This is a genomic window from Thioclava litoralis (assembly GCF_045278885.1).
GTDB lineage: Bacteria > Pseudomonadota > Alphaproteobacteria > Rhodobacterales > Rhodobacteraceae > Thioclava > Thioclava litoralis.
In genome coordinates this window covers 1,923,380-1,976,712 of record NZ_CP135443.1, presented here as the reverse complement: position 1 = coordinate 1,976,712, position 53,333 = coordinate 1,923,380, and the positions used below count along the sequence as shown (strand labels likewise).

Genomic DNA, 53,333 nt, shown 5'->3' with positions numbered 1-53,333 from the left:
CTCCAAGGCAGCGCTGGCGGTCGTGGCCTTGCCGGATTTTGACAGGTGCCAGCCCAACAGCTCGCGGGTGTGGCAATCGATCACCAACGCCAGAGAGGCCCAGCCGTCCTTGCCGGTCCAGATGCGGGCAAGATCGGTTGACCAACGTTCGTTCGGCGCCGCGGCAACCGACGGCACGGCCTGAATACGGGGGCGCATGCCCACGGCGCGCTTGCGAACCTGCCAGCCCTTGATCTGAAAGATCCGCTGCACCGTGTTCTTGTTGAAGCCCAGGAGCCAGGCGACCGTGCGATAACCGAAGGACGGTTCCTCCTCGATCATCTTCTTGATCGGCTCGGCGAAGCGGGGATCGACCTTCGGCGCGGCTTTCACCGGCTTGTAATAGACCGTCCGCCTCGGAATGCCGAACCAAGCGCAGAGCTTTGTGATCGACACCACGACGCCCTCTGCCAGGAGGCCCTGCTGAATGCGACGGATCAATTCCCGTCCTGCGCATCCAACAGGGCCTGGAGCTTTTTTCGCGCCCGCAGCTCCAGCATCGCCTCGCCGTAGGCCTCCTGAAGGTCCCGGAGCTGCTTCTCGTATTGCTCGCGGATGTCGAGGGGGTTGGCCCGCAGCGAGTTCTCCATGCCGCGCTTGGCATCATCGACCCAGCCCTCGATCTCGGAGGGTGTGAGGTCGAACGACCGGCTCGCTTCCGACACGGTGGTCTTGCCTTGAATGATCTCGATGACGAGCGCCGTCTTTCGCTTCGCCGTCCACCGTTTGATGCTGTCTTCCATCGTCTTACTCATGGCTACGTTCTCCATTGTAGCATGAGCAGGATTTCAGTGGGTCGATACACCCATGCAGAACGGTTTCGTCGAAAGTTTCAACGGCCGGATGCGTGACGAACTGCTCGACGAGACCATGTTCTGCAATCTGGCTAATGCCCGTGTTGTGATCGCAACTTGGGTCACAGACTACAACACCGAGCGTCCCCATTAGGCCCCAGATTACCAGACCCCGACTGACTACGCGCGGGCCCTGACCACCGCAATCGCCCGCCCCGCTGCTCCAGAGGAAAGCCCCATGGCCGGTCAGTCGGGCCACGGCTGAAGACAAATCATATAGAAATGACTCTGGATCCACAATTTCCGGAAAATCGTTTACGATCAACGAGCGTTGGTAATTTCGTAAAGGCCTCGGAAGATCGAACGGTGTTCCGGAGGTGCTTAGTTCGTTCCCAGAACCCTCACCCTTCACGACCCTTGTCGCATCGAGATTACTCAATACCCAATCGCTCGATCACGTTAGCGCGCCGCTCCATTGCGCGTTTAAGCGACCAGTTGTCTACGGCTTCGGAAAGAGGCTGGATCGTGGGATCCATGCTCGAAACCTCTTCAGCACAGATTGATACCAGCTCTTTCTCAGGTGCCATTGCTAACGACATCACGTCTTTATCGGTGGCATCATGAGTTAAAATGCGAATAAAGGTAGGCCCCCACGGGGGCTCTACCTTTTCACTCAGAATATACAATGCCGCGCTTAACCAAGCAGTCATAATCTGACAACGTGCCATCCAGCATATGATGATTGAAAACCCACTTTCTTAGGCTGTCACCCTGCGCCGTCAACATATCACGCTCCGATAGTAAACGCCGCAAGACCTTAACCCATTCAGTGGCTTTGTTGTTCACTAGATAAAGACCGTCTACGTGCTGTCCTTTCAAAAATTCTGAATAACTCGGAACGTCTGAAGCAATTACGGGTAGGCCGAGCGCAGCATAGTCTAGCAGTTTCAACCAAGACTTACCTCTGTTGAACTCAGTATTCATCAGCGGAGCAATCGCTATATCAATTCCTTCTACATTTTCCTTAAGGAAAGGAACAAACGAGCTGTAGCTTTTTGCATCATTGGGGATTTCGATCACATCAACCCAAGGAGGCAGCCCCGTGTCGCTAGTGATACCAATGAGACTCAGTTTAATTTCGCCCAATTCCGCTCGCAAACTTTCGATAATAGGCAATACAAACCTTAGATCTTGGTCATGAGTTTTAGTTCCCATATACAAAATTCTATATGCGGACTTAACCCCTTTCACTACCGAACCGGCCCATAGTTTATTTGAAAGCAAATTTGGTACGATGGTCACTTTATGATTTAAGTGAGCAATTTTTTCCTGCAAGAGCTTTGTAGACACAGTTACAAGTGCCGCATGACGCAACATCTTTTCTAGAAACGGGGCATAGGCACCGTATTTGCCAGTTGGATCTTTATCATCAGGAACCGAAAGCAAATCATCGTCCAATTCCATAATGTAGTTAAAGCGTTTATCAGCGCAGACACTAATAAAACGATCAATTAACGAGGCCGGCATTACGTCACGCTGTATAATAGCCCCATCGATTTCCCCATCCGCGATATTTGCAAGCAATGCAGACGGTGACATACGTACGTAAATGACTTCGCGATCTATAGATTTGCGCGTTCTTTCCCACATTCTAATTTCTGTCGATGCATTAGCTTTAGACAGGTTTTTATCAGCCGGTGAAACTACCGCAATCAAGGGTGCAACTGAAAGACCTCGCGCTTGGCGATAAACATTCAGATATTTCGCGGCCATCAAACGTGTAGATTGACCAAGTCCACGCCCTGTCTGCCACCTACGTAATGAGGCTCCTGCTTTCGTTTGCTCCGCCGTGTCGAACCCTATTTTCACAATATTATCGACGGCTCGGGAAACATCATTATGATTAATAACCCAACCACAGCCACTCTCGGAGACGCGTTTAGCAACATTCTCAAAATTCAGCACAAAGGCAGGCAAACCCACTGACCATAGCTCAGTCAATGTATGGCAATAGGTCTCGTCCCAGATGGAGAAAATAGCGCCACAATGCGCACCAATTTTGGCAGCCTTTGCCGCAAACTCTTCGCGCTGATATCCACCATGCAAGATCAATCTAGGGTGTGAGATGCCCACTGAGTCATCAATTTTTCCCAGCACATGGAACTCGATAAGTCCTAACTTATCTTCGCTTAAGATATCACGAATAAAATTCAGACCTTTAGCAACGCTAATGTTGCCAGGAACCAAAATGCGCAGAGGTTTTCCGTGCTCGACAGGCATGGCAATATTTTTGAAAGAAGCAAAATCTCTCCCATGCGGGATAACGAAAAAACGATCACTATTTATTGCCGGCATCTGCCTGAGGATAGTCGCACGAGCGCTATCAGACGTAGTCACAAAAGCGTCGCAAGCCAGCAGCGACTTTTCAAAGCGCCTCCGCCAAAATTCCAGCCAACCTGGTGACAAGCTTGGCATGCTGTTTTGAGGCCAAAGCTCTTGGGATGCAGAAGCGTCTGATTTGTCAACGCCGTCTGGGCAATACTCACCCCTATCATTCAAAAGCTTGACCGTAGGGCATAGCGAGTAAAAATCATGGAAGGAGTAGACGACGTCGCAACCACTCTTCTTCGCTAAGGTAGGCAAAGATAAGCTATGCCAAGCCAAATGCCTGATGTGAACGATACTGAAATCGTATTTTTGCAGCCAACTCGATACGATATAATCGTATTCGGCAGAGGTATGCGAAATTGGCTCTATTGCCTCTTCTAAAACGCAATGCTCTACAAGTTCCAGTGAACCGTTACATAGGCGGCTTAGAAAAAGCTCTTTTCCGGAACAGCGCAGAAGCCAAGAATCAAACCCATCAGAAAGATTTTGCATTAAATCCAGATTAGTTTGAGGCGTCCCTCCTGACTGCGTCGCGACAACAAACAAAATGCGATCTTGCAGGTTAGGATAGTAGTCACAGTCCCGATATGCCTGCCTTGCCCTGAAGCGCGCCAACTGAAGATCGGCACCACTAGAGAATATTTTTATCGCTTGAGAGTATTCAGGATAGCGCTCGTCGACAACTGCTCTACCAGCAGTAATCAAGCCAGTTTTTTCAGAACCAAAACTCTTATTTCGATCATGAAAAACATACGTGCAATCATCCACGAGATTGGTCCAGCCAGCCCGTCCCGCACGCATACAAAATTCGTTTTCCTCGCCGTAACCGCGCGGGAAAGCATCCGCATCGAGCTTGCCAATTTCGTCCATACATTCGCGGTTCACAAACATACAGAACCCATTTCCGGTAGGAACTCTCGGATATATTGCCAGGCTCCTACGTCGGAAAGCACGAGCAAACTCGATCTCGCTGATACCAACAGGGAGATCATTTTCATTACCAATATTGGGGGCTGAAAATGCACCGGCCCGATCTGACATGGGTGTTACTGTTGCGACTTTAGGTCGCGATGAGGCGGCCCTTAAAATACCATCGAGCCATCCTGGAGTTACTCGCGCATCAGAATTAAGAAAAATAGCATGCTTCGAACCAATAGCATCTATCCCTCGGTTAATTGTGCGCGTGAAACCTTGATTAGTATGGTTATGAAGAACGTGCATGTTCCGGTTTACAGTCGCGGTCTCAAGCAGTCCCGAGATGCGAGCGTCTGGAGAGCAATCGTTGATAAAAACAATCTCAAGCTCAGGCGGGCTATAATTTGCTAGGCGCTCAATACACACCTTTACGTCGTCAAAAGCATTATATACGGGAACAATCACCGCAACGTCCTCGGGCCTTATTAGCTCCGAAAGCGATGGGACACAGGAGCGTTTCCGCGCATCGTCTTTAACGTGAAACTCTTTTGAAACAGTTTCGCCCGAGGGCAGTTTTATAGCTAAAATATGCGCACCAACTTCAAGCCTATTCAGAGGCAATTTGAGCTCAATGCCACCCTTACCTGCGGACATACCAGCTTTAAATAGATCTTGGCGAGGACAGTTGTTGGTAGCGTGACAAAAGAACACGCCATCAATGAGAACCTCCACAGAAGAAATTTTCGCGACATCTTCAAGGTTGACCACCCAGCCTCGAACGACGCCATTTTCAACCCGCTCAACCCTCCCCTTCCAATTTGCGGGAATAGGCATCGGCACAGGAAGAGAATGTGAAACTTCCACATTAGCTATATCAGATGTCTTCTCGAAGACAGGCTCAACGAATTCGCGCACTATTTGTGAAGAAATAAGTTCTAAATGATCAGAAGAGCGAATGATTGAAACAACCGATGAGCCACGCTTTTCTGGAGCACTCGCCCAAACACATTCGAACCCAAAGCAACCATCGCCATGACCAGCCTCGGCGACATCTTTACGACTAAGATTTGCCAATATTGACATGCCGACCGGAACACCGTCGACCAAAACATCAACTGAAAGTGGCACAGAAGAATCTTCAAACTTCACCCAACCAACAATTTGCCCGTCGACTGCTAGATCCACATTGCCCAGAACTGTCGTTGCACGCCCCATCAATCGCCGAAGCGTCTTTACGCACCTGCCTTGGATATTCATGTTATTGGCCACATTTTAATGAAACTAATTCACCAAAACGTATTGTTTTTTTGCACGATACACAAGCATCGCATGCCATTAACGATATGTTAATTAGCATCCTTGGTTAATTCATTCAAACCATATCTCGATGGCACTCAGAGAACACGGCGAGCAAAACTGAGTACAATACCCTTCACGACATTATTCGCCTCGAAACAACTCGGGACCTTTATCGCCCATAGCTACTAAAGGAACACTATAAGGCTGCATACTTTCTTCGCGGACGCGGCGCTCAATTTCGTCCAAGGCAGCCTCCGGATCATTAAATGGAACACCCTGAAGCTGCCACGGTGCATACTGCCACCATTTAACGCTCAAAAGTCTCTCTCTCAGCTTTTCCGCAAACCTGAAACGAATAAGTTTGGCCGGCACCCCACCAACGATCGCGAACGGTTCCACATCTTTCGTAACGACAGCGTTCGCCCCAATAACGGCACCGTCGCCTATGGTAACGCCAGCGATGATCTTAGCACCATTTCCGATCCACACGTCATTGCCAATGATGGTTTTCCGACTTAATTCTCTGGTCGCCAGCTTGGACAAGCTAGGATCTGGAGCATAAGCTTCATAAGCTGACTTAAAAGGAAAAGCGGCACCAACCTTTAACTTGAAACGTTGATCAAATTGGAACGGGCTCATAGATAGCCAGTTCATAGTATGGTTGAATTGTCCAATATTCACGCCTGCAGCGATCGAACAATACCTACCGAGTTCGGTGGCATATGCATCCCCTGAAACCGAATAAGAAAAGGCTCCAAAAAGACAGGCACCATGAACCGCCATATCCGAAAGCCTAGCGGGCGGCTCCACTGAGGATCGACTGCTCAGAATGTTAACGACACGCTGAGAAGCATCGACGCCATATTCAGCGAGTGCATTTTTTCGCTCCACTGGCGTTGTTAATATTTCTTGATTTTCAGACACGGCGGATGACGTTTTCTTTGTAGCAGTCAGCTTGCGCGCATTGTCACACCAAGCTCGAAGCTTTGCGGTTTCCTCATCCCATGAATGGATTGCCCTACCCAATATAGTTTTCAAACGGGACATATCTTCCTCGTAAGCATCTAGCAGAAATTCGATGTCATCTGCAGAAATGAGCAAAGGGTGCCCCTTTACCGAAATCCCTAAAGGGTCAATCTCACGCCTTGAGCCAGCATTAGAGGGCTCTGATAACTTAGGGGGTAAGAATTCTTCATCTATATTAAGAAACTTACAGATCTTTTTAAAACCGGTGACTGGATCACGGATAATATCATCTTCAAAAATCAAAACTTCGATACGATCTATGCCGACACGCTCCGCCCAAGCAGCCAAGTGCGCGCCATAGAAACCTATATCGAGAATACCAAGCGAATTCGCTGACATTTTAAGAGTATGATTCTGAGGGATTCTCTCACGCTTTACATGATGCCCAAAAGCCGAAATTGCACGCCACACTGGATGTCGAAGAGATACAATAAAATCAACATTGTTACCTAACACGGCCTCCACAGCGCCAGGAATATCAGCGTTATGGTTTGAAGGTGGTTGCGTTTTAGAACGAGCACGATCTGTCGTCCAAAAATAACCAGGCGTTTTCTCACCAACACGCTTGAAATTATCAGCCTCTGTAAAATGAGCTTCGTAAGCTTCGCGCAGCTTTTTATCTGCGAAATCTGGTTTATTAAAATACAGTAGTTCAACAGCCTTAGGCATAAACACCTCAGGATGCTGCTTCAAGCAATCGTAAATCCACGTGCAGCCAGCTTTTTGAGCGCCCAAAATCAGAAAATCCGGCAGCTTCATGCTGTCACTCCGTGTTTAATTGCCTGCAACGCAGCTTACACCTGTTTTCAAGCCGACTGCAACAAAGAGCCAAAGATGTGAAACTTCACTGTTTTCCTCCACAAATTTCCCCTTTCTATAATACCAATAAAATAAGTCCTTGAAGGATGAACCTAACCTTTTAGATAGGTTTTCAAGATATACCGAACCATGCATATAGGCAGCCGGAATAACGATTGACTTGGTTCGTATATATCGAGTTACAGGGGAGCCCGATGGCTCCCCTTTTTAATTATAAGGCGCATGCATCAAGACTTGGCATAGCCCTGCCTTTTCTGACGATGGCGCTGAAGAGCTGCAGCCAAACTTGTCCTGAGCTCATCATCCGTAGTGTAGGAAGACACCTCGACCAGCTCGACATCCGCTCTTTGCAGAACACGCTTCTTCACCGCGTCACGCGCCGCCGCGTCAGAGCTCATATGATGGCCGGAGCCCTGATATTCCATTGCAACAGCTGCATTCCCCAGGGAGTCAATAATCAAGAAATCCACGCGCTTGCTGTTGTAGGATTTAAAAGCGCGTTTCCGCTGGCTCTCGGTCCCGCTCTTACGCGATGTCTGCACGAAGGCACCAAGTCCAACTTCAGCGAAGATGCGCCAATTTTGCTTTTCGGAGGCAAGCAGCTCCTCTGCCACCCGAAACTTTCTGAAGGCTTCTTTGTTGATGGGGCGTGTCGTTTGCAGATCGACTTGCTCCACGAAACGAAGCTGGTTGCCGGTATCCCCTACAGAGAACTCCGCAGATTTGGCCCGCCTTCGGTTTTGGTCGATTTTCGCCCAAACATAGGTGGCACCAGCCCCAAGAATCGCGCCGAATAATATGTCGATGATCATGGCCGTCCTAAAAGAAATTATAAATACGGCACTTTTGTAATAATCAGTCGCAGGAGCTTCAAGCATCCCGATAAAGGGGAGCCACACGGCTCCCCTTTTCCTTTCCCATCAGGCCGCGTTGCGCACCCAGAGCACACCGTCATAGGCGTAGCCCGACAGGAGCGTCTGCACGAGCTCCAACCGGCCAGTCCCGTCCGTCGTGAACTGCGCCGAGACGATCGAGGTCGGGTCCGCCGTGCCGCTATGCTCGACACTGGTGCCGTCCGATCCCGTCCAGAGCGCATTGGTCACGCTGGTCGATTTGCGCGAGGCCGTGAAATCGATATCGAGCACCGTGTTCGGGGCCGCATACAGCTCGATCTTCACCGCCTGCGCGGTGTTCCACGAACAGGACCGGCGCGTGAACTCGATGTAATCCAGAGTGCCCTGCCACTCGGCGTTCCCGTCCGCACGGCCCGTCGAGTTATACAGCACCGCCGCCCCCGTATAGGTGCCCTTCGCCGTCAGGCCCCCATAGCTGCCGTCGTAGTTCAGCACCTTGTCGGCAGGGCCATCGAAATAGGCCCCCGTTTCGGTGAAGCTCAGCCGGTGACAGCCATGCACGATCTGCGGCGAGATCAGCACGAAGGCGTTGATCGCGGGCGCGGTGATCTGTGGCGCAAAATCCGCCCAGCCGAAGCGGACCGCCTTCCGGCTGCCCCTGACCAGCGGCGCCAGACGCTCGGCAAACCAGCCGCGCAGTCGCGCCTGCCCGTCCGCGTCCGGATGCACGATGTCATCGGTCTCGAAGAAATGCGCCCGATGCGCATAGACCCAATCGTTGAAACAGGTCACGGCGGTCATGTCATCGTAATACCCGTCGGCAAACAGCGTGCTCTTGGCCGCCAGCAGTTTGGCCTTGAGCCAGCTGTTGTAATTGGCCGCGGTCGAGACCGCATCGGCCTTGGTGGTGACATAGGGCGTGCGCCAGCTGATATCGGACCAGAGCACCTGCCCCGGGCGCGTGGCGATGACCGCAAGCATGGCGTCGACCTCGGCCTCGAAAGTCGCCTGATCCTGAGCATTGGTCGCGTTATTGCCGCCCGCATGCAGGCAGAACAGCGTGTCATCGCCGGGATAGGCGTCCAGCGCCTCCTGCAGGAGCGGCATGAGTTGGGCCACCGTATAGCCGCCCACCGCGCGGCAGCGCACCTCGACCCCCGGCGCGCCATTGGCCGCCAGCCTGGCCTCCATATCGGCCCAAGAGCCGCCCGAGGAATCCTCGGCAAGGCTGGCCCCGCCGAAGGTGCGGTTCATGATCGAGGCCCCGACAAAGACGAGCCGCTTGAAACGCTTGCGCCCCGCCGGACGCCCGCCCAACGCCCGCAGCGGGCGCGACACCGGCCCCGCCCCGAGCGCGTTCACCGCCCGCAGTTGCAGCAGGTGGCTGCCGGTGCCAAGCGCCAGCGTGTAGCTGCCGCCCGCCACATCGGGCAGCGCGGTCCAGCTTGCCCCCTGATCGAGGCTGTATTCCAGCGCGGTCAGCGGGCTACCGCCATCATAGGGCGCGACCAGATCGAGCGTCACCTCGCCCTCGCCCGCCCCCGGCGCAAGCCGTGCCTCGCGCACCGGCTGTGGCAACAGCACCCCCGCATGCGAGACGCTGGCCGCCCCGCCCATCAGCCCCCAGGCCCAAAGCGTATCGGCCCCCGCGATGCCGGGAAACAGCGTGGCGATCTCCACATCGCGCAGCGCCCCTGCCGGAAGCCGCTGCGCCCCCGCAAGGCTGCGCGGTGCCTCATCGCCTACGCCGGCCAGCAGGTAAATGTCGAAGCCGCCCGAGTTCTGCACCCGTGCCGCCTGCGCATCGGCCCGCATCAGCGCGACAAATTCACCCGCAGGCAGCGGGAAGGTATAGCTGACCATAACGGTCCTCCTGTTCTGAAACGGATAGAGCCGGCGCGCGATCCGCCCGCGCGCCGGCAGAAGGTCATGCGGCCAGCGCCGCGATCTTGGCCTCGGCCAGATCCTGCAGCACCTGCGCCGAAGGGCCGAGCCTGCTGATCGCGTCGGGCACCGAGGTTCTGGCGTAATCGACGGCGGCCTGTGTCAGCGCCGTGGGGCCCGCCCCTGCCCCCAGCCGCGCCAGCGCGAGCTGCGCGCCGGTCATCAGCGCCGAATGCAGCGCCTCGCGGTGGCGGGCCTCGATCTCGATACCGAAGCGGCGTTTGACCTCGGCGGCGATCCAGCCGACCAGAGCGGTGACCGCCAGCGCCAGCAGTTGCAGGATGTGCGGCATCAGCGCCGCGATAATTGCGTCAAGCATTGGGAGATCCTTTCAGAGCTTGAGAAGATGGGAATGGAGCGCGCCGCGCGTGGCGGGGCCTGCGAGGCCGTCGACCGTCAGACCGGCCAGCCGCTGGAAGGCCCGCACATCGTTCGGGCCCTGCCCCAGCAGCACCAGCCCCGCGCGGGTATAGAGGGCCAGCCGGTCGGCATAGCCGTTCAGCCCGCCATTGATGCGGCGGGTGATCATCTCGATATCGCCTTTATCGGCATAGGCATTGAGGCTGCGCCCCGCCCCCGCCTGCCAGAACCAGACCGCCGACAGCCCGAGCCACGGATCGCCCATGACCGCATCGGGCACCGCCTCGAAATCCGGCCCCTCGGCCCAGGCGGTGAAGCGGGCATAATTCGCCCGCCCCGTGATCTGGATCGGCCCGCGCCCGCGAAAGCGGTAGCCATCGCCCGCCTGCAGATTGCCCAGATCGCGCCGCCCCTCATAGCGGCGCTGCGCGCGGGTCGGGCCCCAGGATTCGGCGGCATAGCGGAAACGCGCGCTTTCATGCGCGATCTGCGCGATAAACTGCGCCAGCCGGTGCGGCGGGGCCATATCTCGCGCGCGGGGATCGGCCAGACCGGCCACCACCGACCGCATAAGCGGGGTTTCCCGACGGCCTGCGATGGCCGCCAGATGTGCTGTGCTCAGCATGTGGTTTCTCCATGAAAAAACCCCGCCCAAAGGGCGGGGTGTGGGGGTTAGGGTTCGGGCGTCAAAAAGAATTAATAAATATTACTTTTTGGATTGACCCGAATATCTGATATTCTAGATGGACTCACCGAATTTGGCTGCTTTTTCAGGTATAGCTCTTCCGCATGCATACATATCAAACTGACAAAGTTCGGCGCCATATCGGTGAAGCTCTCGTGGCTTTCGGCTTGGCGGTGGTGGCATTCAACCTCTTGGGATGGAGCTTCGATCTTCAGCCCCTCGTCCGGTTTCCGGATGCGGCAATGGTGCCCAGCACGGCAATCAGCCTTGCCTTGCTGTTTATCGGCAGCGCGGCAGTTTTCGCCCTGCCTCCCAAAACCAAAACCGCAAGAATTTGCAGCCTTACGGCTGCGGTCATCGCAATCGTCAATATCGGATTGCGGCTGACCGCAGATCTGGATCTGGATTACCTCATCCCCAACCGGACAGCGGGCGACCGGATGTCCGGAGGCACGATCCTGTGCATCATGGTCAGCGCGGCAACGATTTTGGCGCTCTCTTCCGAAAAGCTGCGGAATTTCGAATTCCACCTCTCCGGTGCGATTGCCGGCCTTCAACTGATCATCGCCGTTTTCTTTCTGTGCCGTTTCGTTCCGGGCACACCGCAGGCCCCTCTCATCTTCGAGGCCATGTCACTCTACACGGCAGTTTGTTTTCTGGTCCTGTTCATCATCCTCTTCGTGGCAGCCGTCATCCTGCCGCTCCTGCAGCCGGAAGACATCGATGCGTGAGACCCCGCCAAACGGCGATCGTATGGCATCCACCTCCCGCAAAGTTACGGCGCGTCAGAATTCGCGCGACGCAGGTATATTCCTTGAACGGAGAGGGGATCGCGGCCTAGGCTAGGAACATCAACACGCATTGTTTTGATACCCTCAAAAAGGATACTTGGGCGCGGGTGGCAGCATAGTCCCGCGCCTCTTTCTTTTGGCCTATCTGGGGCAGATCCCGCCGCCTTCCGCAAGCTTCTGGCGACGGGGTAAAGACAAGGCTCAGATCAACCGACCGGCCCCCGAGCGGTTCGAAATGATCAGCTCGCGCGCCTCGGTCGCACCTTTGGCGGCCACGCTATATTTCAGCGCCACCTCCTCGAAGTCGAAACCCGCGAATATCTCACGGATCTCGGGCGTGTCATTGATCGACAGGATGAAGCTGCCCTTGATCTGCGCCAGCTGCGCAGCCATCACCGCGAACTGGCTACGGTCAAACAGACCCTTGCCGTAATCGCTCTCGCCGCCATGATAGGGTGGGTCGAGATAGAAGAGCGTGCCCTTGCTATCATAGCGGCGCACCAGATCGGCCCAATCGAGGCATTCGAACACGACCCCTTCCAGCCGCTCATGGGCATCTTCCAGAAGCGGCCCGATCCGCGACAGCGAGAACCGCGCGCGATCGGTCGAGACCCCGAACACCCCGCCCAGCTGGCCGCCGAAGGCCAGCCGCTGCAGATAAAGAAAGCGCGCCGCCCGTTCGAGGTCGGTCAGGCTTTCGGGCGGCGTGTTGCGCAGCCGTTCGAATTCCCGCCGCGACACGATTTGGAACTTCATCACCTCCATCAGCTGCGGATAATGGCGCTGCAGGATCCGAAAGAGATTGACGATCTCGCCATTGATATCATTGGCCACTTCCAGCTTCGGCTTGAAGCGCCGCCGCAGGAACACCCCGCCCATACCCACGAAGGGCTCGACATAGGCGTGATGATCGATGGCCTCGATCTTCTGCACGAGACGCGCCGAGAGGTGTTTCTTGCCGCCCAGCCACGGAGCAACGGGCTGGGCACTTTTGACTTGATTATACATATGATTCTGCCGGATACGGCGCCCGCCCTCTCTAGGGTCAGGCGACCATTCTTGCAGTAGCTTGGGTCGGTGCGGTTCGTTTGCGCGTGTCGCACGGTCGGGGTGCTGTAACACCCCGGCCCCTGAAATCAGGAGCCAAGCAAAAACCCCGCCGGAGGGGCGGGGTGTGTCAGTTCCAGAACTTTGATCGTGTGGGCCATAGGAAGGCCCTATCGCCATTCCGCCCATGACAGGCGTGACGCACATCTGAATAGCTATCGTTCAGCTGGTCCTCGGACAGGCCGACCACCAGCGCCTCGAACTCCATGCGCCCGACTGCGCGGATCTGCGGCCTGTCATCGAACCGCGCGGGCACCCGCACCGCCTGACCGTGGCGATCGCCCAGCCACCAGACAAGGCCGAGGAAATCGCAGCCCGAGCGGTACCGCTCGGCCCAGCCCCTGATCCGCACCCCCTCTTCGGTCTGCGTGACCTGCGTAATGTGCAACGGCCCCGAGACCGGCCAGAGCTGGCTTTCCACCCAGGGCGGCACCGTCACGAAGACCAGATAGCCCACAACCAGCCGGAACCAGATCTCGCGCTCCCGCAGAAGCTGCCGCCAAAGCGCCTCGAACATCACTTCTTCCCCGTGAACTTATGGCTTTGCGCGTCGATCATGGCGATCACGACCTTGGCCACCGACATGCCGCCCACCCCCGCCAGAAACCCCGCCGTGGTGGCGTCTCCGGCATCGGGCCACATACCGACGCCCGCCAGCCAGTTCGCAATCACCGGCCCCAGATAGCGGGCGAAGATCGCCCCCGTGATCACGGCGGTGACCCCGTCGAGGAGGATCCGCAGAAAGCTGATCGGGCTCTTGCCCTTGATCTCCATGATCCAGCGCACTGCGCCGCCGACCCCGCCCGACACATAGATCTGACCCGCCGCGCCGGTCGCCCATGTGATGATCAATGACAGGTAGAGCCAGATATTTTCCCAGAGGCTGGGGTCTTTTTCGGGCATTGTCTCGTCTTTCCGGTTGGCCGCGCATATCGGGATGCGCAGGTTTCCTCATAAAAAAGCCCGCCTCGGTGGGCGGGTCAGAGCGTGTCTTCAGGGGCGGGATCTTCGGGCGGGGCCTCGGGCGGCTCGGGCAAAGGCACCGGCCCGCTGTCCACCGTCACCGGCACGGGGAACCGCTGCGCCTCGGAGGCACTGTCCCCGATCGGCAGGAGGAGCGTGACGGTCCAGTCATCGCCATCGTGGATGGCGCTCTGGATGTAGCCTGCATCGGCGACCAAGCCGCTATCTCCCTCGAAGGAAATCGAGGTAAGGTCGTGATCAATGCCGTTGATGGCGATCGTATCACCTTGAACGATGAGCTCGTCGAGAGACGGGAGCAAGGCTCCATTCTGTGGAGAGAAGATGATCTGCATGACAGTGTTCCCCTTATTTCCAATATCCTTCCGCCTTACAGCGGACACTGATGGTGTTGCCCGACACGAAATCCGGGCAGCCGGTCATACGCCAGATTGAGACCGTGCAGGCGCTGTTTGTAACATTCGACATGCCGCACTGACCGACACCGCCAAGCCCGGGCTCCGTATTGTTTACGCTGTTCATATTGGGCGATGCATTCAGGAAGCTGATGCCACCCGCGAAGGCGTAAGGAAATGTCCAGACAGCCGAGAGGTTGCTCGGCGCGACGGTGGAGAGCGTCAGCGTCCTGGTGCATTCCATCCGGCCATCCAGAAAGAGCGTATAAGCCCCGTTGGAATTCGACCCACGCTGGAAAATCGGCTGCACGCCATCAACGGATTGATAAGTCGTCGCATTTGCCGCGCTATATTCCGGGATCCACGGCCCCCAATTCGTCTGGTCGAAATAACGCCGGTAGACGCGCCCGACGAGCGGGCTGGGATAGGTGGCGACGATGCTCTGGATCTTGACGCCCGTGTTCCATTCATAGGTATAGAGGAAACCGGCCATTCCCGTGCCATCGCCGAGATCGACGCGCGGCGTATTCTTAGACCCGACGCCGAAGGCGATATTCACGCCGCTGGGCGCATCATTCAGATCCATATTGGCCGCGATCTCGTTGGCATTGATTGCCCGCCCCATCAGACCGGCATCGTTGACCTTCATAAATCGGCCAGTGGTCGTGTCGTATTTGCTTTGCGCCACAGCCGAGCCAACCGGAAGGCCCGCAGAATTCAGCCCCAGAACCCCCGACTTCGAGAGAAGGGACCGCCCGTCCGCCGTCAGATCCGCCATCGCCATTGCGCCCGCGCCGGTGAAATAGGGCAGCTTGTTGGCGGCGCCGGTCAGATGGGCGAAGGCTGCGATATTCTCGGAGGGCACATCGCCGATCATGGTCTCGATCCAGTCGCCCATGTCCTGCATGTACTGGCCCATCACCGGAAACCAGCCGAGAAAGCCTTGGGCATCGGCGGCGAAGGTCGGGCTGCCAAGGATCGGCGGGTCATTGGGCGCGGGGGTGAGAGTGGGTTTTGCCATCAGGCGACTCCTGTCAGGGAAAGGGTTGCAATCGTGTGCCCGCCGCCCGAAAGCGCGGGGAAGAAGTCATCGGCCACGCCATAGACGGCGAGGGCGAAGGGCGTCATGTCATCGCCCGGGTAGAAATAGGCCGGCGCCCCGCGTGCCTGTTCGAGCGCGCGCTGGATGCGGCGGTTGGCGGTGGCCTCGAACGAGAGCTGCCATTCGGCCTTGCGGGCGGTGGCGCGTTTGACGATCGAGATATTGCCGAAATCATCCACCTCGCGGCGCGAGTAATCGGTGAAGCCCGATTTGGACCCTTCCAGCACCTCGCCCAGCAATTCGCCCCGCCCCATCACGATCTCGGAGACCGAGGCCGTGCCGCCGGGATTGGCGATGGTGATCTCGAGCGTGAAGCCCGACAGCGCGCCCAGATCGGCAAAGATCTGTTCGGGGTCGAAGCTGTCTTCATAGGTGAAGAAATCCAGCCAGCTCTGGATCGCGCCCGTGTCCAGCAGATTGGCGGTGCGGTCATAGACCACGCCGCCGCCACTGTCGCGGATCACCAGCTGCAGTGACACCGCCACCAGCCCGATAAAGGCCACCGCATCGACCCGCGCCGGCAGGCCGATGCGATAGGTGATCGCCTCGGGCCAGCTGGTGACCAGCCCGAGCGTCGCGTCAAAGGCCCGCCAGCGATTGGTCGAGCCAGTCGCCACCCAATATTGCGCCGACAGATCCGCCCCCTCGGGGGCAAAGCCGGAGTTCTCGTCCGCCAGACTTTCGTAGATCTGGTGACGGGCGGCCAGAATGACCCGCTCGCCCGTCTGATAGACCGCAGCGGCGTCCCATTCGGGATGGTCCTCCTCGGTCACATTCGTGGCCTGCATCGCCCCCGCGCCAATCGCCACGGGGATGATCATCAGAGCTTGGGTCATTGCGCCTCGGCCTCCCGCCGTTCTTCAAGGGTGCGGATCTTGCGCAGATCGCTATTGCCATTGAGCTGCAGCTGGCGGTTCTCCTGCCGCAGGCTCTTCAGCTCGGCGATCACCTCGCGCAGAAGCCCGTCCTGCGCGCCCTCCCCGCCCGAAAGCATCCTGCGGGTCTGGTCCGCCGTCCAGATCCGGCTGGCACCGGTGGCCTCCAGCTCGGGGCCGTTCTCGCCCACCAGCCGCAGCCCGCCGCCATGCAGCCCGCCGCGCGCGAATTGCGGGATCTCGATATCGACCCCCATCGCCTGCAGCTCCTGCGCCGCCGCCACCAGCGCCTCCTGCAGCCCCGATTGCTTGAGCTGTTCGGCGGCGGCATCGGCATTGAGCGTCTGCGCATAGGCCAGCGCTTTCTCATAGGCCGAGCGGTTGAGCGCATTGACCGCCGTCAGATAGGCCTCGCTGCCATCGGAGCGGCTGAGACCGGCCAGCGAGGGGTCGCTGGCGCTGGCCTTGAAGGTCTGGCCCGCCACCACATAGCTTTGCAGCCCCGTGCTGACATAGGAGCCCAGCTTCATCAGCTGCGTCACCGCGCTATAGACCGGCAGCGCCACCGCCTGCGCGGGCGAGAACGCGGCCAGCTCTTCGGCCAGCGCCGCATAGCTGGCCTGCGCCTGCGCCAGCTTCACCTCCTGCGCCTGGGCCTGGGCGAAGGCGGTCTGCGCCTGCACCGCGACCCGCAGCGCGTTGAGATGGTTGCGCAGCTGCACCATCGTCTCGCGCGCGGCCTGCAGCGGCACCTCGACCGTGCTGCCCAGCAGGCTGGCAAAGGCCGCGCCCGGATCGAAGCTGAAGCTGCCGCCCAGCCGGATCGTAGCCGAGGCCCCGCCCGAAAGCGCCGCCACCAGCGTCTTTTGCGCCGCACTCAGCCCCGACTGGTCGACCGCCACCGCCACCGTGCGGGTCATCGCGCGGTCGGTGGCCAGAAGGGCTGCGCGCAGATCGGCCTCGAGCCCCTGCGCCAGATAGACCCGCACCCCGCGCGCCAGCGTCGAATTGCCCGCCAGCGCCAGCGCCATCTCCTGCGCATCGAGGCTGTTGACCGCCCAGAGCCGCACCTGTTTCTGCAGGCTCGAAGTGGTCGCCAGCGCCAGCGCGGTCAGATCCGCGCCCAGATCGTTCTGCGCCAGATAGGTGACCGTCTTCACATGTTCCGAGGCCCCCGTCAGCGCCAGCCATTTCTGCTCGGCGCTCAGATCCGAGCGGGTGATGAAATCCACATAGCGGCTCACCCCCGTGGCACTATCGGCCAGCATCGCCTTGAGATAGGCGGGGATCTGCGCGTCCTCGACCACATCGATGGCCAGATCGATCTGCTTGCGCAGCCCCGCATAATTGAGCGCGGCAGCGGCGGTGATCGCCTCGTCCAGCGCGCCCAGCTGCGTCTCGAGCACCCCGATCTGCGCATCGCTCAGCGCATTGCCCGCCGCCAGATAATCGCGGGCCTCGGTCAGCAGATCGACCTGGCTCTGGCTCAGGCTGGCCATCGCCTCGGCGCGCGCGCCCTCGATCTGCGCGATGCCCTGCGTCTGGCCCAGATCGGCGGCCACCTGCGCCTGTGCCCGCGCCAGATCGAGCGCCGTGCCCGCCTGATCGCCCATCCGGTCGAGATAGGTCTGCGCCACCTGCGTCAGGCCGGTGACCGCGTCCAGATCCCCCGCCTGAGCGGCGGCCAGCGTCATCTGGTAGCGCCCCTGCGCATAGGACAGCGCCGCCCCGGGCGAGGTCATCGCCGAGGAGGTGCCGCGCATCTCGGCGATAAAGGCCGCGATTGTATCGGCGGCCTTGTACCAGTTGGTGGCGGCCTGCGCCGAGGCCTGCTGGGCGGCGGTATAGGCCGAGATCGAGCTGTCGAGCGAGGTCGAGACCGTGCCCGACAGCGCCTCGATCTGCGCGGTGAAACTGGCGACCTGCGGCAGGATCTCGTCGAACACCCCCGCCATGCCGACCAGCGCCGCCCAGAGGCTGCGCCCGCCCGCCGTGCCAAGATCCAGCGCCTCGACCAGCGCGCGGTATTGCGCGCGCGAGGCGGGCATGCTCAGCCCCAGTTCCGCCAGCGCCTCGGTGGTCTGGCGCGTAGTGGTGGCCAGCCGTTCGCTCTCGGAATAGACGGCCTGATAATAGCTGCTGACCGCCGTGCCGAACGCCTCGTCGCCGCCCAGAAGCTGGGTCAGCTGGCTGGCCATATCGGCCCCCACCAGCCCCGTGGCGCGGAACGTATTGCCCAGAGTGTCCATCGCCGCATTGACCGTGGCCAGCGCCGAGGCCAGACGGGTGATCGTGGCCATCGCGCCCTCGCCTTCCGCCTGGAACGCCGCCAGCCCCTCGATCTGGCTGGCATAGGCATCGCCCAGACCGGTCAGCTTCTCTTCCAGCACCTCGAGCGCCTCGTCTTTCGACAGGCCCTTGGTCGAGAACTTCAGCGCATAGGTGAAGCCGTCAAAGGCCTCGGCCCCGATCTCGAGACTGTCCGCCGCCGCCACGATCGAGGCCTGCACGTCATAGACCGCGCGGGTGACCGGATCGGCCAGATCGGCAGAGGCCGCGCTATATTTGGTCTTCGTGGACTTGGACAGCCCCCAGAATCTGGATTTCTCGATCAGCTGGTAGGTCTGCACGGTGACATCGCTGCCCGAGATCAGCGCGCGGATGCCGGTATCGAGCACCTTGGTCTTGCCGATCAGCCCCGAGATCAGCAGGCTGACAGCGGCAACCGGCAGGGCAATCGCCCCGACGGCTGCGGCAAAGCCCGACAGGCTGGAGGTGGCCCCGCCCAGCACCGAGCTGAGATAGGTGCCCGCCGCCCCGAAGCCGCCGCCTGCGCCGGTGAGGCTGGTCCAGAGCCCCGCCGCCCCCGAAAGCGCAGACGACCCCAGACCGCCGACCGTACCCGCAAGCCCCAGCCCGTTGGCCGAGGCCGCCCCGCCCGAAGCCGTCGCCGCACCAGAGCCCGCCACCGCCGTTCCGGCCACGCCGGTGAGCGAGCCGGTCAGCCCCATCGCCACCATGATGCGGTTCTTGGCCGCCGTGGCGATCATCTGTTTGAGCCAGGTTTTGAACATATTCCCGATATCTCCCAATGTGCCGCGGAAGCCCGCAAACAGCCCGTCGACCAGCGTGTCGGTCAGCTCGCCCGCCAGCGGCAGGCTATCGGCCAGCCCGGCATTGAGCTGCGCCATCGCCTTCTGCACCTCTTGCGGGGTCAGCAGGCCCTTCGTGGCCAGCGTATTCAGCTCGGCCAGCTCGCGGCGGTATTTGTTGAGCGGATCGATCAGATCGCGCCAGCGTTCGGCCTCTTTCGCCTGCGCCTTCTCGAGCCGCTCGGCGGCCTTTGCGCCTGCCGTGCCCGCCTTGGTCGCCGCCTTTTGCGCCTTGGTCTCCTGATCAAGCGTCGCCAGCTTCTCGGACATGGTCTTGATCTGCGCCTGATCGATGGCAAGACGGGCATCCGCCGCCAAGGCATCCTCCCCCGCCGCAACTGCCGCATCACGACGGGCCTGCGCTTCCAGCTCAAGCCCCGCGATGCGCGTGGCATTGGCCACGTTCTGCTTGTTGCGCGTCGCCTCGATCTGCACGTCGAGCATGGCGATCTGGTTGTCGAGATTGGCCGAGAACCCCGAAGCCGCCGCCATCGCCGAGGCCAGACGGCGCGCCGCTTCCGCCGCGCTATCGAGGCTCACGGGCAGCCCCGCCGCCAGCTTGTCGGATAGCTCGAAGAGGTTGCGCATCTGGAACGCCTCGACCGTCGTCTGGGCCGCCGCCAGCCGTGCCTCGCGCAGGCCCTTGGGGATCTTGCCCGTCTCGTCCACGGTCAGACCCAGAAGGCGGTAGAGTTCCTGCGTGGCCGCCGCGACCTCCTGCGGGCTTTTGGCTTTGGCCATCTCGTCCATCGCGGCTTTGACCTTGCGCGCCTGATCGATCGTCAGGCCGTATTTCCGGTTCAGCTCATCGACCGCCGCACCGGCCTGATCGTAGAACATGAAGGACGTGCCGGTCTGCGTGATGGCATCATCATAGTCCTGCAAGCTCCCGATCACGCCTTTCAGGCTGTTCTGGATGGCCTTGGTTTTTTCTCCGATCTGGTCGAACCCCTCGATCTTCTTGGCATCGAGGATGGCGATGTTCATCTCGCGCGCGGCCTCGGCATTGTCTCCGAACTCCTTGCGCAGCGCGGCCAAGGGGGTGGTCGCGGTCTCAAGCGCCGAACGCAGATCGCCGAGCGAGCTTTCCAGATCGCTGGTCGCGGTATCGAGGTCTTTGGCCTTCTTGCCGAAATCGGTCAGCAGGGGCAGCACGACCGCCCCCACGGCCACGATCGTGCCGAGCGCCGAGCCCACCATCGCGAGCTTGCCCGAGAACCCCAGCGCGCCCAGAAGCTGCGGCGCCTGCATCGCGAAGGCGCGCATCGCATCGGTGCCGCCCGCGATCTGCACGAAGAAGTCCTGCACCTGGAACGAGGCGTTCGAGAAGGCCGAGGACATCCGCCCCGAGACCCCGCCCGCCTTCTGCATCACGCCATTGGTGGCCGAAAGCTGCTGGCCCAGAAGCTTCAGCGTATTGGCCCGCGCGCGGTCATCGATGACCCCCGCCGCCTGCGCCGCATTGAGCACCTCGACCGCCTGCTTGTAGCGCTGCGAGCTGGCATAGAGCGGGTCGACCGAGGCGCGCAGGCTCTCATAGGCGCGCGCCGCACTGGCCGCGCTTCGGGCCTGTTCAGCCTGCGCCGCCTCCCCCGCCCGCACCGCCTGCGCCGCGCGATCGGCAGCGGTCGCCACGCCCAGATATTTGGCCGCCGCCTGTTCGAGCACCTGATTGGCCGCGCGCTGGCTGGCCACGCCGCTTTCGACAAAGCCCGCCACCTGACGCTGGATATCGGCATAGCGCTGGCTGGCCGCAAAGGCTGGATCGATCGAGGCGCGCAGCTGGTCGAAGGACCGCGCGGCCTTCCCCTCGACCGAGGCACGCACCCCCGCCCAGGCCTGATTGATATTGCCCGCCATCTTCTGCGCCTCGGCACTCGCCGCCCGCGCTCCGGACTGGAACTGGCTCAGGTCCAGCCCCAGCTTCGCCTGCATCGCTCCCGCTTGGCCCATCGCCATAACGCACCTCATTCGCATAGAAAAAGGGGCAGACCGTAAGGTCCGCCCCTTGGGGGATTTTGTAATTCCGTAGTGAAGTCGACGCCTAGGACACCGCTCGAACACCTCAGCGGTAAGCGGACATCACATATTGAGAACGAAAGATCTGGCCCTTGAAATCAATGCGGGGTCAGCAGAGCTATCTTCCAAACTCTGTATTACCCTATTCCTGTCCAGCGGCTTGAACCTGTCTCTCTCCCGAACATAATCGAGATCCTTGTCATCGTATCGAATAAGCTTTGCCGCTGCGAGGTCTTCAGGCGATGGGGCTATCGCCGTTACGCGTCGGCCATCAACATCAACATGCATTTTTATGCAGCGATGCATCCAGTCTTCTGGAAGCACCGCAGTATTGCGGTCAACACCATCGATATAAAAGCCGTGAGTGTCCTGGAAATGGGAGCCCCACCCGAAAAGTGCAGAAATCTCTTCGGAAGCCTCTATCGGGTTCTCCGCTTCCCATTCTTCGGCATTTCCCGGGTAGGCATCTATTTCGCCAGATGTACGAAGCAAAACGGGTGCGGAGGGCCATTCCAAGATGACCGACTGGCTACCAATTATGAAAACAGCATCAGATTTGAAGTGCCGCGCAATCGCGCGGACAGCCCGTTCCATATCTTCCGATGTTCGAACGCTGCTCATACACCAGCAACGCCGCGTTTCGCGAGCACCATGATACGTCTACGCACCTGCGGGTCTTTAAGTGTGACCGGTACAGATAATGGAGAACTCAGACGGAGCCGATTCATTGTAGGAGACCGCGATGTGATCGCCCGACGGACCTCATTCGGCGGCCTATCCAGGATAGCCATCCACTCCTTATTCGAAGACAGAGACCCCTCGCCAATCGAAAGAGATTGTTTTGCGTTCTCAATGATATCTGGATTGGACGCGAGTACTCGAGCGATAACGCGATGCATTATCAACTTCGCCCGATCATTGATATACTCTCTATTCACATGAGCATTCATGTTTCCGCACCCAGCCGAGTCACCCGCAAAATATAGACTTTGATGCGTAACCCGACAATTTTTTTCTCGTTCATAGTTCCACGAACCATTTACGAAACGATTTATCCATGCAGCTGTTCCGCCATCTTCTGCGCCTCGGCACTCGCCGCCCCCGCTCCGGACTGGAACTGGCTCAGGTCCAACCCCAGCTTCGCCTGCATCGCTCCCGCTTGGCCCATCGCCATAACGCACCTCATTCGCATAGAAAAAGGAGCAGACCGCGAGGTCCGCCCCTTTTTACAAAACTTCTACTTTTCAGTTTGCAGCTACTTCACTTCACGAAAAACAAGCAAAGGAGTAATCCCCAGAGCACCTTTTGGGCGACCTGCAAACTGCCGCACAATCGGTACAAATGATTCATAAAGAATAGAGAGCATCTCTGCACCATCATTACTTTGCATCCGTGGGCCGGTATCAACGTCTTCTTCAATAGGTGCATCCAAGATACCGAGAACAGCCCATCTTCCTGGTATATTCACGCCATGCTTGAGGGCAATATCTGTGCCCTCCGTAGTCAGGCCGCCTCTATCAATGGACGCCCACGCCAATTCTTCATCGTCTGTTTTCAGGCGTAGTTGCACAGAATGCGGAAGGTTCGGCAATATCTCCGAAGCAAGTTCAGCGTGTAATTTGGCTTCTTCCTTTGCATCGTTCGCCAACTTTGCGAGAGCCTTACCTCCCGGAGTATTACGCTTCGCAGGGGGGATATCTGGGATAGGTGAAAAAGATTTTTTCAGCAATTTACTAACCGAGTTTAAATTCCAGATCTGACTAACCAGCTTTAAATCGTATATAGCCAAGGCTCCTTCAAGTAATACAATTTGGCCCACCTCAGCAGTTCTGATATCGCGGCGGATCAATCCACGCTCGTTCAGAATATCAAGCAGCTGACGTGCGTTGGACCAACTAGGATCGTAAGTTCTACTGACACCTTGTTCGTGAGAACGTATTAAGTGCTCTTCGGTAGAATTTTTCACCTTTGCTAATGCGATGTTGGCACTTCCATCAAAAGAAGCTTTACTATCACGACCTTCCCTTGCAGACCGCACTTGAGAAAGCTGAGTCAAGTGACCGGACGGATCACATTGAGCTAGTAATGATGCGGTGCGTGTCACATCATAGTACATAAAGTCATAGACGGAACTTACGAGCTGATCTTCGAGCCCCGTTTCGGATATCTTCTTCTGTTTCATTTATACGCCGATCAATCTCTTCACTCTCTCTCAATATAGTCTCATGACGACGCTCAAGTGCCTTCTGGCACTCAGATTTCGAGCGCCAGAAAAACAATAGATCAATCATTTTAAAACCATGCTTTCTCATGTCGAATGCAGACCTTACACGAGACGCCAAAGTGTAGCGCACACTGTGAATAATAATATAGGATCTTTTACATATCCGAAAAAAGTTAATCCCACACCCCCAACGCCAGCGGATCCTCCCCTGCCTGCCTTGCCTCGAAATACCCCGCGCACATGTCGAACAGGAGTTCCGCCTCCCAGCCCTCGCTGATCCGGCCCGTGGCCTGCATGAAGGCGCAGAGTTCGGGCCAGTCGGTGGCGCGCAGATCCAGCCCCGTGGAGCGCACCGGATCGAGGCGGATCATCGCCTCGACCAGATAGGCCCCCGCATCCAGATCGGGCAGGCCCAGAGGCCGCCCCATCCGGCGCGCAAAAGCCAGCCGGGTCTCCTTCCACGAGCGGGGCGTGGAATGGAGATGGCCCAGCTGGCGGGCATAGCGGATCAGCGCGCGTTTGCGTTTCCCAGATAGCTCTCGCGGGTGGAGGCGAAGGCCAGCACCTGTTCGACAAAGCTCTTCTCGCCCTCCTGCCCGTTGAGCATCTGCAGGTTCAAAAACCAGCGCAGATCGTCTTCGGAGGTGGTCAGCGCCGCTTCGCCCCGCGCGATATTCTCGAAGCCCGTGACCAGCGGCACGGCGCTATCGACCATCTGGCCGTGCAGATCCTCGAGCGAGCGGACCTCCTCGTCCTTCTTGGGCTTGTCCTTCAGCTTGGCGCGCTGCAGCGCCCGCAGCGCTGCCTGCACGCTGCGGCTTTCGGTGCCGCGCACCAGCACGATGCAGGGCTTGGTGCGCCCGGCATCGGCAAAGAGCGGCTCGCCATTGGCGGGGTCTTTCAGATGCAGGCGGGCGGGGGTGTCCGCGGCAGAGCGGCTGTCGAATTTGGTAAAGTCCATGAGGTAAATCCCTGTGGTTCCGGTTCAGAAGAAACGGCCCGGAATGCGTGAACCACGCGCGCCCCGGGCCGTACAGCCACGCCGGTCTCCCGGCGTGGATCAGGGGTTAGGGCGCCACGCGCACCAGCGCCGAGTTGATGCGGAACTGGCCGGTCATGCCCTTGGCGGTGGAGGCCGTACGCGAACGGTCGCGGACATTGGCGACCTTGGCGTGCAGATAGACCACCTCGCCATCGGGATCGGTGATCTTCACCGACACGTCGTCATTGCTGTTCGATTTGGCCTTCAGGATCTCCTGCCCCGCATCCGTGTTGCCGGTCACGAGGAAGGTAAAATCGCAGGTGCCGCCATCGAGCGCGCCGTTGACGTGGAGCGTGCGGCCCTTGAGCGTGGTCTCGGTGGTGTCTTCCGAGGTGTCGCCGATCTCCCCGAACTCGAGGATCTCGCCCACCTCGGCAAAGCCGGTCATCGCGCCGAAGCCCGCCGCATCCAGCGTGGCCGGTTTGCCTTCGGCCACTTCCACGGTGGCGCCGATATAGGTGCGTTGGGTCATCGCTTAGCCTTTCTTCTCGGGGGTGGTGGTGGCGGGTTTGGCCTCCGCCGCAAGGGTGATCGCGCCAGAGCGGATCCGCCCGCCCAGCACATTGCGGTTGTCGATCAGATCGAGCACCGATTGCGCGATCTCGGTCTCTTTGCCCGCAGGCAGGACGTGACCGCTGGGCAGGGTCAGATCACTGGCCCCGGTATTCTTGACCTTCGGCATCGCGAAGCTCCTTTGCTATGAGGAAAGATCCCCGCGCCTTAGCCGCGCAGGGGTTTGAGATAGTTGAGGGTGAAGCTGACCACGGCGGTGCCGATCACCGCCTCGCCCTCGCCATTGAGCGTGGTGGTGACCTCTTCGGGGGTCAGCGTCAGCCGCTCGGCCCCGAAGGCCCCCATCACCGCCGCCTCGATCGCCGCCGCATCGCGGTCGAGCTGATCCTCGATCTCGGCACCGCCGAGGCGTTTGATCACCACCTGCAACAGCACCTCGCGCTCGAAGGCATTGAGCGTGCCCGGACGCCCCCGCTCGCGCGGGGTGGCGACCCCCATCACCGGCAGGTCACTGGCCGAGAAGTTGCCCGCCCAGGCCGAGACCAGCGCGACCCCCGCAAGATCGGGGGCGCTGGCAAGAGCGGCCTTGGCCCGCGCGCGATAGAGGGCGCGGCTCATGGCTGCACCTTGCGCAGCTCGCAGATGACAAAGGCATCCCCTGCGGGCGAGCCCGAGGGGCGGATCAGCTCGACGGTGTAAAGCGTCCCCGTCTGCGGATCGATCCGGTCGCCCCTGGCCAGCTCCGGCACCAGATTGCGGCCCACCCGCCAGCTGGGGGCGATGATGACGATCGGGTGGCCGTCCTGATCTTCCGCCTCGATCGGCTCGGTGCGGAAGATCGAGCGGATCTCGCGCGGGGCCCCGCCTTTGGGCGTGTAGAGCACCGGCCCGCCCAGCACATCGGCCAGCACCCCCGCCATGCCCTCGAAGATCCCCGTCACCGGATCGCGCCGTCCAGCAGGCCGTAGACGACCGTGCTTTCCGCCGCCGCATCCGCCAATGCCGCCCCGACCAGACGGTTCTCCGTGCCGGGATCGGTCGTCAGAACCCGGTCCGTCTCGTCCCAATAAAGCGCATCCCCCTGCGCGATCGCCAGAGCTTGGGGTTTGGGCAGGTCACACGCGATCTGCCGGGTGATCTCCACCTCGGTCCCCTGCGCGGCGGCATAGCCGGTCAACCCGAACACGACCCCCACCCGCACAGGCTCGGAGGCATTCACGTCATAGGGCGCGATAACGGCGACGCTGTCGCCCTTGTGGTAATAGCCTTTCATGGCTCGTTCCTTTCACCAGAAATCCAGAACGACGAAGAGCGCCACAGCGGGCGCTCTTTCGTCAGATCATCGATCCCGCAGGCCGGTTATTGGCCGGGATTCTTGTAGGCCCCGCGGAAATTGACCGCGCCCGCGCCAAAATCATGCTCGAGGGTCATCCGCATGCCCTGCACGCCGAACGGCTCGTCAACGCGCACCCGCGGGGCTTTGCGCCCGCGCAGATAGCCGTGCTTGAACACATGCGAGCGCTTGGAGGGATCCACGAACAGATACCATTCCTTGCCTTCGATGGCCTCCACGACAACCGGACGCAGCTTGCCGGAGAAGGTGTTCACATCCGCCGCCTTGGTGGGCTGCACGTTCTGCGCCAGATACTGTTCGGCAAGCGTTTCGTTCTCCGGCCCCACCAGCAGGATCGCCGGGGCGTTCATCGCAATCACCCGCTCCCCGTCCGCCGCCTTCATCTGGCGCAGCGCCTTGCGCCCCGCCGAAAGCGAGGTGACCGAGATCCCCGTGCCCGCCGCGGCAAGGTTGCCGTGATCGGCATGGAACACCTCGACCCCGTCGCGCAGCTTGGGATTGGACAGGAAGATCTGCCAGAACAGGCTTTCCTCGAACTCGGGCACGATCGCGCCCGCATTGTCGATCACCGACTGGATCGCCCCCATATCGTCATTGACCAGCGCCTGACGGCTGATGGACAGCCCCGTGGCATAGGAGCCAAGCGCCAGCATCTCGGAGCTGTCGCCGATCGAGCCGAACTTGATCTCGCCCGTCTGGTTGACCTTGCGCAGGCCGGGGAATTCATCGGGGCGCACCACGGTATGCTCGCGGAAATCGTTGAACTCCATCTCGCGGGAGATCTCGGTGAAGGTGCGACCGATCAGGTCATAGCCCTGTTCCAGCACCCGGTTCACCGAGAGCGACAGGATATTCGGGAAATCGGACCCGCTCTGCATCGCGCTCATGATGACATCCTCGCGCGAGGCATAGGAGCCAAAGCCCGGTGCCCGCGCGCCTGTCGCGGCGGCGGCCATCTCGTGGATCGACATCTCCATATAGGGCCGCGCACGGTCATCTTCGGGGGCCGCCCCCGAGATCCGCGCGGTCAGCGCCATTGCCAGACCCTCGCGGCGCGTGTCGCGATCCTCGCGGCCCACACGGGCAGGATGGCGCGCGCCCCGCTCGGAGCGGGCCATCGAGATATCGGGCTGGGCCGCCGAGATCTCCTGCAACATGCGATGCGAGGCGGTCTCGATGCTCACGCCCTCGTCGATCAGCGCCTCGACGAAGCTCTCGCTGAGGCTGCCCGCGCTCATATGCGGGCGCGCCGCCGAAAGGATGGCGCGGGCGCGGCGGCGTTCATTGGCCACCGCCTGATCCGAGTTCATCTGCATCGTGGCAGACGGCTGGGGGACCGGCGCCGTGCCGGCCTCGGGGGTCGGGGTGCCGGGGGTGGGCACCGCTGCGGGCGTGCCCGCGTCATCCTCGGGCGCGCGGGTGGTCTGGGTCGTCTGGGTCGTGGGGGTGGGCATGGATACCTCCTTGGTGGCCATCTGGGCCGGTTGGGATTGATTGGGCCTGCGGGCCGTCAGCGCGGACATCCGCAGGCAGGTCTCGGAATAGTGGCGCTGCGCGGCGGCAATGCTCTCGGCCATCATCTCGGGCGCCACCTCGGGCACGGGGCCTGCCCCATCGGGGCTGGCGCGCGCCTCGCCCGCGATCACCGCATCGGCAAAGCCCCGATCCACCGCCTCCTCGGCGGTCATCCAGGTCTCGGCCACCATCAGCGCACGGGCCTCCTGCGCAGGGATCTTCGCGCGGGCGGCATAGATTGCGGCATAGCCCTGGGCTGCACTTTCAAGCCGCTCGGCGGCCTTCAGGTGATCGGCGGCATTGCCCATCGCCAGCACGGAAGGGTCATGGATCATCATCACCGAGCCCGCGCTCATCTCGATCCGGTCCGCCCCCATCACCAGAAGCGAGGCCGCAGAGCAGGCCTCGCCGATGATGCGCACCGTGATATGGGCGGCGGCCTCGGACAGCATCATCCGCACATCTTCCGCCGCCGAGGGGTCCCCGCCCGGCGAATTGACCCGCAAGGTGATCGCGTTTTGCCCCGCGCAGGCATCGAGCGCGCGGCGCACCATCGCGGGGCTGAAGACGCCCTCGTCTTCGGGATAGACATAAGGGTCCGGCAGGATCGCGCCGGTCAGCACGATCTCTGCGCCCTGTAGCAAAGGCTGTGGCATGGAACTGTCCTTAGGGTTTGGGGCCGGTCGGGGCCGCAACGGGCGCGCCCGGCGTCGTCTTCGGGGCGGGCACAACCGGCCCGCCGCCCTCCGTATCGTCCTGCGCCGCATCCTCGATCCGCTCGCGCCGGATCACCGCCGGATCGAGCCCCATCTCGCGCTGCGCCCGCTGGCGGCTGGTCAGACCCGCCTCGATCTCGCGGATCTTCGCGGGGATCTCGCGGGTCGGGTCGATCACCGGACGGCGCGGGGCCGTCCAGCCAAGGGTGAAGCCCGGTGCACGCAGGAATGCCATCTGCCACGCCTCGAGCGTCCAGCGCCCCAGACCCTCGCAGAGCTGGCCGATCATCACCTGCTGCTGCCAGGTCTCGACATTGCGGTCCATCTCCATCCGGCCCATCCGGCCCGAAGAGAAGTTCACATGGCTCAGATCACCCGCCAGCGCCTCGTAGGTGATGCCCAGCCCCATCGCGACCGCCGCCAGCGTCTGGCGCATGAACAGATCATAGCCATCGACCTTAGGCGGCGTGCTCCACGAGATTTTCGTGCCGGGCGGCAGCTCGGTCAGCGTGCCGGGGGCCACATTGCTGAGCCCCATCGCCTCGGCCTCTTCCTCGGCATCCGACGAAGACGCAGGCCCGTCATTATCCTCGCGCTCGATAAAGCCCGCCATGAGTGCGGCCATCTTCTGCTTGAGGATCTCGCCCTCCTGATAATCCGACAGATCGCCGAGCGTCAGCAGTACCGGCGCAAACCAGCTGATCCCGCGCAACTGGCCCGGGCGATCGATGCGGCGGATATGCAGAATGTCCTCCGCCGGCACGCGGATCACCGACAGATCGGTCCGGGTGGAGGCGGTGCCGGGATGCTGGCGGAAGAGGTGATAGGCCACCACCCTGCCCTCGGGCCCGATCTCCAGCCCGTCGATCACCTCGTTATCGCCATGCGATGTCACCCAGGGGCAGAGATAATCGGTCTCGAGAAGCTCGATCTGGAAGGGCAGCTTCAGGCGGCGCGCCTGCGCCCCCTGCCGCCAGCGCCGACGCACCAGCACCTCGCCATCCTCGACCACCGCATTCATCGCCGCCCGCTGCAGCCCTGCCAGATGCAGCACCCCCATCGCATCGAGATCGGTGCTGCCCAGATGCCCGAGCACGATCTCTTCGGCCTTCAGGCGGGTGCGATCGGCACCGGCCTTGACCGAGGGAATGATCCCCGTGCCCACCACATTGCCGGTGATCACCGAGATCCCGCGCGCCGCATAGGGGCGGTTACGGACAAAATCGCGGGTCACCCCGCGCAGCCGTGCCCGCGCGCCCTGCACCATCCCCGCCCGATCCGCCGAACTGGCGCTGCCATGCCAGCTGCTGGTGCGCGACGAGCGCGAGGCGGCGTCATAATGCATCAGCATACCAAGCCGCTGGCGGGCCACCATCCGCGCCAGCCCCGCCTCGGGGGCGAGATAGCCGATCATCCGGTCCAGCAGGCCGGGGGATTTGATCCGGTCCGCCATCACAGCCCCCGGCTCAGACGCGGGCGCAGCTGGCGCAAGGTCGAGACGCGCCGCGCCCCTGCCACCTCGGCCTGCATCCGGCCCAGCTGGCGCTGCATCTCGTCGAGGCTGCGGAACTGCACCCGCTCGCCATTCATCTCGACGCTGGTTACGCCCTTGGCCATCGCAGCCTTCAAGCTCTCGATCTGGTCCTGCGTATAGGCCATGCGATCATCTCCGCAGATAAGTGAGTGTCTGGACCCTGCGCCGGCGGCGCGCGGGCTTTGCAGCGGTGGCCGGAGCTGCCGTCTCCGACAGGGCCACCGCCATAGAATTGAGTGGGCCCGCCGCCGCCCAGCCGGGGGCCGCGTTCCAATCCGTGATGCGCAGGAGGCCGAGATGTTCGGCCAGGGCCCGCGCCTGCACCGAGAGATCGAAGCTCTCGTTGCGGATCTGGCCGCGCCGCTTCTCCCAGCCATCCTTGCCGCGTTCTTCGGCAAGCAGTTCCGAGTGCTGGTCATCGCTCATCCACAGCGCGGTGTAGAACGCGCCTGCCGCATCGCCATTCACCTTGCCGATGGCTGCGCTGATCGTGTCCTTGACCCGATCGGTCGCGATATTGAGGATCTTGATCGAGCGTGCCTTTTTGCCTTTCGAGCCCCGTTCGGGCGTGTCGAGCCAGACGCGCCCGGGCAGTTTGAACCCGCCCCGCCCCCGGCTGACAAACCAGCGTTTGCCGAGGCCCGCCGCCCGCCGGCCGCGCCAGAAGGCCTCCGCATTATCGGACACCCCCGCCGAGCCCTGGAAATCGACAACCAACGCAATCGCCCGCAGCCCGTATGCCGCGCCCGCCACCGGCCAGACCTGTTCGCCAAGCGCCTCGAGCACCGCCCAATCCTCGCCATAGCGCGGCGGCTGCACCGAGCGTTCGGCCTCGGTGTTGGGCGCACCCGCGGGCGGGGTGACCAGATCGTAGCGATCCACCACCTGCGCCCGTCCGCCCTCGCCCCAGGCGGTGACCTGCACCGGAAAGCGGTTGTCCTGCACATCGATCGAGACGGTGACAAAGCGCACCCATTCGGGAAGCACCCCGCGCGGCGTGGCCTGCGCGTGATCCTTGAGGAATTGCAGGCCGATCTCGGCATCCTTGGCCAGACTGCCCCGATAGGGCTTGCCGATCTCGGTGTAGAACACCCCCGACAGCTCGCTGTCATCGTTCAGATCTTCCGCCTTGCGCCGCGCCGCCTCGTAGTTTGCCACGAGCTCCGCCCAGTTGGCGAAGGTGGCCGCCGCCCCGTCGAGCGAATAGCTCGCCACATCGGTGCGGCGGACCGCGCTGTCATCGATCGGCACCAGCACGCGCTGCCCGATCCCGTCCACCGCCTGCCCTTCATGCAGCCACCCGCCATGCCCCGCCAGAGCCCGACGGTTCAGCTCGACCTTGTGGCGATGCGCGATCAGCGCGCCGCAATGCGGGCAACCCATCTCTGCCACAGCCCCCGCCTCGCCCGGATCGAGTGCGCCATCATAGACCAGCCGGTCGAAGCGCGGCTCGAAGAGGCCGTCGCAATCGGGGCATTGCCAGTACCACCGCCCCCGCGTGCCCTCGTTATAGATGTTCACGATCCCCGCCGTGGTCGGCGGCAGCATATGCGGGCTATCGATCCCGTTATGCCAGCTCGGATCCTCCCAAGGGTGGGCGGGCGTGCTTTCCACCAGCACGCAACCGCGGCTGAGATAGGTCCGGATGCGCTGGCGCGCCATGCGGTAGGGCGTGCCCTCGGGGCTGTCCTTGGTGCCCATCATCACCGGAAAGTGGTCGAAATCCGTCATCGCCACCAGACCATAGGTCCCGCCCGAAAGCTGCTGCGCGGTCGGATAGCCGATCTCGACCCGTGTGCCGCGGAACCGCTTGCGCGAGAAGGTGCTGTCATCGCGGCCCTTGCCCAGAAGGTCATGGATGCGCGGGCTGTTGCGCACGATCGGATCAAGCTTGTGCTCGACCCATTTATCGCGCTCTGGGCGCGACATATGGATCACCTGCACCGGCATCGGATCGCACATCACCCGGTGCAGGCAGCTGGTCTGCAACATCACCGTCTTGCCTGATTGCGAGGGGCCCACGAAGGCCACCACCTTGAAGCGGCGCGAGCCGGTCATGTCGGCGGGCTCGACCATATAGGGCGTCAGCATCCGGTCGATGGATTGCCAGGTGCCCTGCGTCTCGACCCGCACATAGCGTTCGGCGGCATCGGTCACGCTCATCCGGTTCACCGTCTCGAGGATCGGCATGGAATCGGCGAGGATATCCTCGGGCCGCGTATAGGGCGGCAGCGGCTCGCGCAGCCGCACCGAATGCGCGCCCATACGGGTGGTCTCGATCTCGATCATCAGACGTCCTCCTGCTGAACGGGATCGCCTCCCCTCAGCTGCCGCACGACGGCGGGTGTTTCGAACATGTCCTTGCGGATGCGCACGGCGGCCTGCACCAGCACCTCGTCACAGCGGCGCTGCAGCTTGTCGACCTGAAGCGGTTCGAGGCCGAACTCGACCTCCGCGTAATCGGGCAGCGACATCATCGAATTGCGGAAGATGGTCAGCACGTCATCGACCAGCGCCTGCATCCGGGCGCGGCGCACCAGATCGCCCCGCGCCTCGGCGGCGCGCGAGCGTTTGTAATCGGCATCGGCCTCTTCGGCGATCTGCGCCGCCGTCAGCACCTGCTCGTTAGGATCAGCATCCTCGTCATTGCGGAACAGAAGCGACATCTGCGCCGAGGCGCGTTCGCTGGCTTCGAAACGGCGCTGCGTCTCCCCGTCGCGCCACATCTTCCACGCATAGCATTCCGAGAGCCGGAACTCGTAGGACTGCCCGTTCGAGCCGCGCGCCACCACCGGCATGCCCTGATCGAGATATTTGCTGATGATCGGCTCGGTCTTGTTCAAGGCCCGTGCCAGCTGTGTGCGGTTGACGATCTGGTCCTCGACCGTGTCGGGCAGAGGATAGCGCGCCAGTGCCGCCTCCAGATCGAACTCCATGAGGCAAACTCCCTTAAAAACAACAACAACCCAAACCGATACCCCCGACAAAAAAACACCATGTCCGAGGCACGGGGTGCGAATTACCCGCATGCGGGCAGGCCCCCGGAAGGACCCGTGGCCGATCCGGCGCGGATGGCGGGGCTCAGCCGAACCGCTTGGCGATCATCTTGGCCAGCGTCCGGCCCAGATGCGCGGGCAGCCGCGTCTCGTAGATCCGTTCGGCCTCGGCAAAGAACCCGAGGCGCTTCTGGTAGACCGGCACCTTGTCCGACAGGATCGCCACCCGCTCGGCAATGCCCGAAGGCCCGCGCTTGTAGATGTCCTGCGTCAGCCCCGCCTTGGGCACGAAGTAGCGCGCCCGCTTGGGGCGGCGCTTGCGCGAGGCCGTGGTCTCGTTGGCGCTCCGGTCCCGCTGGGCATTCAGCGCCGAGAGCACCTGATTGCGCTCGCCAGTCGACCAGTTGCCATAGGCATCGAGCCGCGCGCCCTCGGCGGGGATCACCGACTGGATGATACCCTCGAAGGCGAGGTTCTGCGCCAGCAGCTTCTCGAAGCCCGTCTGGCCGCGCGGCCCGCCCTCTTCCTGCACCTTCAGGTAATGGCGCCGGCCAATCGTGGCCCGCTCCTCCACCGCCGCTTCCAGATCCGAGGCCCGCGCCTTCTTCACCCGAAAGGCGTTCTGCGTGAACCGCGTGGGCCGGTCGAAGACCACCGTCATCCGGTCCGCCACCTGCGCCCGCGCCTCTTCCACCGTGTCATTGAGCGCCCAGGTCGAGGCGATCATCACATCCCGCGTGGCCAGCGTATCAAGCGCGGCGGTGAAGCCCGACACGTCGAGGATGGGGCTAGGCATTGCCGCGCCACCACTCGGGTGAGTGCGGGAAGATCACATCATCGGCCTCTATGTCCGCATCGGCAGGCAGGAGGCGCGACACCTCGAAGACCGCGTAACCGCCAATCAGCCCGAAGAAGCGTAAGACAAGATAACCGACCGGTCCCTCTGCCCCGATCATCCGGCAATAACGTTCACTACTGGCATCAATGGGCGCGACCGCCGAGACTTTGAAGGAAAGGCGCATCCGCACCCCTTGCCCATCCTCCGACGGGTCGAACCATACGCGTTCCACCTTATGCATGGCCCCTCCTCCCAATCAAAATAAGCACAGTTGCGCAGGCCCATCTTGCACAAATAGTGCCTGCCCGTATTTCGGGAAGCATTCAACGCACCGACAGGCCAAGCCATGCTCAGCAGCCCATGCCCGCGCATCCTCTGCCGTGACCTGATGTCCATGCGCCGCCATTACTTCATTCACGAAGGCATCCGACTTGCCGTCTTCCAGCAAGCCTGCGGCAATCCAGAGCCCTAGCGCATCCGCCATAAGCATCACCAATGTTCGGAAACATAAACGCCCGCTCGGTCAGTTCTGACCTGCGGGCGCAATTCTAGATTATGGTGATATATGTGCCTTTGATCGACTTAAGCGTCAATCCCCTTTTTAACGCATCCTCTCCAATGCATCACACAGGGCCTTAGAAAGCGAGCGGATGTTATCACCACGTTTCGACCACCCAAACTGCGCGAGCACCTGAGACAGCGTCATATCGCTCAGGCACACGGCATCGACCAAGGCTCGATCCGTGATGGTGCGGGCCGCAACGCCGCGCGTCGAAGGACGCACCCGACGCACCGCCATCGCCACGCCCGCCCCGATCCGCTGGCGCATCCGCTCGATCGCGCGGCCTTCCGCCACATAATCGTCGATGAAGCTGTTGCCAGACCCACCTGCCCCCGCGCCCTGCAGCGTTTCGAGGCTGACGCAGCGCACCCCGCCCGCCTCATGGCGTTCGACCAGATCACGGTAATAGCGCCCGACCAGAACATGGCCCTTGGTCAGCGGCATCGGCTTCTGGCGCTTGGCTGCATCGGCAGCCATCCGGTCGAACACATCCGCCACCCGCACCGCCTTGCGCCCCAGATAGCCTTCGGCCTTGGCCTCCCATTCCCCCTTGGCCGTGTCCAGCACCATCCGGTGCGGCGTGAACACCGCGCAACCACCGCGCGCCGGGGCCGCGATGATCTCCGGCCCGCATTCGTCGGGCACAATCGCCGCACGGCGCATGGCGTCCAACCGGCCCGCCTCCTGCGCCAGCACCGCCGCACCCGCAGCGCCCACATATACCACCCGCGTCATGCCTGATCTCCCGCCTCTGCCAACCGCGCGATTGTCTCGCATTTTCCCATTGCCGCCCGCCGCCGCTGGCGAAAGCCCAGATCATCATCACTGACCATCCGGCCCGCCGCGAGGTTCTCTTCGATCACCGTCAGGCGGCGCAGGTTCGCGCGCGCCTGTTCGCGCAACTGGCTGGCCACAAAGGCATTCGGCCAGCGCCGGTTCTTTTTTAGCCAGAAGCGCAGCTCGGGGGCCCAGCCATCGCGCAGCGCCTCCCGCCCTATCTCGTCAGCAAAGACCGCGCGCAGAAGCGGGCTGCCATCATCGGAAGGCGGCTGGATCTCGGCGGCCCATTCGAGGATCTTCACCGCGATCGGGAACCGGTCCCCCGCCTTGCCGCCCGGATTGGCCGCCACCTGTTCGGCCAGCGCCGAAAGCGACAGCTCGCTCATATAGGCCAGCCGCTCGCGCAGCCCCGCCTGCATCTCCTCGAACCCCGCCTTGGTCAGGGTCGAGGGCTTGGCCAGCCCCTGCCGCAAAAGCGGCTCGATCAGCATCGCCTGCACACGCTTCTCGCCACTGGCCTGTTCTGCACTGTCCATGTCACCGCTCCTTTCTCTCGGCAAATCCCGACTTATCCACAGGCACGCCCGCCATTTTTCGCGCCAGATCGAAAAGTTTCTTTTCTTGTCATTTCTTCTCTTTTCCTTTCAGCGGCGCGGTTTTTGGAAAAAATAAAAAGCTCCAAAATCTTCCTGAAAAATTCCCATTTCTTCCGGTGGAAGTTTCAAGGAAGAATTGCGGAAGTTTTCGAACAGCTCAGACACGGCTCGACAGATCCTCGATCGCCTCGCGGATCCGCTTCACGGTGGCACTGCCACCGGGATAGGCCGCCTCGATCCAGTCGCTGATCGCATTGAGCCTTTCCTCGCTTTCGGCCAGACGCGCCCCGCCCGGAATGCTCTTGGCCAGATGACCGGCAATCGTGCCCAACCGTTTGCGCATCCGGTCATCCGCGTGCTTGGCATCATTGCGCCGCTTCGATCCCAGCGCCTCCAACGCAATCGCGGTCACCACCGGATGCGCAAGGCGCGTCTGGCCGTTATCGCACTGGACCCGCGCCCAGCCATGCAATGGCGAGACCACGCGGCTGTTGAGCTCGCGCCAACGCGGCACGGCCATGCGCAGCAGGAAGGCGAGGCTTTCGTCATCACAAGGCAAGGTGCCGATCGGCGTTTCGTCCTGCGCGGCCCAGAAGAGCTCCATGCCGAAGAAGCCGACCTCCGGATCGGCATAGGCCCCGCGCCGGAATTCGCTGCCACGCCAGCGCTTGAGATTCCACGTGACGAAATAATGGCTATCAAGCCGGTCGTTGGACGAGATCGGATAGTCCGGCAGGCCGCCTGCCTCGACCACCGTGAAACTGCGCTCAACCCCCATGACGGACCTCCTGTGCCTCGACCATGACCGGCACCCCATGCGAGACCGCCCATTGAACATCCGCCCAGATCTGCGGGCAGGCCCGCCAGCCGCGGCTGGCCGGAACCCACAAAGCGCCCGCCGCATTGCGGATCGGCGCGACCCAGCGGGCCCAGTGTTTCGGCTCGCGCAAGCTCAGGTGCATATCGGCTTCCAACATGGCCGCGCCCAGCACCACCGGCGAAACCGCCGCCACGCGGAAGCGCGCAAGCTCTGCAGCCGCCCGCGCCGCATCCAGCGCCACGGCCTCCGGCACCTGCCAGCAATCGATCCGCACCGGCGTGGTGACATAGACTATCCGCCCGCCCGAGCGCTGTGCCATCTCGACCGGCCCCACCCCGAAGACAATCGGGGCGGACCAGTCCTGCGGCTTGGCGGCGCGGGCGAGATCGGCCCAGCTTTCCATTATAGAGGTCACGGCGTCACCTCCTTGCAATATTGCAAGTAAGGCAAAGACGAGAATGCCTTTTGCGACGATCCCAAAGTAATGCGGGACGGTTTGCGCCAACAAACCGCCCCATAGCGCTGCCCGACCGCGCTGAGTAGCCGGGAAACACTTGCACGACACCCACCACTCAAAAGAAGCGCCGTGCGCTTTGCCACAGAAAGGAATTTAACATGGCAAATCATCGTATCCATCATTCGTCCCCCACGAATTCGAGGATATTGCGTGCAATCAACCGCGCCTGCGGCACGCTCAGGAGGGCGAAGGCTTCGCAACACCCACCGCCCTCACGCACACGCACCGTCAGTTCGCGCCCCGATGTGGAAACCTCGACCTCAGAACCGTTGACGTGATTAGACACCTTGGCGGAAACCGTGGTCTGCACCTCCTGCGGGCGGCGCGGCGGGGCGACTGTTCTCTCGACCATCACACATCCCCCTCGCGTGCCGAACGCCCGAAGGCCATAGCGGCGGTGATCGCGGTCACCGCCTCGGGGCCTTCCTTGTCGAGCTTGGTGAAATCGCCGGTGCGCACCGCATCGAGAAGAGCGGGGCCGATATCGCCCACCTCTTTCATCGTCCGCACCGCCAGCTCGTCAAACTGCGCCTTGACCGGATCGCTGGGCACACGCGCCATCAGCATGGTGCGGATCGGGAACCGCCCCGCGATCTCTTCCAGCTGGAAGGCGAGGTTCCAGTCGAACCGGCCCTCGCCGCTGATGATCTTGCTCAGCGTCCCTTCCGACATCTGCCGCCCCGTGGTCTCGCGGATCGCGGCCACCACGGCAGGGCCTTTTCCAGCATGCTGCACAAGGCTGGCAAACATCGCCCGCAGCGCGGCGCTTTCGTAGCTTTCAATCATGGCGTTACCTCGGAAAACGCATTTCCTTGCCCGCGACACGCCAAAACGGCAAAGTTCGAGCATGGATTGGAAAAGTGAGATTTCAGCGGGGAGGCTCGCATCAGGCAGCCTCCCCATATCTTTCCGGAGGATTGGCCGCGATAAACTCGCGAAACCGATCCACAGTGTCCATCCGTGGATAGCTTTTCCCAGACTTCCACTTCTCCCACTGGCCCCATCCGGAACCAGCGACTTTCTTGAGGAGCGTCTGAGGCGGGATACCTGCACACTCACAATATTTTTCTATTTCACGGATGAACTGTTCCATGATCGGCACAATAGGGAATATTTCCCCCATAAGTAAAGGGGGCATTCACTCCATTACGGAAAATACCGTTGCGGGTATATTTCCCTTCATGGATACAACGTTCAGAGACGCCCTCGAAAAAGCCCTGCAGCTAACAGGCAAATCACTTCGCAGCGTAGCCACCGCAGCGGACGTATCCTATGATCAGTTCAAATCGCTCAGGCAGGGGAAATCCCAGAAAACCAACGTAGACGATGCACTAAAACTAATTCGCGCCTTCGGGGTCACGCCCGAGGAATTCTACGCAGGCCACTTCTCAAACCAACCCCACACCACCGCCATCCCTGGCAAAGTCGGCGCCGGCGCGCCTGTGCATCTGACCGATGACCACGCCAAGGGCGGCGGTCTTTACGAAGTCATCACCCCACCGCAGCTGATCGGCAAACATGCCGTCGCCGTCGAGGTCGAAGGCGATAGCATGGAACCCGTTTATTCCGAGGGCGATCTGCTCTTCTACATCCGCGAGACCCACGAAGGCGTCCCGATCGAAGCAATCAACCGCAAGGTCATCGCCCAAACGGCAGACGGCAAGGTCTGGGTGAAGCTGCTAAAGCACGGAAGCACCGCAGGTAAATTCAACCTGCTATCCATCAACCCCACCGGCGACAATATGCATGACGTCAATCTGACATGGGCAAGCCCCGTCCTGATGCACCTGCCCGCCGATCTCGTTACCCGCGCCAAATAAAACGCCGGACACCCAAACAGGTATCCGGCGCACCCCCCAAGATCAGTTCACCGCAAACACCACTCAGGAGATCAGATTTGGCCCAATCTTACACAGAAATATCGGAAACCTTCCCCTGCGAAGACCAAGACGGCAATCGATACCTAATGCATAAAATTCAAAGCTACACGGTTGAAAGCTATCTCGCAGGAGGCACCCGCACAATGCCAGGGAGCTTTGACTACAAAACCTCTGACGGGCAGTGGGCAAACTCTAACGACGATATCCATTTCACCTTAAAATCAGGCATCAAGGTAAAAAGGGTGGATATTGACTAACGGGGCCACCAGCGGATCAGCCATTGATGATGTGTCGAATTGACAGGCGAAGCGTAGCGCACAAGTACGACACCCTCATAGTAGATCTGTATATGCCGACTTGACCAGGGCAGCTTGGTAAACCCTTGCTCTTTCATACTCGGGCCGCGCCAGCGCCGCCAGATATCCCTCAGTCGCCCCGCCCCGTGCGGGGCTTTTTCGTCTGCCATCATCCATCTCCTTTACCAGACACAGCCTGCCTTGCGGCTCACAATGACAGAAGGCAGTGTACCGAGCAATAAATTTTAGGGGAAATATTCCCCATCAGTATTGACTGGGGAATATTTCCCCCATAACGTCCATCCCATCGGCAGCGACATATGAGCCTGCCGCCCCCCTCAGGATGGAGCCGCGCAATGCAGACGATGTCACGAACCACCAACTCACGGATGCCCCTCTGGGCCGCCGTCGGCATTGGCGCGGCTCTCCTTGCCCTGATGATCCACCTCAACCCCGTCGCGCAGATTTCCCACGCACATTGGCAGGTCGAGCACCCCGCTTTCTGAGATCGGTTGCCTGATTACTGCTCGCAACCCAACTGCCGGGCGGCGCGCTGCTCGCCGCCGCCCGGCCTTTTCTTATTTCAGGATGATCCACATGCCCAAATACACCCCCGAGAACACGGTTATGGTCGGTCAGCCGATCCGCGTTTTCTGCAATGAGATCGAGGTAAAAACGCCATTCGAAGCCGACACCGACGAGGGCTATGTCGTGCAGGCGCGGACCACCCTATGCGGTCAGGGCTACGTCTATTGGCACGAGGAGGAGAGCCGTTATCAGGTCGCAACCCAGCGCATTCACGGCACCGTGCGGGTCGAACTGATCGACCCTGAAAGCATGCATGACCTCACAGACCATGTCCACTAGCCCGCCCATGAACGCCATGCCGACCATCCCGATCACCGAGGACACGCCCGCCTTCCTCGCCAAAGCCGCCCATAGCATCAGCCGCACAAAGGCTGGCAAGCCGCCGATGAAAGAGGATGCCGACTTCAAGGCCGCCGCCGAGAAGGCCTATCAGGTCACCGCCGACGAGCTGCGCCAGTTCATCGAACAGTTCGAAAGCCTTGCCGCCGAAAAGGCCGATATCGCCGAACAGCAGAAGGACGTGATGGCCGAGGCCAAGGCCCGCGGCTACGACACCAAGGTGATCCGGAAAATCATCGCCCTGCGCAAGCGCGACAAGAACGACGTGGCCGAGGAAGAGGCCATCATGGCGATCTACAAGGAAGCGCTCGGCATGGAATAGCGAGATTTGGCCCCATCCTCCCTGTTTCGGGGGCCAGATATGGGGCGGCGCAAATTCACCCCGCGCCGCCCCGAGACCCAGACCCTCCCCGACCTTCGGCCAGAGCCAGACAGGCCCTGCCCCAAGTTCAGGAATTCGGCGCATCCCACGCGCGCCGGACAGGCGGAAGCGGCGCATCACCAGTGATCTGTTTTCGGGAAATGCCGCTTCCGCCGATTTTCATGAAAGGACAGCCCATGCCTTCTACCTCTTCGGCGCGCGCGATCGAGAAGCGCGAGGTCATCATCCCCGACGGTCTCGGGAAGACAGATTTCTGCGCCCGCTCGGTCAGCCTGTCGCGCGCCCCTTGGGAGAGCAAATCCAGCCTGCTGGCCGACCGCCCCGAAACCGCGCCGCGCCAGCCGGTCATCCTCACCCAGCAGCCGCGCCGCAGCGTGAAGGGTGCGGCCCTCGGGGCGGTCATGATCCAGCTGATCGCCGAAGAGCTGCGCCGCCCACGCGACGCGCACGACCCCACCGAAATTGTCATCTGAAAGGACACCCCCATGACCAGCCCCATCATGAAATATTTCACCTACAAGCACCTGCCGGAGCACCTGCAGGAGGTCAGCCGCCCGTTCGGCATTCTGGCCGAAGCTATGGACGGCACGCTGCCGGACGGCCCCGAGAAGAGCGCGGGCCTGCGCAAGCTGCTGGAAGCAAAGGATTGCCTGGTACGGGCCGCCCTCGAAAAGCCCGCCGCCTGATCCTCCGGCGTCCGTCCGCCTCTCGCGCGGGCTGCGCCTTTCCCCCGAAGAGGTTGCCATGTTCACATCCCGCCGCAAGTCCAACGCCATCCGCGCCGCGAAGATCACCTATCTCGACCATCTGGCGAAAAACCGGCCCTTCTTCCTGATGGGCCTGCCGAGCCGTGCCGACCGGATCGGCGCGCTGCGCCTCGCTGCCCGCGCGCATAATCTGACGATGGACGATCTCTGCCCGCATGTCGGGGCCTGCACGCCCGGCAAGTGCAAGGGGCACAAACCCTCGGGCACCGCTGCCCTGCCCGCCGGCCCCAAGCTTCTGCCAAGCGCCTGATCTTCCGGTGCCGGCCCCCGTGCCGGGACGGCATCCCGAAGAACAGGAATTCGCGCGGCGGTCGCGCGGATGATCTGCGGGGGCAATGCTGTCCGACGCGCCCCCGCAGGTCCAGTCATTCAGGAGGCCACATGCTGATCGCCATCATCACAGGCGCGGCGTTCACCGCCTGCCTCGCAATCCTCTTTTATCACGAATGGACTTTCAGATGACCACGATCACCCTGCTATCCCCCGCCGAGAGCCGTGTCCTGCCGCTGATCGCGCTGCGCTACAAAGAGGCCGCGCACCGCCTGAACCTCTCGGAGCCCTGCATCAAGATGCACATCCGCCAGATCGCCCGGAAGCTCGGCGCGCGCGACCGCTATGGCGCGATCGCACTGGCCACCCGCTTCGGCGTGGAGATCGAGATCCGCCGCCCCAAGCGGCCACCCCCCAGCGCGGGCCACCGGCCCCGCTCAGAACAGCAGAGATAAGGAGAGAGATATGGAGAACACCAGACATTACAGATCCGACGGACGAACATGCGCCAGCGGGATCTCGGATTACACGCTTTGCGGCGATGCAATGGAGGGTGATGCCGACATAGCGCCAGTTGTCTATTCCAGATCGCGCGGCCCCATCACCTGTGTGGGTTGCTGCGCCGTGATCGAAGTCGTGCGGGTTGAATTGCGCGGCGCGCGCACTGAACCCGATGGCGCGTCCGACTAACCCCCGTTTAACAGACGCCCTGCGCCGCCCCTGATAAGCGAATGAAGGAGAGAGCCGTGCTTTTCGACAAAGAGCAGATCCCGAAGGCCCCACCGACCAAGAGGATGCACCCATCGGACGCTGGCGAGGGAATGATCCGGTTCTCCTGTCCGCATTGCGGCCACGATACCGGCTGGATCGCAGACCAGTGGACCATCACCGAGAACAAGCGCGGGCAACCCTGCCCCGTCTGCAACCGCCCCGCCCCCACCACACAGGACACCACCCGATGAGTATCAGCGCCGAAACTCACGAAGCCCTGCACGCGGTCAAGGCAGCATGGGACCACTGCCAATCGGTGTGCGAATACCGGAACCCGAAACGCGACGATGAAGGCCAAGGCCGCATCTGCGAGCACGAAGAAAACAGCAGCAGCATGGAATGGTGCGACCCTTCTCACTGCCCACTGTTGGCCCTGTCTTGAACCCCCCCCCATTTCCCAGACGCCCCGCGCCGCCCCTGACAAGCGAATGAAGGAGAGAGACATGACCATCAAAAATGACTGGCAATGGTATCAGTCCAGATACGAAGAAGGCTCATATCACGGGCCCTACCCCAAGCACTTAATCGATGATGCCGGAATGCCGCGCCTCGCCGCGCACCAACGCCTGCACGCCCCCACCACACAGGACACCAGCCCCGCCGAAGCCAACGCCAAAGACGAACGGGCCGAGCGCCAGCGCGCCACCGGCCACCACGAGGACAGCGCACCCGCCAATCGGGTCATGAGGAAGGAAGGGAACGATGGGTGAGCACGACCATAACTTCGGGCTGAAGCCGCAAAATGATGATCCGACCTTTTCGGTCATATCGGCCTATGGCTCCGACCTTTGGGTGGCCTCCACCCTGGGGCGCAAGATCGCGTGGTTTAGGACCAACCGCGAGAAGCTGGGCCGCGAGGGCTTCCCGAAACGGGACCCGCTGACCGGCCTCACCATCAAGGCCGATGTCATGGCATGGATTGAAAAACGCCGCCGCGTGAGCGACGGCACGGTGGCGCCGGCACAGGCCGAGGCGCAGAACCGTAAGAAGGAAAGAACGAATGCGTTTTAAGGATGCGCTCTGGGACGGGTCAGACCCGCTCTACGCCCCCTGTACTGCCAAATCGAAGGGCCGCGTCTACTGGCGGGCCACAAAGACCGCCCAGACGATGGGCTATGTTGTGGGGCCTGTCGCCCTGCCCGGACAGATCGGCGATAACCGCGACGAGGAACGCGCCAGCCGCGCACGCGAGCTGACGCGCGACATGGTGCGCTGGATGGAGACAGCCGAGAACGAGAAGCGCCTCGAGCCCGGCACCTTCCACCACCTGATCGCCCGCTATCTGAACGACGAGATCTCGCCCGTGCAGGACGTCAAACAGAACACCCGCGAGCAATATCGCCACTATGGCAACTACTGGCGCGGCGCGATCGGTGACATGCTGGTAACGGATGCCGATTACGCGGCGATCAGGCGCTGGGAAAAGGCGATGAAGGAAAACGGGCGCAGCACCCATTTTATCGCCACCTCCTTCCGGCACCTGCGGATCTTCGTCAATTACGGGGTGCAGATCGAGTTCGAGGGCGCGGCCAAGTTGTCCCTGATTCTCTCGAAGACGCGCTTCAAATCGCCCAAGCCCCGCACCATCGCCCCTACGGCGGAACAGATCGCCGCCGTGATCGAGAAGGCGGACGAGCTGGGCTATCGCGCCTTTGCCACCGGCTACATGATGCAGTGGTGGTTCGCCCTGCGCGCCGTTGATGTGCGCGGCCAGTATCTGCGCCCGACCGATGACGACCGGACGGGGATCATGCGCGGCGGGCGGCGCTGGCAGGACGGGCTGACATGGGACATGATCGATGCGGACCTCACGCAGATCCGCAAGACGCCCTCGAAAACCGAGCGCAGCGATAGCGAGGCCATGATCTTCGACCTGACCGCCGTGCCGGAGCTGCGCGCGCGCCTGGACGAGACGCCGGTCAATGATCGCGTGGGGCCGGTGATCATCGACAAGAACGGCATGCCTTACGATCGCCACCACTGGGCGCGGATGTTCCGGCTGGCGGCACGGGCGGCGGGCCTGCCGAAAGAGCTGAAGATGATGGATGCGCGCGCCGGTGCGATCAACGATGCCAAGCGCCACGGCGCCACGCCGATCCAGCTGCAGCACCAGGCGAACCACACCAATATGCGCACGACCGACCGCTATATCCGGGAGAAGAATGACTCGGTGGCCGAGGTCGTAAAGCTGCGCCGTTCCACGTGAATCAGGCCCGATTACAACGTTACAACGGTTGGATACAACTCGTTACAACTCGGAACGGCGTTTCAGCTAAGTCATTGAAAAATGGTACCGCTTCCCTGGCTTGAACAGGGGACCTCTGGATCCACAATCCAGCGCTCTAACCAACTGAGCTAAAGCGGCACCGTGAGGCGGGATTTACCGATTGCTGCGGAGGATTGCAAGGGGGGTGTGACAGGTTTTTGGCATTTTCCTTGCCTCAGCCCATAATCACGTCTAGGCAACGCGCAACACCCCAATCGGAGACAGGATATGAGCATCAACAGCGAACATGAAACCGCCGCGAACCTGCAAATCGGTCCGACCGATCGCGGTATGGTGCGAATCTATCTGGAAGGGGACGGGCTCGATCTGCCGATGGATTTCGATCCTGACGAGGCCGAGGAGATCGCCGAAGAACTGCGCGCGGCAGCCGATGCGGCCCGCCAGATCCAAGCCGAAACCGGCAGCGGCAAATCGCCCAAGAAAAAGAAATAATCTCAGCGGGCGGCTTCGGGCAGAACCGGCAAGGACGGGTCACGAAAGCCTTGAAGCCGCGCGGCTGCCACCCGCGCGAAATCCAGCGTCAGCGCCTTGCGACGGGCGGGGGCCAGACGCGCCTCGGGGGCGTCGCGCAGCATTTCAGCCCCATAGCCATCGGCGATAAACAGCCCCGTATCCTCGGGCAGAAGCTCCAGAGGGAATGTAGCATCCACCGCCCAGAAATAGCGGTCGCACCAGTCCAGATAGCCCTGCCATTTACGGTCGGATGTAAAATCCGCACGGCTCGACTTGCATTCGACAATCCAGATCTCGCCCTTACGGGTCAGCCCCATCACATCGGCACGTAGGCGCGGGCGGAGCGGCATCTCCAGCACCGAGGCCAGCCCCAGATCGGCCAGCGCACGCGCAACACCACGGGCCAGCACCTGACCCGGCTGCATATCGGAAAGAGATCGGCTATCGGACATAGCCCGAAAATGAACGAAGGCAGAACATAAGTCCAGCCCCCTTCCCCTCACAAGTTACCCCCGCATGTCATCAAGGGGCTTGCGCAGAGCTGCACGCTTTCCTATCTGTGGATTCGGCGGTTACTGCTCTTCTCGTAACGGGAACGTCTTTCCAGTGGCCTATACCGATTCCGAGGGAGCTGGCTCTGTCAGGGTCTTGGCCTTGTTACCTGGCGCCCACCTGATTTTTCAGGTCCTCGGGAAATTCAACCTCCCAACGGTTGCTGCGGTTTCCGCCACCTCATGAAAAAGGCCCCGAGTTTCCTCGGGGCCTTTTCAATTCTGCAAACCGGTTAAAGGTTTTCGGTCCGTTATAGGTTCTCGGTCTGGGGCATGCCCAAGACGTGATAGCCGCAATCGACCATAATCGTCTCGCCGGTGGTGCAGGCGCCGTAATCCGACGACAGCCAGACCGCCGTCCCGCCGATCGATTCCAGCGTCGCGTTCGACCGCAGCGGGCTATTGGCCTCCGTGTGGCGGAAGGTCTTGCGCGCGCCACCGATGGCCGCACCCGCCAGCGTCTTCATCGGACCGGGCGAGATCGCGTTCACGCGGATGCCCTGCGGACCAAGGTCGTTGGCAAGATAACGCACCGAGGATTCGAGTGCCGCCTTGGCCACGCCCATCACGTTATAGAAGGGCGTCACGCGGTTGGAACCGGCATAGGTCAGCGTGATAATCGAGCCGCCATTCGGCATCAGTTCCTCGGCACGGCGACCGATATCGATCAGGCTGAAGCAGCTGATCGACAGCGAGTTCTTGAAGTTCTCGCGGGTAGTATTGATGAAACGGCCCGCCAGCTCGTTCTTGTCGGAATAGGCAATCGCATGAACGATGAAATCAAGGCTGCCCCACTCGTCTTTCAGACGGGCAAAGGCCGCATCCATCGAGGCATCATCGGTCACATCCACATCCACAAGGAAGGACGAGCCCAGCGACTCTGCCAGCGGCTGCACGCGCTTGCCGAAGGCCTCGCCCTGATAGGAAAACGCCAGTTCCGCGCCTTCCTCGGCCAGCGCCTTGGCGATCCCCCATGCGATGGAGCGGTCATTGGCCACCCCCATGACAAGCCCGCGCTTGCCCTTCATCAACTCGGCCATTCAGGCGACCCCTTACTCTTGGTACTTGCTCATGACGAGCGATGCGTTGGTGCCGCCAAAGCCGAAGCTGTTGGACAGGACGGAATCATGCTCGACATTGTCGATCAGCTGGGTCGCGATCTCTTCGGGACGCAGCGCCGGATCAAGCTCGGTCACGTTGATCGAGGGCGCAATGAAGCCACCCTGCAGCATCAGCAGCGAATAGATCGCCTCGTTGACGCCCGCAGCCCCCAGCGCGTGGCCGGTCATCGACTTGGTCGAGGAGATCGGCGCATGGTCTTCGCCCAGCACGCGGCGGACGGCTTCGACCTCGCGCACATCGCCCACGGGGGTCGAGGTGCCATGCGCGTTGATATAGGTAACCTTACGGCCTTCCGGCAGGGTTGCGGTGGCCAGACGCATCGCGCGCTCGCCGCCCTCACCGGAGGGCGCCACCATGTCATACCCATCCGAGGTCGCGCCATAGCCGGTGACTTCGGCATAGATCTTGGCACCACGGGCCTTGGCATGTTCCAGCTCTTCGAGAACCAGAATACCGCCGCCGCCGCCGATGACAAACCCGTCGCGGGTCGCATCAAAGGCACGCGCAGCCGTTTCCGGCGCTTCGTTATATTTCGACGACATCGCGCCCATCGCGTCAAACAGGCACGACAGCGTCCAGTCGACTTCCTCGCCGCCGCCTGCAAAGACGACATCCTGCTTGCCCATCTGGATCAGCTCGGCCGCGTTGCCGATGCAATGTGCCGAGGTCGAGCAGGCCGAGGTGATCGAGTAGTTCACACCCTTGATCTTGAAGGGCGTCGCGAGACAGGCCGAGACGGTCGAGGACATGGCCTTCGTCACCATGAAGGGGCCCATCCGCTTGGGGCTGCCCTTTTCAACGGTGATGCTATGCGCCTGGAACACGCTCGAGGTCGACGGACCACCCGAGCCTGCCACAAGCCCCGTGCGCTCGTTCGAGACCTGATCGTCCGACAGGCCCGAATCCGCGATCGCCTGCTGCATGGCGATATAGGCATAAGCCGCAGTCGGCCCCATGAAGCGCAGTTGGCGCTTGTCGATCAGCGCCTCGAAATCGACCTCCGGCACACCGGCGACCTGGCTACGGAAGCCACGGTCGGCATAGTCTTGCTGGAAGGTGATCCCCGATTTGCCCGCGCGCAGGCTGGCGGTGACTTCTTCGGCGGAGTTGCCGATCGGGCTGACGATGCCCAGACCGGTAATAACGACACGGCGCATAGCTGGCCTCCTCGTAATCTGTCTCGGATCAGCTCTCGGAGAGAGCGACCTTCATATCCTTGACCACATAGATCACCTCGCCATCGGCTTCGACGATCCCGTTGGCCACGCCCATGGTCAGGCGGCGTGTTTGCACGGCTTTGGTGAAATCGACCTTGTAGGTCAGCATCTTGCGTTCGGGGCGCACCATGCCGGTCAGCTTGACCTCGCCCACACCCAGCGCATAGCCCCGCCCTTGCCAGCCGCGCCAGCCAAGGTTGAAGCCGGTCAGCTGCCACAGACCGTCAAGGCCCAGACAGCCCGGCATGATCGGGTTGCCGGGGAAGTGGCAATCAAAGAACCAAAGATCCGGCTTGATGTCGAACTCGGCCACAACATGACCCTTGCCGAATTCGCCGCCATCACCGGAAATCTCGGTGATACGGTCCATCATCAGCATGGGTGGTGCGGGCAATTGCGCATTGCCGGGGCCAAACAGCTCGCCGCGTGCGCATTTCAGTAGTTCGTCCCGGTCGAAGCTCGTCGGAAAGCCTGCCATGGAATATTCTTCCCCCCTTGGGTCCAGTTTCGTTCCCTCTAACACCCGTCTAGGCAAAGACGCAAGGCTGCTGACGCTTTGCGACCTGCGTCAAATGCAACTGGGGGTGCCAATTCCGCGCGACATATGCGACATTTTTATGAAGTTTGCACGCAGCCAGATTGAAACTTTCCCGCCCCAAGCGCATATTGGGGTAAGGAGAAACGGATTAAATGGCACCCAACGCACGCGACCGTGGCCAGCAATGGCTTGCCAAAGGGGGATTGCGCCCCACCCGCCAGCGCCTTTCGCTGGCGTCCTTGCTTGTGGGCGACGGCGAGGACCGCCATGTGACCGCCGAGCTGCTGCATACCTCGGCACTGGATGCCGGCGAGCGTGTCTCGCTTGCCACTGTCTACAATACCCTGCGCGCGTTCTGCGATGCGGGCCTCATGCATGAGGTCACGGTAGATGGCACGCGCAGCTATTTCGACACCCGCATGGATGACCATCCGCATTTCTTCTGGGAGGACGAGGCCCGCATTTCCGATGCGCCCAAAGAAGACATGCAGATCACCAAGCTCCCGACCCCGCCAGAGGGATACGAGATTGCCTCGGTCGATGTGGTGGTGCGGCTGCGCAAGCTGTAGCCACGCCCTTCAGCCTTTCACGAAGACCCGCCCCTGCAGATCGCTCTGCCCGCTGTCATGGACCTGCGGAATGGCCCCCTGCCGGACATGGATCAGAAAATCGCGCCCCAGCCTCAGCTTGTCCTCGACAGAAAACGCCGCCCATTGCGGTCCGTAGATGTCATGCAGATGGAACGGCCCCTGCGGATGGCCGGTCAACCGGTTGGTAAAATGATGCAACGTGTCCGTCAGTGTCATGGCGCAACATCTCCCTGTGAGATCCCCTTCGACAACGGCATAAATCCGTTACAGTTCCGCCTCTTTGATCTGGCGCATTTTGCCATGACGCCCGCATGAAGAAAGGCGCCCCCTGAAGAGCGCCTTTGCAAAGAAGCCGTGGCCCTTTCGGACCCGATACGCCGGACCCTCAGTCCTTGGCGCGTTCCTGATAGGCCAGATCCTCGGTGTTGATCACGATGCGGGTGCCCACGCCGATATGCGGCGGCACCATCACACGGATACCACCGGTGCAGGTCGAGGGCTTATAGGACGAGGACGCCGTCTGGCCTTTGACAACCGGCTCGGTCTCTTCGACTTCCACGGTGACCTTCTGCGGCAGTTCGATCGCGATCACGCCATCATTATAGGTTTTCAGCCAGCAGCGGATCCCGTCGCGCAGGAACACTTTCGCATCGCCGATCACGTCCTCGGACACGGCAACCTGCTCGTAGGTGGTGGGTTCCATGAAGTGATAGCCTTCGCCATCTTCATAGAGGAAGTCGAATTCACGCTCTTCGACATGCGCGCGCTCCACACCTTCGGTGGTTTTCCAGCGTTCGGAGACCTTGGTGCCATCCGAGATGCGGCGCATATTGACTTGGGTCACCGGAGTGCCCTTGCCGGGGTGGAAGCTTTCTGCCGTCAGAACGACATAGAGGTGGCTGTCGATTTCGACAACATTGCCCTTGCGCAGCTGCGAGGCGATGACTTTAACCATTGCATTTCCTTTGAACGAGATGCCCGCTTGGGCAAATGAGGCTCAGGCACGGCGTGAAGACTGGCGCCCGGATGCCCCGTCGCCTAAACCATCTGAAGACGGATTTCCAGTTCAAAGCCTGTTCGAAAGCGCAAGAGATGACCGAAACACCCTGGTGGCACCCCCATCGCCACGCCGACCGCCGCCCCCTTTTGCTGGCACGCAACAAAGTTCAGGCCGCGCTCCGGCAATGGTTTGCCGATCAGGACTTTCTCGAAACCGACCCCGCCTGCCTGCAAACCAGCCCCGGCAATGAGGCGCATCTGCATGCTTTCGCCACCGATCTCATCGGCCATGACGGGGTGGCGCATCGGATGTATCTGCACACCTCGCCCGAATTCACGATGAAAAAGATCCTTGCGGCGGGCGAGCCCCGCATCTTCGCCTTCGCCCATGTCTGGCGCAACCGCGAAAACGGTAACCGCCATAGCGCCGAATTCACCATGCTGGAATGGTATCGCGCCGATACTCCCTATGACCGGCTGATCGAGGATGCCCATGCGATGCTGGCCCTTGCCGCACGCGCCTGCGGGGCGGATCACCTGCACTATCGCGGCATCACCTGCGACCCTTTCACGCCGGTCGAACGGATCTCGGTGGCCGAGGCCTTCCAGCGCTATGCAGGCATCGACCTGCTGGCCAGCTGCCACGCCGATGGCTCGACCGACCGCGCTGCATTGGCCGCCGAATGCGCGCGGGTGGGTTTTGCCATTGCCGAGGATGACGGCTGGGCCGATATTCTGTCAAAAGTGCTGGTGGATCGGGTCGAACCGCATCTGGGCCACGGGCGGATCACCGTGCTCGACCGCTATCCGACCGCCGAGGCCGCCCTCGCCCGCCCCTGCGCCGATGACCCGCGCGAGGCGGAACGCTTCGAACTTTACGCCTGCGGGGTGGAACTGGCCAATGCCTTCGGAGAGCTCACCGACCCCGCCGAGCAACGCCGCCGTTTCGAGGCCGAGATGGACGAGAAAGAGCGCATCTATGGCGAGCGCTACCCGCTGGACGAGGATTTCCTTGCCGCGCTGGAACTGATGCCGGAGGCCTCCGGCATCGCGCTTGGCTTTGACCGTCTGGTGATGCTGGCCACGGGCGCGCCGCGCATCGACGACATCCTCTGGAGCCCTATCGCACAGCCCAGAAGCCCGCGATAAGATCATCGCAGACCTTGGGGCTGTAGTCGCTGGGCAGCCCCAGCAGATCGGGCGCGCGCTCATCCGTGGTGATGCGCGTTTCCGGCATATCCGGGTCGCGGAACACATCGGCCTGGCCCGTCAGAAGATTGACATCGCAGTAGACCACTTCGGCGGCGAATCTATCCCATTCTCTCTTCGTCACCCCCGCGACGATATACCGCCCCTCGCGGAAGGCCACATGCCATTCCAAACTACTCCCGTTGCGCCCGCAGGTATCGCAACCCGTCGCAATGGTAAAACTGCCCGGCTTTGTCGAGGAAACCAAATCTAGCGTAGTGAGGTCAGCCCAAAGAGGGCCGATCACGACTGGCGGCTCGGCTCTATCGTTCGAGATAACAAGCACCCGAGCAAGATCGCGCGTGGTGAGATCGGTGATCAGATCCTCTGTGCCATCGCCATCCGCGTCAAAGTGATACTCCTCAACGACCGGCCCCTCGACGATGGGCTGGGACAGGGCGGCTGAAGCGGCAAGGCAGAAGGATGCGGATAGAAAGAAGAACTTCATCAGAAACAGGGTCGACCCCCCTATTGAAAAGGCGACAAATGCCGATGCAGCCGTAGGACCTCGATCGGGACCACATCAAGCGTGCGCTGATGGGTCGCCTCCAGCACGATCTCGGGCGCGCAGCCCTCGTCATGCGCTTCCAGAAACCGCCCCGCGCACAGGCACCAGCGATCTCCGGGTTTGAGGCCCTCGAATCCGTATTCGGGACGCGGGGTCGAGAGGTCATTGCCGATATAGGCCGACCACGCGAGAAACTCTTTGGTCATGATCGCGCAAACCGTATGGGCGCCATGATCCTCGGCGCAGGTATTACAATGGCCATCGCGAAAGAACCCGGTCAGAGGCACCAGCGAACAAGGCTCCAAGGGGCCACCCAAGACATTGACCGGCAGATCCTTATCCATCCTATCCCCCGCATGGCATCCGGATCACGATAATCCGGCAACCGCAGCCTGCCCCCGAACGGGATATCCGTCAAGACAGGCGTGCCCCCCTTAGGCGGACAGGCGGCGGGGCCTTTCCCCAAAAAGGGCAGCGCCCCACGCTGCCCTTTTTCTGAAACTCAGTAGATATACCGGATCTGGTCCATCCAGTAACGTTCCATACGTTTGAGGGTCCGGTTCATTTCGTCCATCTGTTCGAAATCGATCACGCCACGCGTGCCCATCCCGTCAGCATGGCGCTCGAACAGTTCGCGCACCGCATCATGCAGCTTGCGCCCCTTATCCGTCAGCTTGACCCGCACCGAGCGGCGGTCCACATCACAGCGCTGGTGGTGCATATAGCCGTTTTCCACCAGTTTTTTCAGGTTATAGCTGACATTCGAGCCCTGATAATAGCCACGGCTCTTCAATTCGCCTGCCGTGACCTCGTTATCGCCGACATTGAACAGCAAAAGGGCCTGAACCGGATTGATCTCGATGATCGCCAGACGTTCGAATTCGTCCTTGATCACATCCAGCAGCAATCTGTGCAGCCGTTCCACAAGGGCCAGCGTGTCCAGATACCCGGTCATGAGCCCCTGCTGCATGGCGC

The 53,333-nt window shown here is 61.1% G+C and carries 67 protein-coding genes, 1 tRNA gene, 1 other RNA gene and 1 pseudogene (2 of these 70 running past the window's edge); 21 read left to right on the top strand and 49 right to left on the bottom strand.

Annotated elements, in window-relative coordinates; all coding sequences use genetic code 11:
* Both RPE78_RS09750 and RPE78_RS09745 read right to left on the bottom strand, forming a co-directional pair.
* Positions 1 to 480 carry the 5' portion of an IS3 family transposase gene (locus tag RPE78_RS09750; protein ID WP_330628037.1) on the bottom strand. It extends 342 nt beyond the left edge of the window, so the window shows 480 of its 822 coding nt (coding positions 1-480); the start codon lies at positions 478 to 480; its stop codon lies off the left edge, out of view.
* On the bottom strand, positions 477 to 794 hold the full coding sequence (locus RPE78_RS09745; protein ID WP_330628101.1) for a DUF1153 domain-containing protein: 318 nt from the start codon (positions 792 to 794) through the stop codon (positions 477 to 479). Before RPE78_RS09745 ends, RPE78_RS09750 begins: the two co-directional genes overlap by 4 nt.
* Before the next feature lie 49 nt (positions 795 to 843).
* On the opposite strand from RPE78_RS09745, the pseudogene RPE78_RS09740 reads away from it, so the two are divergent.
* Positions 844 to 1,098: pseudogene (locus tag RPE78_RS09740) on the top strand (transposase); the annotation flags it as partial.
* Positions 1,099 to 1,502: 404 nt separating this feature from the next.
* On the opposite strand, the gene RPE78_RS09735 reads toward RPE78_RS09740, so the two are convergent.
* The 6 genes from RPE78_RS09735 to RPE78_RS09710 form a co-directional block, all read right to left on the bottom strand.
* Complete coding sequence (locus RPE78_RS09735; RefSeq protein WP_406721647.1) at positions 1,503 to 5,351, bottom strand: glycosyltransferase; 3,849 nt, start codon at positions 5,349 to 5,351, stop codon at positions 1,503 to 1,505.
* 225 nt (positions 5,352 to 5,576) lie between these two features.
* Positions 5,577 to 7,220: a sulfotransferase gene (locus RPE78_RS09730; protein WP_406720445.1), complete on the bottom strand. Its 1,644-nt coding sequence runs from the start codon at positions 7,218 to 7,220 to the stop codon at positions 5,577 to 5,579.
* Positions 7,221 to 7,507: 287 nt separating this feature from the next.
* Positions 7,508 to 8,092 carry a DUF2726 domain-containing protein gene (locus RPE78_RS09725; protein WP_406720444.1) on the bottom strand — a complete coding sequence of 195 codons (585 nt, stop codon included), beginning with the start codon at positions 8,090 to 8,092 and terminating at the stop codon, positions 7,508 to 7,510.
* 108 nt (positions 8,093 to 8,200) lie between these two features.
* Positions 8,201 to 9,997 carry an SGNH/GDSL hydrolase family protein gene (locus RPE78_RS09720; RefSeq protein ID WP_406720443.1) on the bottom strand — a complete coding sequence of 599 codons (1,797 nt, stop codon included), beginning with the start codon at positions 9,995 to 9,997 and terminating at the stop codon, positions 8,201 to 8,203.
* A gap of 64 nt (positions 9,998 to 10,061) precedes the next feature.
* The gene (locus tag RPE78_RS09715) at positions 10,062 to 10,397 is read right to left on the bottom strand and encodes a hypothetical protein (RefSeq protein WP_339109279.1); all 336 of its coding nucleotides are present in this window, start codon (positions 10,395 to 10,397) and stop codon (positions 10,062 to 10,064) included.
* A 12-nt stretch (positions 10,398 to 10,409) separates the two neighbouring features.
* On the bottom strand, positions 10,410 to 11,063 hold the full coding sequence (locus RPE78_RS09710; protein ID WP_406720442.1) for a glycoside hydrolase family 19 protein: 654 nt from the start codon (positions 11,061 to 11,063) through the stop codon (positions 10,410 to 10,412).
* A 215-nt stretch (positions 11,064 to 11,278) separates the two neighbouring features.
* Between RPE78_RS09710 and RPE78_RS09705 the strand changes: the two genes are divergently transcribed.
* Positions 11,279 to 11,854 (top strand): hypothetical protein, encoded by a 576-nt coding sequence (locus RPE78_RS09705; RefSeq protein WP_406720441.1) that lies wholly within the window; start codon positions 11,279 to 11,281, stop codon positions 11,852 to 11,854.
* Positions 11,855 to 12,115: 261 nt separating this feature from the next.
* Here RPE78_RS09705 and RPE78_RS09700 read toward each other — a convergent pair whose 3' ends face one another.
* The 31 genes from RPE78_RS09700 to RPE78_RS09550 form a co-directional block, all read right to left on the bottom strand.
* The gene (locus tag RPE78_RS09700; RefSeq protein ID WP_406720440.1) at positions 12,116 to 12,922 is read right to left on the bottom strand and encodes a DNA adenine methylase; all 807 of its coding nucleotides are present in this window, start codon (positions 12,920 to 12,922) and stop codon (positions 12,116 to 12,118) included.
* 169 nt (positions 12,923 to 13,091) lie between these two features.
* A complete protein-coding gene (locus RPE78_RS09695; RefSeq protein WP_406720439.1) occupies positions 13,092 to 13,538 on the bottom strand; it encodes a hypothetical protein in 447 nt (148 codons plus the stop codon).
* Positions 13,538 to 13,924 (bottom strand): hypothetical protein, encoded by a 387-nt coding sequence (locus tag RPE78_RS09690; RefSeq protein WP_339109275.1) that lies wholly within the window; start codon positions 13,922 to 13,924, stop codon positions 13,538 to 13,540. The genes RPE78_RS09695 and RPE78_RS09690 overlap by 1 nt, the downstream gene beginning before the upstream one ends.
* A gap of 77 nt (positions 13,925 to 14,001) precedes the next feature.
* Positions 14,002 to 14,337, bottom strand: coding sequence for a hypothetical protein (locus RPE78_RS09685; RefSeq protein ID WP_406720438.1), 336 nt, complete (start codon positions 14,335 to 14,337; stop codon positions 14,002 to 14,004).
* Positions 14,338 to 14,350: 13 nt separating this feature from the next.
* Positions 14,351 to 15,418: a hypothetical protein gene (locus RPE78_RS09680; protein ID WP_406720437.1), complete on the bottom strand. Its 1,068-nt coding sequence runs from the start codon at positions 15,416 to 15,418 to the stop codon at positions 14,351 to 14,353.
* Entirely contained in the window at positions 15,418 to 16,335 is a 918-nt protein-coding gene (locus RPE78_RS09675; RefSeq protein ID WP_406720436.1) for a hypothetical protein, read from the bottom strand. Before RPE78_RS09675 ends, RPE78_RS09680 begins: the two co-directional genes overlap by 1 nt.
* Positions 16,332 to 21,485, bottom strand: a complete 5,154-nt coding sequence (locus tag RPE78_RS09670; protein WP_406720435.1) for a hypothetical protein — start codon at positions 21,483 to 21,485, stop codon at positions 16,332 to 16,334. Before RPE78_RS09670 ends, RPE78_RS09675 begins: the two co-directional genes overlap by 4 nt.
* A 123-nt stretch (positions 21,486 to 21,608) precedes the next feature.
* Positions 21,609 to 22,166, bottom strand: coding sequence for a DUF6036 family nucleotidyltransferase (locus RPE78_RS09665; protein ID WP_406720434.1), 558 nt, complete (start codon positions 22,164 to 22,166; stop codon positions 21,609 to 21,611).
* A gap of 430 nt (positions 22,167 to 22,596) precedes the next feature.
* Entirely contained in the window at positions 22,597 to 22,719 is a 123-nt protein-coding gene (locus tag RPE78_RS09660) for a hypothetical protein (RefSeq protein WP_406720433.1), read from the bottom strand.
* A gap of 81 nt (positions 22,720 to 22,800) precedes the next feature.
* A complete protein-coding gene (locus RPE78_RS09655; protein WP_406720432.1) occupies positions 22,801 to 23,727 on the bottom strand; it encodes a hypothetical protein in 927 nt (308 codons plus the stop codon).
* A 215-nt stretch (positions 23,728 to 23,942) separates the two neighbouring features.
* Positions 23,943 to 24,197 carry a hypothetical protein gene (locus RPE78_RS09650; RefSeq protein ID WP_406720431.1) on the bottom strand — a complete coding sequence of 85 codons (255 nt, stop codon included), beginning with the start codon at positions 24,195 to 24,197 and terminating at the stop codon, positions 23,943 to 23,945.
* 80 nt (positions 24,198 to 24,277) lie between these two features.
* Positions 24,278 to 24,730 (bottom strand): hypothetical protein, encoded by a 453-nt coding sequence (locus RPE78_RS09645; RefSeq protein ID WP_339109268.1) that lies wholly within the window; start codon positions 24,728 to 24,730, stop codon positions 24,278 to 24,280.
* 106 nt (positions 24,731 to 24,836) lie between these two features.
* The gene (locus tag RPE78_RS09640) at positions 24,837 to 25,283 is read right to left on the bottom strand and encodes a hypothetical protein (protein WP_339109267.1); all 447 of its coding nucleotides are present in this window, start codon (positions 25,281 to 25,283) and stop codon (positions 24,837 to 24,839) included.
* A 3-nt stretch (positions 25,284 to 25,286) separates the two neighbouring features.
* Entirely contained in the window at positions 25,287 to 25,493 is a 207-nt protein-coding gene (locus tag RPE78_RS09635; RefSeq protein ID WP_406720430.1) for a hypothetical protein, read from the bottom strand.
* Between the two features lie 38 nt (positions 25,494 to 25,531).
* Positions 25,532 to 25,942, bottom strand: a complete 411-nt coding sequence (locus RPE78_RS09630; RefSeq protein WP_406720429.1) for a hypothetical protein — start codon at positions 25,940 to 25,942, stop codon at positions 25,532 to 25,534.
* Positions 25,939 to 26,265: a hypothetical protein gene (locus RPE78_RS09625; protein WP_406720428.1), complete on the bottom strand. Its 327-nt coding sequence runs from the start codon at positions 26,263 to 26,265 to the stop codon at positions 25,939 to 25,941. The genes RPE78_RS09630 and RPE78_RS09625 overlap by 4 nt, the downstream gene beginning before the upstream one ends.
* Positions 26,262 to 26,597: a capsid cement protein gene (locus RPE78_RS09620; protein ID WP_406720427.1), complete on the bottom strand. Its 336-nt coding sequence runs from the start codon at positions 26,595 to 26,597 to the stop codon at positions 26,262 to 26,264. Before RPE78_RS09620 ends, RPE78_RS09625 begins: the two co-directional genes overlap by 4 nt.
* 86 nt (positions 26,598 to 26,683) lie before the next feature.
* Entirely contained in the window at positions 26,684 to 28,849 is a 2,166-nt protein-coding gene (locus RPE78_RS09615; protein WP_406720426.1) for a head maturation protease, ClpP-related, read from the bottom strand.
* Between the two features lie 10 nt (positions 28,850 to 28,859).
* On the bottom strand, positions 28,860 to 30,362 hold the full coding sequence (locus tag RPE78_RS09610) for a phage portal protein (RefSeq protein ID WP_406720425.1): 1,503 nt from the start codon (positions 30,360 to 30,362) through the stop codon (positions 28,860 to 28,862).
* On the bottom strand, positions 30,362 to 30,568 hold the full coding sequence (locus tag RPE78_RS09605; RefSeq protein ID WP_406720424.1) for a phage head-tail joining protein: 207 nt from the start codon (positions 30,566 to 30,568) through the stop codon (positions 30,362 to 30,364). Before RPE78_RS09605 ends, RPE78_RS09610 begins: the two co-directional genes overlap by 1 nt.
* A gap of 4 nt (positions 30,569 to 30,572) precedes the next feature.
* Complete coding sequence (locus RPE78_RS09600) at positions 30,573 to 32,732, bottom strand: terminase gpA endonuclease subunit (protein WP_406720423.1); 2,160 nt, start codon at positions 32,730 to 32,732, stop codon at positions 30,573 to 30,575.
* Entirely contained in the window at positions 32,732 to 33,379 is a 648-nt protein-coding gene (locus RPE78_RS09595; RefSeq protein ID WP_406720422.1) for a hypothetical protein, read from the bottom strand. The genes RPE78_RS09600 and RPE78_RS09595 overlap by 1 nt, the downstream gene beginning before the upstream one ends.
* Before the next feature lie 145 nt (positions 33,380 to 33,524).
* Complete coding sequence (locus RPE78_RS09590; protein ID WP_406720421.1) at positions 33,525 to 34,235, bottom strand: hypothetical protein; 711 nt, start codon at positions 34,233 to 34,235, stop codon at positions 33,525 to 33,527.
* Complete coding sequence (locus RPE78_RS09585; protein ID WP_406720420.1) at positions 34,228 to 34,518, bottom strand: hypothetical protein; 291 nt, start codon at positions 34,516 to 34,518, stop codon at positions 34,228 to 34,230. Before RPE78_RS09585 ends, RPE78_RS09590 begins: the two co-directional genes overlap by 8 nt.
* A 15-nt stretch (positions 34,519 to 34,533) precedes the next feature.
* On the bottom strand, positions 34,534 to 34,761 hold the full coding sequence (locus RPE78_RS09580) for a hypothetical protein (RefSeq protein ID WP_406720419.1): 228 nt from the start codon (positions 34,759 to 34,761) through the stop codon (positions 34,534 to 34,536).
* A 117-nt stretch (positions 34,762 to 34,878) separates the two neighbouring features.
* Complete coding sequence (locus RPE78_RS09575; RefSeq protein ID WP_406720418.1) at positions 34,879 to 35,574, bottom strand: hypothetical protein; 696 nt, start codon at positions 35,572 to 35,574, stop codon at positions 34,879 to 34,881.
* Positions 35,571 to 36,155: a hypothetical protein gene (locus RPE78_RS09570; RefSeq protein WP_406720417.1), complete on the bottom strand. Its 585-nt coding sequence runs from the start codon at positions 36,153 to 36,155 to the stop codon at positions 35,571 to 35,573. The genes RPE78_RS09575 and RPE78_RS09570 overlap by 4 nt, the downstream gene beginning before the upstream one ends.
* 217 nt (positions 36,156 to 36,372) lie before the next feature.
* Positions 36,373 to 36,993 carry a hypothetical protein gene (locus RPE78_RS09565; RefSeq protein ID WP_406720416.1) on the bottom strand — a complete coding sequence of 207 codons (621 nt, stop codon included), beginning with the start codon at positions 36,991 to 36,993 and terminating at the stop codon, positions 36,373 to 36,375.
* On the bottom strand, positions 36,983 to 37,450 hold the full coding sequence (locus RPE78_RS09560; RefSeq protein ID WP_406720415.1) for a DUF1937 family protein: 468 nt from the start codon (positions 37,448 to 37,450) through the stop codon (positions 36,983 to 36,985). The genes RPE78_RS09565 and RPE78_RS09560 overlap by 11 nt, the downstream gene beginning before the upstream one ends.
* A 220-nt stretch (positions 37,451 to 37,670) precedes the next feature.
* The gene (locus tag RPE78_RS09555; RefSeq protein ID WP_406720414.1) at positions 37,671 to 37,904 is read right to left on the bottom strand and encodes a hypothetical protein; all 234 of its coding nucleotides are present in this window, start codon (positions 37,902 to 37,904) and stop codon (positions 37,671 to 37,673) included.
* Entirely contained in the window at positions 37,904 to 38,338 is a 435-nt protein-coding gene (locus tag RPE78_RS09550; protein WP_406720413.1) for a hypothetical protein, read from the bottom strand. The genes RPE78_RS09555 and RPE78_RS09550 overlap by 1 nt, the downstream gene beginning before the upstream one ends.
* Positions 38,339 to 38,643: 305 nt before the next feature.
* Here RPE78_RS09550 and RPE78_RS09545 point away from each other — a divergent pair, with 305 nt between their 5' ends.
* The 15 genes from RPE78_RS09545 to RPE78_RS09475 all read left to right on the top strand — a co-directional run bounded on the left by RPE78_RS09545 (position 38,644) and on the right by RPE78_RS09475 (position 45,051).
* Positions 38,644 to 39,372 carry a S24 family peptidase gene (locus RPE78_RS09545; protein WP_406720412.1) on the top strand — a complete coding sequence of 243 codons (729 nt, stop codon included), beginning with the start codon at positions 38,644 to 38,646 and terminating at the stop codon, positions 39,370 to 39,372.
* Positions 39,373 to 39,449: 77 nt separating this feature from the next.
* Positions 39,450 to 39,689, top strand: a complete 240-nt coding sequence (locus RPE78_RS09540) for a hypothetical protein (RefSeq protein WP_406720411.1) — start codon at positions 39,450 to 39,452, stop codon at positions 39,687 to 39,689.
* A 395-nt stretch (positions 39,690 to 40,084) separates the two neighbouring features.
* On the top strand, positions 40,085 to 40,234 hold the full coding sequence (locus RPE78_RS09535; RefSeq protein ID WP_406720410.1) for a hypothetical protein: 150 nt from the start codon (positions 40,085 to 40,087) through the stop codon (positions 40,232 to 40,234).
* Between the two features lie 91 nt (positions 40,235 to 40,325).
* Positions 40,326 to 40,595, top strand: coding sequence for a hypothetical protein (locus tag RPE78_RS09530; protein WP_406720409.1), 270 nt, complete (start codon positions 40,326 to 40,328; stop codon positions 40,593 to 40,595).
* A gap of 106 nt (positions 40,596 to 40,701) precedes the next feature.
* Positions 40,702 to 40,977, top strand: a complete 276-nt coding sequence (locus tag RPE78_RS09525) for a DUF2312 domain-containing protein (RefSeq protein WP_406721646.1) — start codon at positions 40,702 to 40,704, stop codon at positions 40,975 to 40,977.
* Between the two features lie 236 nt (positions 40,978 to 41,213).
* Positions 41,214 to 41,510 (top strand): hypothetical protein, encoded by a 297-nt coding sequence (locus tag RPE78_RS09520; protein ID WP_406720408.1) that lies wholly within the window; start codon positions 41,214 to 41,216, stop codon positions 41,508 to 41,510.
* A gap of 12 nt (positions 41,511 to 41,522) precedes the next feature.
* On the top strand, positions 41,523 to 41,723 hold the full coding sequence (locus RPE78_RS09515; RefSeq protein ID WP_406720407.1) for a hypothetical protein: 201 nt from the start codon (positions 41,523 to 41,525) through the stop codon (positions 41,721 to 41,723).
* A gap of 58 nt (positions 41,724 to 41,781) precedes the next feature.
* Positions 41,782 to 42,054, top strand: a complete 273-nt coding sequence (locus RPE78_RS09510; RefSeq protein ID WP_339107126.1) for a hypothetical protein — start codon at positions 41,782 to 41,784, stop codon at positions 42,052 to 42,054.
* A gap of 208 nt (positions 42,055 to 42,262) precedes the next feature.
* A complete protein-coding gene (locus RPE78_RS09505) occupies positions 42,263 to 42,529 on the top strand; it encodes a response regulator transcription factor (protein WP_406720406.1) in 267 nt (88 codons plus the stop codon).
* 10 nt (positions 42,530 to 42,539) lie between these two features.
* Entirely contained in the window at positions 42,540 to 42,764 is a 225-nt protein-coding gene (locus RPE78_RS09500) for a hypothetical protein (RefSeq protein WP_406720405.1), read from the top strand.
* Positions 42,765 to 42,820: 56 nt separating this feature from the next.
* Positions 42,821 to 43,036 (top strand): hypothetical protein, encoded by a 216-nt coding sequence (locus RPE78_RS09495; protein WP_406720404.1) that lies wholly within the window; start codon positions 42,821 to 42,823, stop codon positions 43,034 to 43,036.
* Positions 43,033 to 43,227, top strand: coding sequence for a hypothetical protein (locus RPE78_RS09490; protein WP_406720403.1), 195 nt, complete (start codon positions 43,033 to 43,035; stop codon positions 43,225 to 43,227). Before RPE78_RS09495 ends, RPE78_RS09490 begins: the two co-directional genes overlap by 4 nt.
* Positions 43,228 to 43,288: 61 nt before the next feature.
* Positions 43,289 to 43,555, top strand: coding sequence for a hypothetical protein (locus tag RPE78_RS09485; protein WP_406720402.1), 267 nt, complete (start codon positions 43,289 to 43,291; stop codon positions 43,553 to 43,555).
* Positions 43,548 to 43,856, top strand: coding sequence for a hypothetical protein (locus RPE78_RS09480; RefSeq protein ID WP_339109234.1), 309 nt, complete (start codon positions 43,548 to 43,550; stop codon positions 43,854 to 43,856). The genes RPE78_RS09485 and RPE78_RS09480 overlap by 8 nt, the downstream gene beginning before the upstream one ends.
* Positions 43,846 to 45,051 carry a tyrosine-type recombinase/integrase gene (locus tag RPE78_RS09475; RefSeq protein WP_406720401.1) on the top strand — a complete coding sequence of 402 codons (1,206 nt, stop codon included), beginning with the start codon at positions 43,846 to 43,848 and terminating at the stop codon, positions 45,049 to 45,051. The genes RPE78_RS09480 and RPE78_RS09475 overlap by 11 nt, the downstream gene beginning before the upstream one ends.
* A gap of 82 nt (positions 45,052 to 45,133) precedes the next feature.
* Here the strand turns inward: RPE78_RS09475 and RPE78_RS09470 are convergent.
* Positions 45,134 to 45,210, bottom strand: a tRNA-His gene (locus tag RPE78_RS09470).
* 129 nt (positions 45,211 to 45,339) lie between these two features.
* On the opposite strand from RPE78_RS09470, the gene RPE78_RS09465 reads away from it, so the two are divergent.
* Positions 45,340 to 45,564, top strand: a complete 225-nt coding sequence (locus RPE78_RS09465; RefSeq protein WP_339109232.1) for a DUF6324 family protein — start codon at positions 45,340 to 45,342, stop codon at positions 45,562 to 45,564.
* Positions 45,565 to 45,566: 2 nt separating this feature from the next.
* Here RPE78_RS09465 and RPE78_RS09460 read toward each other — a convergent pair whose 3' ends face one another.
* Positions 45,567 to 46,037 carry an MmcB family DNA repair protein gene (locus RPE78_RS09460; protein WP_339109231.1) on the bottom strand — a complete coding sequence of 157 codons (471 nt, stop codon included), beginning with the start codon at positions 46,035 to 46,037 and terminating at the stop codon, positions 45,567 to 45,569.
* Between the two features lie 117 nt (positions 46,038 to 46,154).
* Here RPE78_RS09460 and ssrS point away from each other — a divergent pair.
* A non-coding RNA gene (ssrS, locus tag RPE78_RS09455) (6S RNA) lies at positions 46,155 to 46,313 on the top strand.
* Between the two features lie 74 nt (positions 46,314 to 46,387).
* Here the strand turns inward: ssrS and RPE78_RS09450 are convergent.
* From RPE78_RS09450 to fabA, 3 genes are read right to left on the bottom strand one after another with little or no spacing between them, the layout of a single operon-like run.
* Positions 46,388 to 47,176 (bottom strand): SDR family oxidoreductase, encoded by a 789-nt coding sequence (locus RPE78_RS09450; protein WP_339109230.1) that lies wholly within the window; start codon positions 47,174 to 47,176, stop codon positions 46,388 to 46,390.
* A gap of 12 nt (positions 47,177 to 47,188) precedes the next feature.
* Positions 47,189 to 48,415 carry a beta-ketoacyl-ACP synthase I gene (gene fabB, locus RPE78_RS09445; RefSeq protein WP_406720400.1) on the bottom strand — a complete coding sequence of 409 codons (1,227 nt, stop codon included), beginning with the start codon at positions 48,413 to 48,415 and terminating at the stop codon, positions 47,189 to 47,191.
* A gap of 28 nt (positions 48,416 to 48,443) precedes the next feature.
* On the bottom strand, positions 48,444 to 48,953 hold the full coding sequence (gene fabA, locus RPE78_RS09440; RefSeq protein WP_339109228.1) for a bifunctional 3-hydroxydecanoyl-ACP dehydratase/trans-2-decenoyl-ACP isomerase: 510 nt from the start codon (positions 48,951 to 48,953) through the stop codon (positions 48,444 to 48,446).
* 212 nt (positions 48,954 to 49,165) lie between these two features.
* On the opposite strand from fabA, the gene irrA reads away from it, so the two are divergent.
* Positions 49,166 to 49,582 (top strand): iron response transcriptional regulator IrrA, encoded by a 417-nt coding sequence (irrA, locus tag RPE78_RS09435; protein ID WP_339109227.1) that lies wholly within the window; start codon positions 49,166 to 49,168, stop codon positions 49,580 to 49,582.
* A gap of 9 nt (positions 49,583 to 49,591) precedes the next feature.
* Here irrA and RPE78_RS09430 read toward each other — a convergent pair whose 3' ends face one another.
* Both RPE78_RS09430 and efp read right to left on the bottom strand, forming a co-directional pair.
* The gene (locus tag RPE78_RS09430; protein ID WP_339109226.1) at positions 49,592 to 49,819 is read right to left on the bottom strand and encodes a DUF1413 domain-containing protein; all 228 of its coding nucleotides are present in this window, start codon (positions 49,817 to 49,819) and stop codon (positions 49,592 to 49,594) included.
* Positions 49,820 to 49,988: 169 nt separating this feature from the next.
* Positions 49,989 to 50,558, bottom strand: coding sequence for an elongation factor P (gene efp / locus RPE78_RS09425; RefSeq protein WP_339109225.1), 570 nt, complete (start codon positions 50,556 to 50,558; stop codon positions 49,989 to 49,991).
* A 137-nt stretch (positions 50,559 to 50,695) separates the two neighbouring features.
* On the opposite strand from efp, the gene epmA reads away from it, so the two are divergent.
* Positions 50,696 to 51,751: an EF-P lysine aminoacylase EpmA gene (gene epmA, locus RPE78_RS09420; RefSeq protein WP_406721645.1), complete on the top strand. Its 1,056-nt coding sequence runs from the start codon at positions 50,696 to 50,698 to the stop codon at positions 51,749 to 51,751.
* On the opposite strand, the gene RPE78_RS09415 is transcribed toward epmA, so the two are convergent.
* The 3 genes from RPE78_RS09415 to RPE78_RS09405 all read right to left on the bottom strand — a co-directional run.
* Positions 51,723 to 52,298 carry a hypothetical protein gene (locus RPE78_RS09415; RefSeq protein ID WP_406720399.1) on the bottom strand — a complete coding sequence of 192 codons (576 nt, stop codon included), beginning with the start codon at positions 52,296 to 52,298 and terminating at the stop codon, positions 51,723 to 51,725. The genes epmA and RPE78_RS09415 overlap by 29 nt on opposite strands.
* 20 nt (positions 52,299 to 52,318) lie before the next feature.
* Positions 52,319 to 52,702, bottom strand: a complete 384-nt coding sequence (locus tag RPE78_RS09410; protein ID WP_339109223.1) for a DUF2237 domain-containing protein — start codon at positions 52,700 to 52,702, stop codon at positions 52,319 to 52,321.
* Between the two features lie 158 nt (positions 52,703 to 52,860).
* Positions 52,861 to 53,333, bottom strand: the 3' portion of a protein-coding gene (locus tag RPE78_RS09405) for a MarR family winged helix-turn-helix transcriptional regulator (protein ID WP_406720398.1). Its footprint extends 49 nt past the window's final position; 473 of the gene's 522 nt are visible here — the last part of the coding sequence; its start codon lies off the right edge, out of view — the gene reads right to left on this strand; the stop codon is at positions 52,861 to 52,863.

Bases quoted from the DNA above. Each gene is read 5' to 3' on its own strand.
- RPE78_RS09745 (WP_330628101.1), bottom strand. From the start codon at position 794: ATGAGTAAGACGATGGAAGACAGCATCAAACGGTGGACGGCGAAGCGA.
- RPE78_RS09735 (WP_406721647.1), bottom strand. From the start codon at position 5,351: ATGGGGCGTGCAACGACAGTTCTGGGCAATGTGGATCTAGCAGTCGAC.
- RPE78_RS09730 (WP_406720445.1), bottom strand. From the start codon at position 7,220: ATGAAGCTGCCGGATTTTCTGATTTTGGGCGCTCAAAAAGCTGGCTGC.
- RPE78_RS09725 (WP_406720444.1), bottom strand. From the start codon at position 8,092: ATGATCATCGACATATTATTCGGCGCGATTCTTGGGGCTGGTGCCACC.
- RPE78_RS09720 (WP_406720443.1), bottom strand. From the start codon at position 9,997: ATGGTCAGCTATACCTTCCCGCTGCCTGCGGGTGAATTTGTCGCGCTG.
- RPE78_RS09715 (WP_339109279.1), bottom strand. From the start codon at position 10,397: ATGCTTGACGCAATTATCGCGGCGCTGATGCCGCACATCCTGCAACTG.
- RPE78_RS09710 (WP_406720442.1), bottom strand. From the start codon at position 11,063: ATGCTGAGCACAGCACATCTGGCGGCCATCGCAGGCCGTCGGGAAACC.
- RPE78_RS09700 (WP_406720440.1), bottom strand. From the start codon at position 12,922: ATGTATAATCAAGTCAAAAGTGCCCAGCCCGTTGCTCCGTGGCTGGGC.
- RPE78_RS09695 (WP_406720439.1), bottom strand. From the start codon at position 13,538: ATGTTCGAGGCGCTTTGGCGGCAGCTTCTGCGGGAGCGCGAGATCTGG.
- RPE78_RS09690 (WP_339109275.1), bottom strand. From the start codon at position 13,924: ATGCCCGAAAAAGACCCCAGCCTCTGGGAAAATATCTGGCTCTACCTG.
- RPE78_RS09685 (WP_406720438.1), bottom strand. From the start codon at position 14,337: ATGCAGATCATCTTCTCTCCACAGAATGGAGCCTTGCTCCCGTCTCTC.
- RPE78_RS09680 (WP_406720437.1), bottom strand. From the start codon at position 15,418: ATGGCAAAACCCACTCTCACCCCCGCGCCCAATGACCCGCCGATCCTT.
- RPE78_RS09675 (WP_406720436.1), bottom strand. From the start codon at position 16,335: ATGACCCAAGCTCTGATGATCATCCCCGTGGCGATTGGCGCGGGGGCG.
- RPE78_RS09670 (WP_406720435.1), bottom strand. From the start codon at position 21,485: ATGGCGATGGGCCAAGCGGGAGCGATGCAGGCGAAGCTGGGGCTGGAC.
- RPE78_RS09665 (WP_406720434.1), bottom strand. From the start codon at position 22,166: ATGAGCAGCGTTCGAACATCGGAAGATATGGAACGGGCTGTCCGCGCG.
- RPE78_RS09660 (WP_406720433.1), bottom strand. From the start codon at position 22,719: ATGGCGATGGGCCAAGCGGGAGCGATGCAGGCGAAGCTGGGGTTGGAC.
- RPE78_RS09655 (WP_406720432.1), bottom strand. From the start codon at position 23,727: ATGAAACAGAAGAAGATATCCGAAACGGGGCTCGAAGATCAGCTCGTA.
- RPE78_RS09650 (WP_406720431.1), bottom strand. From the start codon at position 24,197: ATGGGGCGGCCTCTGGGCCTGCCCGATCTGGATGCGGGGGCCTATCTG.
- RPE78_RS09645 (WP_339109268.1), bottom strand. From the start codon at position 24,730: ATGGACTTTACCAAATTCGACAGCCGCTCTGCCGCGGACACCCCCGCC.
- RPE78_RS09640 (WP_339109267.1), bottom strand. From the start codon at position 25,283: ATGACCCAACGCACCTATATCGGCGCCACCGTGGAAGTGGCCGAAGGC.
- RPE78_RS09635 (WP_406720430.1), bottom strand. From the start codon at position 25,493: ATGCCGAAGGTCAAGAATACCGGGGCCAGTGATCTGACCCTGCCCAGC.
- RPE78_RS09630 (WP_406720429.1), bottom strand. From the start codon at position 25,942: ATGAGCCGCGCCCTCTATCGCGCGCGGGCCAAGGCCGCTCTTGCCAGC.
- RPE78_RS09620 (WP_406720427.1), bottom strand. From the start codon at position 26,597: ATGAAAGGCTATTACCACAAGGGCGACAGCGTCGCCGTTATCGCGCCC.
- RPE78_RS09615 (WP_406720426.1), bottom strand. From the start codon at position 28,849: ATGCCACAGCCTTTGCTACAGGGCGCAGAGATCGTGCTGACCGGCGCG.
- RPE78_RS09610 (WP_406720425.1), bottom strand. From the start codon at position 30,362: ATGGCGGACCGGATCAAATCCCCCGGCCTGCTGGACCGGATGATCGGC.
- RPE78_RS09605 (WP_406720424.1), bottom strand. From the start codon at position 30,568: ATGGCCTATACGCAGGACCAGATCGAGAGCTTGAAGGCTGCGATGGCC.
- RPE78_RS09600 (WP_406720423.1), bottom strand. From the start codon at position 32,732: ATGATCGAGATCGAGACCACCCGTATGGGCGCGCATTCGGTGCGGCTG.
- RPE78_RS09595 (WP_406720422.1), bottom strand. From the start codon at position 33,379: ATGGAGTTCGATCTGGAGGCGGCACTGGCGCGCTATCCTCTGCCCGAC.
- RPE78_RS09590 (WP_406720421.1), bottom strand. From the start codon at position 34,235: ATGCCTAGCCCCATCCTCGACGTGTCGGGCTTCACCGCCGCGCTTGAT.
- RPE78_RS09585 (WP_406720420.1), bottom strand. From the start codon at position 34,518: ATGCATAAGGTGGAACGCGTATGGTTCGACCCGTCGGAGGATGGGCAA.
- RPE78_RS09580 (WP_406720419.1), bottom strand. From the start codon at position 34,761: ATGGCGGATGCGCTAGGGCTCTGGATTGCCGCAGGCTTGCTGGAAGAC.
- RPE78_RS09575 (WP_406720418.1), bottom strand. From the start codon at position 35,574: ATGACGCGGGTGGTATATGTGGGCGCTGCGGGTGCGGCGGTGCTGGCG.
- RPE78_RS09570 (WP_406720417.1), bottom strand. From the start codon at position 36,155: ATGGACAGTGCAGAACAGGCCAGTGGCGAGAAGCGTGTGCAGGCGATG.
- RPE78_RS09565 (WP_406720416.1), bottom strand. From the start codon at position 36,993: ATGGGGGTTGAGCGCAGTTTCACGGTGGTCGAGGCAGGCGGCCTGCCG.
- RPE78_RS09555 (WP_406720414.1), bottom strand. From the start codon at position 37,904: ATGGTCGAGAGAACAGTCGCCCCGCCGCGCCGCCCGCAGGAGGTGCAG.
- RPE78_RS09550 (WP_406720413.1), bottom strand. From the start codon at position 38,338: ATGATTGAAAGCTACGAAAGCGCCGCGCTGCGGGCGATGTTTGCCAGC.
- RPE78_RS09545 (WP_406720412.1), top strand. From the start codon at position 38,644: ATGATCGGCACAATAGGGAATATTTCCCCCATAAGTAAAGGGGGCATT.
- RPE78_RS09535 (WP_406720410.1), top strand. From the start codon at position 40,085: ATGCAGACGATGTCACGAACCACCAACTCACGGATGCCCCTCTGGGCC.
- RPE78_RS09530 (WP_406720409.1), top strand. From the start codon at position 40,326: ATGCCCAAATACACCCCCGAGAACACGGTTATGGTCGGTCAGCCGATC.
- RPE78_RS09525 (WP_406721646.1), top strand. From the start codon at position 40,702: ATGAAAGAGGATGCCGACTTCAAGGCCGCCGCCGAGAAGGCCTATCAG.
- RPE78_RS09520 (WP_406720408.1), top strand. From the start codon at position 41,214: ATGCCTTCTACCTCTTCGGCGCGCGCGATCGAGAAGCGCGAGGTCATC.
- RPE78_RS09515 (WP_406720407.1), top strand. From the start codon at position 41,523: ATGACCAGCCCCATCATGAAATATTTCACCTACAAGCACCTGCCGGAG.
- RPE78_RS09510 (WP_339107126.1), top strand. From the start codon at position 41,782: ATGTTCACATCCCGCCGCAAGTCCAACGCCATCCGCGCCGCGAAGATC.
- RPE78_RS09505 (WP_406720406.1), top strand. From the start codon at position 42,263: ATGACCACGATCACCCTGCTATCCCCCGCCGAGAGCCGTGTCCTGCCG.
- RPE78_RS09500 (WP_406720405.1), top strand. From the start codon at position 42,540: ATGGAGAACACCAGACATTACAGATCCGACGGACGAACATGCGCCAGC.
- RPE78_RS09490 (WP_406720403.1), top strand. From the start codon at position 43,033: ATGAGTATCAGCGCCGAAACTCACGAAGCCCTGCACGCGGTCAAGGCA.
- RPE78_RS09485 (WP_406720402.1), top strand. From the start codon at position 43,289: ATGACCATCAAAAATGACTGGCAATGGTATCAGTCCAGATACGAAGAA.
- RPE78_RS09480 (WP_339109234.1), top strand. From the start codon at position 43,548: ATGGGTGAGCACGACCATAACTTCGGGCTGAAGCCGCAAAATGATGAT.
- RPE78_RS09475 (WP_406720401.1), top strand. From the start codon at position 43,846: ATGCGTTTTAAGGATGCGCTCTGGGACGGGTCAGACCCGCTCTACGCC.
- RPE78_RS09465 (WP_339109232.1), top strand. From the start codon at position 45,340: ATGAGCATCAACAGCGAACATGAAACCGCCGCGAACCTGCAAATCGGT.
- RPE78_RS09460 (WP_339109231.1), bottom strand. From the start codon at position 46,037: ATGTCCGATAGCCGATCTCTTTCCGATATGCAGCCGGGTCAGGTGCTG.
- RPE78_RS09450 (WP_339109230.1), bottom strand. From the start codon at position 47,176: ATGGCCGAGTTGATGAAGGGCAAGCGCGGGCTTGTCATGGGGGTGGCC.
- fabB (WP_406720400.1), bottom strand. From the start codon at position 48,415: ATGCGCCGTGTCGTTATTACCGGTCTGGGCATCGTCAGCCCGATCGGC.
- fabA (WP_339109228.1), bottom strand. From the start codon at position 48,953: ATGGCAGGCTTTCCGACGAGCTTCGACCGGGACGAACTACTGAAATGC.
- irrA (WP_339109227.1), top strand. From the start codon at position 49,166: ATGGCACCCAACGCACGCGACCGTGGCCAGCAATGGCTTGCCAAAGGG.
- RPE78_RS09430 (WP_339109226.1), bottom strand. From the start codon at position 49,819: ATGACACTGACGGACACGTTGCATCATTTTACCAACCGGTTGACCGGC.
- efp (WP_339109225.1), bottom strand. From the start codon at position 50,558: ATGGTTAAAGTCATCGCCTCGCAGCTGCGCAAGGGCAATGTTGTCGAA.
- epmA (WP_406721645.1), top strand. From the start codon at position 50,696: ATGACCGAAACACCCTGGTGGCACCCCCATCGCCACGCCGACCGCCGC.
- RPE78_RS09415 (WP_406720399.1), bottom strand. From the start codon at position 52,298: ATGAAGTTCTTCTTTCTATCCGCATCCTTCTGCCTTGCCGCTTCAGCC.
- RPE78_RS09410 (WP_339109223.1), bottom strand. From the start codon at position 52,702: ATGGATAAGGATCTGCCGGTCAATGTCTTGGGTGGCCCCTTGGAGCCT.